A 57,671-nucleotide genomic window follows, 5' to 3' on the forward strand; every position below is an offset into this window, starting at 1 on the left:
CTTCATGGACTTCAGTTGCATTAATCATCATGAAAGTTGGAACATCATTGTTGAATTGGAACCAGAACACTCCAATGCAGATTACAAATGCCACTAGTAAAATTATCAAATAATAACTTTTCTTTTCCATTAAACCACCTTGATAATATATTAGAAAAATAATATAATAAAGTTTACTTAATCTGATATCAATCATCACCTACACTATTCATTCCCATAGATTTTAACCAAATATTAAATGCAAAATTTTTTAATCTTAAAGGAATGTTCGTCATCTGACAGGCTTTCAAGTTCCTGAATGATTTGTTCAGATTCAATTAACAGATGAAATAGCTTCACGGACCTTATCAACTGCAATCTGTTTTTTTGCAGGAAATGCGGCAATCTTTACTTTAAGATGAATTGCATCGCCCTTATCCAAGATAGTCCATTTTTCATCCAGAGCGTCTTGCTTGTCGAATCTTAAAAACCAGTTACCTTTTTCATCCATCTTGCGCTCTAAATCATCATTCAGTTTATCCAAATCTGTCCACTCAAGGAGTGTGTTAAAAAAAGTCTTTGTGTATCTCTTTTTAGATACTGTACCAGATAAGATTATTATCTTGTCTTCAAGTAATCCTTCGGCCTCTTCCGCTTCGATTTCAGCTTCGGGCAAAATATTTAAAATAGATTGTGAGATTTCATCAGCACTTTCATTTTCATAAACGAAAGCCCTGAATTTAATATTATGAATCATTTTTATCAAAAAAAGGAAAAGAAGAATTATAATTTTCTTCTTCTGGCTTGTTCAGAGCCTTTTCCTTTAGATTTGATTCCACGTCCTTTGTTACCAGCACTAGTTAAGCCTCTGAGAGCTCTGTTAGTGTGTTTTTTGGAGCAAATCCAATTGATTTTTTTATCGTTTACGATAGAAGGACTTTGTGGATCTACTAATATTACTTCATAATATTTATGTTTTCCTGTAGACCATACCCAATAGGAGTTCAATACTTCTAAGTTAGGGTATTTTTTAGCTACACGTTCTTCAGCAATTCTTTGAATGGATTTTGCTTGGGTAATTTTGTTTACACCCATTCTTTTAGGTTTACGACCATTGAAACGACGAGTTTTTCTTCTTCCACCACGTCTTACTCTGGTTCTTACTAAAACGAAACCTTTTTTAGCTCTATAACCTAAACTTCTAGCTCTGTCGAGTCTGGTTGGTCTTTCAATTCTTTGAACTGCTTTTTGCTTTCTCCATTTAGGAGCTCTTTGCCACATGAGTTCACGTACGTAGGACTCATCTGGATTTTTCCATGCGTCTCTAATATATTTATACATAAATAACACCTTTTTGTTCAGCCACGAAGGCCACATCCATATGGGAACTTATCCCAAAAAAAGTAATTATCACTGTTACAAAAATAACAGTAATCAAATATTTGTTTTAAGTATTTATAAAGGTATCGCATAATTTAAAAAAAAAATATAAAAAAAGTTAGATTAAACTATATTAACCCGATACCATCACCAGCTCACCGGTGGTCGGATCCTCATAGACCTTTCCGATTTCACTGTATCCACTGTCTTCAAGTCCACCGGCATCAGTATAGTTTTGTGTGAATGTATCTGCTGTTGAAACATCCTGGGTGGATTGGGATTGTGTTATCATGTCCGGATTGGCAGATAATGCCATGATTGCAAAGATTAAAAATCCTAAAGCCAATACAAGCATCGCATCGGATAAGTTGTTCAAACCCCCCATCGGGTCATCATCAACTGATTCTGAAATCCTTCTTCTTTTTCTAAGCATAATTCTCACCAGTTGTTTATAGTTTCAAGTTCTGCTTCTGCAACGGTTTCAACATCAATAAGTTCAGCTTCATACCATTGTTTTTTGTATTTTGAGATTAAATAAGCAACTGCACCGACAGTCAAACCAGTTACAGTTGTATCAAAAGCAATTGTAAGTGACTGTGCCAGTGTTGCAATATCACCTGTTCCTAAAGCAGCAAGACCCGGACCCAATGGAATCAGTGTTCCCAATAGCCCTAAACTTGGACCTACACGAACCAGAATATCGGTTTTATTGGTCTTTTTAATTAATCTTGTCTCTTCAGCTGAGATAAGCTCGCTTGCCAGTGCCTTTCTTGCATCAGGACCTATATCATGATTATCTGCAATCCTTATTAGAATTTCCTTTTGATAATCAAACAAGCTGCTGTTATTTATTTCTTCCTTCATCTGATCTACATTAGTTGAAAATGAAACACGTCTTACCAAATCCTCCAAATCCCTTGATTTGATTGGTTTTCTTGAAATGTATTCATTAATCAAACCTCCAAAAGCCAAAATCACAATTACCACAGAAATTACAAGCAGTATGATAACCGGAGTCAGAAGACTTTCGGATATGATGTGAATCAATGAAGTCAGTGTTTCAGTTCCCTGAATTATCATGAGCTTCCTCCTTTATCATTTATAAGCACACCTGCAACCAGAACAATAACAATTCCGATAATAACATAGATTAACTGATAGGTCGGAGTTAAAATCAAAAAAGGACTGAACATAGTATAATCCAGAGCCTTTGTGGAATTATATGTCAGTGCAAATATAAACATCAGTATTGAAAACAGTGTCATATATTCCCCGATTATTACGGAGTATTGTCTTTTTGCATGATGCAATAATTTTGTAAGTTGAAAAACGACAAATAGTATAATAAAAACAATTAAAGAATATAGCAATATTGTTAAAAGTCCAAGAGTTGTTTGAGAGGCAAATAACAGTGCAGATGCAAAAAACACTGCGGTTGTTAAGTACAATGCAGGTTTAAAGTTATCTGTTTTTGAGTAGAACAACATCAAAGCAAAGATTACAAAAGCAATTGCCAGAAATATATAGCTGAAATTATCCAACAGAAAAGCCAATGTAGGGTTCAGGTAAGATGAAGAATACATCAAAAGGAATGATATAACAGAAAATGCTAATGATACGATTACTGCCATAATGTTTGAAAATCTGTAGTTTCCAAGCAAAAGAGCAATATTTGCACCAAATAAAACCAACAGTATTAATAAATAGCCTCCAATCAAATCCATCTTTTAACCCATATTCATTTGTCTAATTTAATATTAAACAACATGAATATATAAACATATCGTAATGAATTATTTAAAAATAAATTAATAGATGCAAAATGCCTAAAATAAAAAAATTAATGTTATAAATTACCTAAATTAAAAAACAATATAAAATTTTGATAAAATTAAAAAAATAATGAAAATTAAAAGAAAAATAAAATACAATATAAATTATTCTTCAATTAATTCGTAATAGGAACCTTCAGCACAGGAAATGCAAACCGGCTTTCCGCCGATGAGTTTATGTCTTCCGTCGGATACCTTTTCACCGCAAACTGAACAGAAAGCAGTAGTGTATGGTTTACCCGGCATATCTCCACGGGAAAGTTCAATTCTTACCTTATCCACCTTGAAAAGCTCTTCCGGAGGAGTTCTTCTAAACCTTGCAATCATTTCCTCTTTTGTTTCCTCATCCTTGAATTTCTTGTTGGCATCGGCATCGGTTATTCTTAATGCCTCACCTGTTTCCTGATTCATGAATGTTGCTGCAAATTTACCGTAATACATCTGTTTTAGAGATCTTTTACCCATGGAACAACCTGTAACTGACTGTACAGCATCAGACATGCACCTGTCGATTTCCAAAAATACTATCAGATTTTTGTTTCTCTGATTCAATGGCATTCCAAGCAGTTCCATCCCATACATTGCCAGTTTTGTCCCAATTGCAATTCCACCACAGATATGTCCATGAAATTCTGCAGCCTTTGCCAATTGTTCATCATAATCCTTTTCATTCATATTATCACCTTATAAATCTAATTTTAAATTTGTTTTCATTGGTACACAAACTTTTCGTTTGCCATCCAACTCCATAAGTTTAACCTCAATCGAATAAGCCTTTTTCAGGTTTTCTTCAGTTACCACATCATCCGGAGTTCCAAAATCAATGAATCTCTTATCCTTCATGATTGCAACTTTTGTTGAGCTTAAAAATGCATGGTCTGGAAAGTGTGAAGACATGATAATTGACAAACCTGTTTTGGAGAGATTGTCAATGATTTCAAGAAGTTTTATCTGATTTCCAAAGTCCAGGTGTGAAGTCGGCTCATCCAAAATTAAAATATCCGGCTTCTGGCACAATACCCTTGCCAAAAATACCAGCTGACGTTCACCGCCGCTTAAGTTGGTGTATTCCTTATCCTTTAAATCCTCAATTCCCAATGTCTTTAAAGCCTCAAGAGCAATCCGTTTATCCTCATCCTTTGGAGAATCAGTCAGGTTAAGGTAAGGTGCCCTTCCCATCAAAACCACATCGAATACCTTGAAGGGAAATGATGGAACATGGGCCTGAGGAATGTAGCCGATGTGTTTTGAAATCTGTCTGAATGAGAGCTTTTTAATATTTTGCCCGTTGATTAAAATCTCACCGGAGTTAATGTCATGCAGACCATTTAAACACTTAATCAGTGTGGTTTTTCCGGTTCCGTTAGGTCCAAGAATACATAAAACATCCCCTTTATCAATTGAAAAACTAATATCTGAAAATATTTCCTCACCATCATAGTCAAATGAAATGTTTTTCACTTCAAAGAGTTTATTGTCTATGACCATTCAGAATACCCCCGTTTAAGTAAGTACAGGAAAATCGGAACACCTATTATTGCTGTAAGTATTCCTATCGGAATTTCAATGGCAATAACCGCACGTGAAATATTGTCAATCAAAAGCAGGAAACTTGCGCCCAGACTAAGCGATGCCGGAAGCAGCACCCTGTTGTCGGGTCCCACAACCATACGGGACATGTGAGGAATAATCAAACCGATCCAGCCTACAATACCACTTATTGAAACGGCCGCAGAAGTCAATAGTGTACATCCTGCAATAATCAAGAGCCTTATTCTTGAAGGGTTCAAACCCAGTGATTGTGCCTCCTCATCACCCATTGCAAGAAGATTCATATGCCATCTTAAAACAAGCAAAATCACAAGTCCGATAATGACAGGTATTGCAATCATAAAAAGCTTATCTGCATTGATTGAAGCCAGTGACCCCATAAGCCAGTATACTATTTCAGGCAGTTTATCATCAGGATCTGCTATGAATTTTATTGCAGAAATCAGTGAGTTGAAAAATGCTGAAATTGCAACTCCTGACAGTACCAGCACCAGAATTCCACCTGCCTTATATGTTCTTGATATAAGATAAGTGGCTGAAACTGATATGAGACCTAAAATGAATGCAAATATCTGTGTTATGATATTGGCTCCACTTAAAAGGATTCCTAAAGCAGCTCCAAATCCTGCACCATTTGAAACACCCAATAAATCAGATGATACAAGAGGGTTTTTAAATATTGACTGAAATGCCGCACCGGATATTGCAAGGCATGCTCCAACAACCATTGCCCCGATTATCCTTGGAAGCCTTATTTCAAAAACGATTGTGGTTATTGTTGAGGATACCTCAAGCTGAGGAAATACTGGAGAGAGTATCGTATACACCACATCAACCGGACTGATCGGGTATCTTCCGATTAAAAAAGAAGCGAAAAATAAAACTATTGGAAAAAAGATTAAAAGTATAATACTTATAATCTCTTTTGTTTCCCTATCCATCTCAAATCACGCTACAGGTTTGCTTCCTTTAATCCTGAATCAAGCAAGAGCTGTTTTGCATCATCATCACTCAAATCATAATGATAGAAGTTTGAGTAGAACTCTTTTGTTGCATCCACCATGTTAATGTCTTTATAATCATCAGGATAGATTACCTTAGCAGTCCATGGAACACCGATAATCATGTTGGCTCCTACAGGTCTGTCGAACCATTTGAACGGAGACTGTGGAGAAAGATAAACTTCCTTGTTTTTAACTGCATCAAGTTTAGCCCAATTAGAGTCTGAATAAACTTTTGCATAAAATTCCGGATCGTTTGTTATGATTTTATCAGGATTCCAGCTTAAAACCTGTTCGATTGAAACCTGCACACCGGAGGTAGTGTTTCCCTGATTTAGGGAATCGGCAACATTCACTGCTCCAACCAGATCAATCAGCTGGCCGTGTGTTGAGTGTGAAGGGTTTGTCTGAAGCCCGTCGTCACCCTGGGCATAGTAGACCTTGACCTTATCGCTTTCGGATAATTTTGATGATTTGTCATGAACTATATCAAGATACTTATCGTTGAATGCATTTAGTTCTTTAGCCTTGTCCTCGGCTCCAAGAATTTCACCCATAAATGTTATTGACTCTCCAACCTTTTCGACATTTGTTGTATCCTTAACGGCAATTACAGGAATTGTTCCGAATTTTTCCTGACGTTCCTCAACAGTTGATAAATCACCGTCTCCCCCTTCGTCAATCGATTCTATTACAACATCAGGTTCTGAAGCGATAAACTCCTCATAGCTTCCGTCCTGTGTACCGTACCATCCGCCGACAACAGGATAGTTCTGATATTGACTTGGAACATATTTCATTTCATCATCTGTCCACTGGAAGTTGACGGCTTTCACTTTGTCCGGTGCAATCATATACAATACTGTAGTCATCGGAGGACTTGTCGCTACCACATTACTGACAGATGCAGGTATTTCAACATCCCTTCCAATCATATCAGTTACATTTTTAGATCCTACAGTTTCTACGGTCGATGGTGTTAAAAATATGTGTGTAGCCACTCCCGCCACGACCAAAACAACTAATAATAAGATTATTACCTTAATTTTCTTTTCCATAAAAAACCCCAAATATAATATTCGATAAGAATATATATTCATGAAGTTATTTAATAAGTTTTCTAAAAATTCAATGCATGAAAAAAAATAGTATAATCAGAGAATATGTTTCCAAATAAAATCATCAAATCAGTATAATTGATTAAAAAAAATTTTTAAGAAAAATTTAAAGCAGATAACAAATATTACCGTTGTTAAATTATCTACAATAACTTTTTCATAGCTTCTTCAAATTTGTCAGTAATTACTTCCCAGTCATTGGATTTTACATATTCACGGGCATTGGAAGCAATTTCATCATATCTTCCTTCATCAAGAATCTTTTCAACGATACTTAAAACCTCTGAAGCCTCCTGAATATACTCAATACCGTTTCCGTATCCGAATTCCTTTGATAATCCCGGAAGTTCAGATGCAATCACAACCTTTTTCATGGCTAGGTATTCATAAATCTTTATCGGTACAATATCCTGCATTATCGGCTCATCGATGTGTGCCGGAAGCAGACAGAAATCAGCAGAGGCTAAAAACTCAGGTATCTTTTCAAAAGGCTGTTTGCCGGTTAAAATCAGCTGGTCGGCCATGTCATATTCATCACGGATTTCACACATCTCATCATATGCATCGCCGTCACCGACAACAAGAATCTTATAGTTCGGGTATTTATCCTTATTCTCACCCAGTGCACGTGCAAGTTCCTTCATGCCTGCAAATTCATATATCCATCCCATAAAGAAAAGTACAATGTCATCACGAGCAATACCATATTCTTCACGTATCCGTGAATCATCCAAATCAGGATCATAGCTTTTCAAATCGATTCCCGCATCAATGAGGATTGTTGAATCCTCTTTTGCACCTACACCATATGCAAACTCGGACAGTTTCCTGTTGATGGTTATCACCAAATCAGCATTTCTGATTGTTTTTTCGGTGAATTTCTCACCTAGCTTTTGAAATGCCTTTTCTGGAATCAGTGCATAGATTACATCAATGAAATAGTATACAAATGGGATGTTATGCTTTTTAGCTAATTTTGATGCATTGTATGAGTTCAGTATGCCCAAAGCAAGAATGACATCCGGTTTAAACTCTTTAATCTGATGTTCGATTTCATGTTTATGTGTAAAGAATAGCGTTGCATAGTTAAGACCCTTGATTTTGATAAAACCCGGCCTTATAACTTCAATATGAGTATTTTCCTTGATTTTAGAAACGTTTTCATATACTTCCTTGTGATAATAAAGACCGCTGCCATCATCACTAGGCCAATCAATCGGATAGTCTATGACCTTAATTTCATGACCACGTTCTGCCATTCTCTCCATCAGGTGATGCTGCTGGTGAGGATTTCTCTCCAACCAGTCGGACTCCTGAACAACCAAAATCTTCATGGAGTAATATTTATTTAAAATTAAATATATAACTTTCTTTATGAAAATGCCCGAAACACTCGATTCAAAATTACTTGCCCCATGCGGGATTAACTGTATCAGTTGTGAAAAATATCAAAATCCATGTGCAGGTTGTCTTATAAGCGATGACGGCAAAAGCAAGGCCAGCCTGAAATGTAAGATTAAAACCTGTTTTGACAAGAAGAATTTCAGCTATTGCGGGCGCTGCAGTGAGTTTCCATGCCCTCTGATGAAAAAGCATTCCAAAAAATATGTCAAAAGGCATGGACTTGACACATTAAGTTCCGCAAAAAGAATCAAGACAATGGGCATTGGCCGCATGATGAGCGAGGACCGTGAAAGGTGGATGTGTCCCAAATGTGGGGGAGTTGTGAAATTCCAAAACAAAACCTGTTCGGAGTGCGGATTTGAAATTGATTAAATGAAATATTTGATTAATTATTTTGACAGTGATGTTGAAATCTATCAATTTTATTAATGACTCCCTTAATTTAACAATACTTATTTTGGAAAACCTCTTTTAAAAATAATGTAGTCTATATGAAAAAATAAAAAAAGAATAAATATGTAAAAAACATATTTATTGGGATGGAATTTCACTAGCATCTAAAGTTTTATTCAGTAGCACTTCAAAAGTTCTGTATTCATCTTTTAGAGATCCCACTGATACTTTGATAACATTTGATTCGTTTGTGAAGTTTCCAGCATCGAATGAAAATACTCCAACGCCATTTACAACATAGAACTTGATTTCGACATCATTTAATGTTGCATACATTTCAAATACCGGCAAATCAGACGCAACTTCATCATACTTATAGAATGTTACTGAGTAATTGCCCGGAGATATAACTTCAATTTCCTTAACTGAAATATATGTGGCGTTAATTCTCGGACACATTGTACCATAACCGGTAGTGTTTGTATCATAGTCCCATGTCACCCTTGCATTCTTACCGAACCAGTTTGCACCCAACTGCAGTCTTTTTGACACATTATAAAGACCATATTGATAGATACCGTTAGGGTTTGCGCTCAGCTCACCCAATATCATCATGCTTGGTCCTTTAGCATTTCTATAAATCGCATTGTCGTTTACAATCGGTTCGACAGCATTTTCTGCAAGGTCATATCCTGCATTGAATCGGATTCCCTCAAGAGCATTGTCGCAAATCAAATTGTTTGTGATTACAATGCCTGTTGAGTAATTTGAATCAACAGAAATCCCCATATAATTGTCTGTGATGTTGTTATGAATTATAGAGACGTTTACTGCAGACCGGTTCAAGAAGATTCCATAACCTAGAGGACCTTCAGGAATGTCCATTACATACAGACCAATGTTTTTGGTAATCAGGTTATTTGTTATGTTGGTGTTTTTGACATCCTCACCATAAGTGATTCCATAATTGCTTAAGGACAATGTGTTTTTGGATATTTTTACATCTTCCGAATTTTGAGCAAATATCGCATTTCCAAATGATTTAACGTTATTATCAGAAATTATGACATTACTTGCACTTGATATCTCAATACCATTGCCCGGAATAATTAACTCCCCGAGACTATACTTTTCAGTCTTGGATTTATCCAAAGTATTTGAAATTGTATTGTTTTCAATAGAAACATTATCCGCTTTTATGATATGGATACCTGTACCCTCATTTGCATTGATTATTAAATTGGAAATATTAACATTTGAAGTTGCAATTGTTAAAACTGTTGATTTTGCCTTACCATTTAATGTAGTATTAGGCATGAAAGTGATGTTTAATACCTTATTGATTGTTAAGCTAACATCATTATAGTCATTTCCTAAAAATTCGACATTTTTGCCTGCCCCATCAAATCTGGCCTGAATTTCATCACTAGGCAAACCGGCATCAATGAATGTGACATCAGTTTTGTTGACAATAGCGATTATGCTTCTGGATGATGATGCCCTATATTGATTAGATTGGTCATAGTTAAGATTGATTTCATAAGATCCAACGGCCAATGAGGATACATTGACCTTAATTTGACCATTATCATCACTATTTTGTGAGAAAGTCTGATTATTTAATGTATATGAAATAACCTGATTGGCCATGGCATTGTTTGACGAATCTTTTAGTGAAACGATATATGATTCAGCCGAACCTTTTGAAAAAGTCCTGTTATAACTGGTTAGTTGGGTTTCAAGTCTTGAAACTTTGATGGTACCTACTGCATTGGAATTCTTATAAATTGAACTTCCCGCATAAGTCACGCTAACCTCATAATTATTTTCATTAGCCAATTTGGTTTGAATTGTAACTTGACCATTATTATCTGTTGCTTTCGTATAAGTTTGACCATCTAAAGTAATCTTTAAAGATTCTCCAGCCACCGGTTTGCCGTCACTTGTTTTTAAACTAACCGTATAATCCTTTGGAGTGTTTGGAATTGATTCAATACTAGGTGCGATGATAACTGTAGCTATTTTACTGACAGCCACTTTACCTGTAGCTGAAGATTTTTTATAAACTTTAGTTCCCTTATATGTTGCCTTGACATTATATGACTTGAGTTTAGAGAATTTCAAGCTGAGAACCACCTGACCGTTTCCATTGGTTTTTTTGGTGTATTTTTTACCATTGACTTTGACGGTTACCTTCTGTTTTGAAATTGCCTTACCATTCTCATTTTTTAAAGTGACTGCATATTTAGTAGAAGTGTTTGGGGCGGTGACAACCTTAGGTGCAGTCAGTTTGGTTTTTAGATTCTTTTTGACTTTTATTTTATTAGTTTTTTTAGCTGCCAAATATTTGCTGTTACCCTTATAATTCATTACAACCTTATAAGTTCCCTTTTTAAGTTTGAGCTTGATTTTAGCTTCCCCTTTGGCATTGGTCTTTACATTGTATGTTTTTTTGTTGACCTTGAAAGTGATTTTCTGATTGGCCAATGCATTTCCAGAAGCATCGCTTAAAGTTACTTTATAGTAATCGGCTTTTTTAACAAGCATTGCATAATTTGAAGCATCAAATTTTGCAGCTACTTTATTTACAGTCAATTTTGCCTGAGAACTGCTTGCGGAATAATCTATATCGTCTCCCTCATAATTTACTTTAATAATATAATTGCCTGCATTTTGATTGATTTTTATGCTGGCCTGACCATTTTCATTGGTTTTAGCCTGAATATTTTGAGATCCGATATTAATTGTAATTGGCTCATTTGCAACAGGATTATTATAAATATCAGTTAATGTAATTGAATAGTCAACGTTTGAATTTGGATAGGTATTCAAATCTGAAATTGAGATTTTGGTCGCTGTAACATTACCAGGAATATATTTGTCCTCAACATTAAATGTTTTGACATTCTTGTTTTGATCGCCTGTGAGATAATCGGAAAGGCCCGGAGTTACTGCAGTTACGACATTTCCGGATTCCTTAAACTCATCCGGATAGAATCTTACTGTTGCAGTACCGTCAACCATCATGACTGTCTTATAGACATCCCCTTCCTGCGGATCGACATAATTGTTGTTTTTATTTAAATAGAATGTGACCGGAACAGAACTTAAGCCCTTTGCAACATTGCCGTTGCCATCAACTATTGAAATTGAATATACTCCCTTTTTAGACTGTGTAATTTCACTTAACTGGAGCCTATAATTCACAACAGTCCATTGTACACCATATGTGGAATAGATTATAGGGCAAGCCACATTAGTGTTGATTTCAAACGCATAACCTAAAAATACTCCTCCACCAATACTGTCCTCACGTTGTACCGGACGATTATCAAAACCAACAAAATAATTGTTGTTTACAACTTCCAGCTCTTCTCCACCTTTAACATATAATCCTTTAGTATTTACATCATTGAAAACCTCTTCATGAACATTTTTATAAAAGAAATTTCCAATGATATTGATTTTTTCAACCTTACAGTTAATATAAACTCCATGATTAGTGTTTAATGCAATATAATTACTTAAAATATTAATATTGTCAGAAGAGGTTAGGCTTATGGCATTTGCATTTGCGGTAAGGTTATTAAAGCTTACAGTAGGATTATTGGAACTGCCCGCAATGTAAATACCTGCATTATTATTTAATATATTATTTGAAGTTATGACTGTCCTTGTAGAATCCTGATCATAAACACCATTGGTAGAATCTTTAATTATGGAATTTTTAATGTTTGTATCGATAGAATTCTTAATTTTAATGCCATTTACAGTATTTGATAGATTTACATTATCCACAATAGTATTTTTTGAATTTTCCATCCTGATTCCATCGGCAACGCCGTTATTGGATATGTTACAATTTCTGATAATGACGTTTGAAGCTCCATTGATTAGAATTGCATAACCTTCGCTATCATATAACATTCCATCATCATTAATAAAATTAAATCCTTCAATTATGGTGCCGCTGGCCTTTGAAGTTAAATAAAATATTCCCTGATGGCCTGAATCGGCAGCACCCTGATTGGAACAATGACTTAAAGTTGTTCCTACATTGCTTTTGATAGTTAATTGTTTATCAATCACTATGTGAACATGATCATAGTTTTGTCCGTTAATAATTATTGTATCCCCAGAATTAGCATTAGATATAGCGTTTCTAATAGTATGGTCATTCATTTCCCTGTGATTTTCACCAATGTTATCAACAGTGATTATTTGAGAATTTGAGGATAGTGAATCATCTTGCGAACTAGACAATATATTTTCATTAACTTGATTCATTTTTTCTAAATTTAATGAATCATCAGTAATATTGTTATCTTCTATAGCTACAACAGAACCAATGCAGATCATTGCAACGAATATAAAAGATAATACTAATAAAATACTCTTTATTCTCATATTTTCCCCAGTTTTCATTTTATAACAATTGACATAAAAATATCAATATATAATAATTTACTTTCGTATAATTAATGTTTTTCGATTTAATTATATATCAATATAGTTGTTTTTAAAAAAAATTTAAAAATGAATGGAAATAAAATACATATAGAGACAAATATATACACTCATAAAGAACTGGGGGACTCCTAATTAAAAATAAACTCATATTAACTGCCATGATACTGTTTGTTTTTATCAGCATCACATGTGTAAGCGCAATACAATTAAATGAAAGTGAATATGCCAATACTGAGCTTTTAAATGCTAATACAAACAATTTTTCAAATCTTGAACTTGCAATAAATGATTCCATACAATCAAAATCCTTAAAATTAACCAAAGATTACCGGTTCGATTCAAAAAGTGATGAAAAATATGTGAATGGAATTGATATACCCATTGATGATTTGACCATTGACGGCCAGGGCCATATCATTGACGGTGCTGCAAAATCCCGCATATTCAATATCCAATCAAAAAATGTTGTTTTGAAAAATATCATTTTCGTTAACGGTTCTGCAAATTCAAATGGTGGAGCAATTTATTGGCAAGGAGAAAACGGCACAATTTCCAATTCCATCTTTAAAAACAGCAAAACCTCAAATAGCGGCGGAGCAATTTATTTTAAAAATACTGCAACGGTGACCGATTCCAAATTTATTGAAAATGTTGCATTTTTTGGCGGTGCAATAGATTTTGAAACACAAAGCAGTGTAATCAATTGTGAATTTGAAAATAATTATGCAACCTATCTCGGTGGAGGGATATTTTCAAGCGAAAAAACAAATATCCTCAATTCCACTTTTAGAAAGAATGAAGCTGGAGACGGTGGAGGAATCTACTTTTTCCAACAAGGATCCATTGAAAATACCCTATTTGAAGAAAATATTGCAATAGGTTATGGTGGAGCGATTACCAGCGAAGGGGAAGTAAGAATTAAAAGTTCAAAATTTAACAAGAATATTGGAAAATATGCCGGAGCGATATTTTTCAAAGATTCAGGAATCGTCAATAAAGCGATTTTTAATGAAAACACCGCAGATTTGGGTGGAGCGATTATGGCAAGCGGCAGCGAAACTGAAATAATTAACAATGAGTTTAATCATAATGCCGCTAAACAGGGCATGTCCCTTTATATAGATGCAAAAAGTACAAAAATAGAAAATTCCACTTTCAACAACATCAATTCATATTTTGAATCTGAAATCCATACCGAAACCAGCAATATAATTTTAAAAAATTTGTCATTCAATAATGTTACCAAAGGCTCTGAAGGATCAGTTAACAATCAGACCGATTCAAATGAACCTTCTGATAAAATAGATTTCAGGAAACAAACACAGGTTACGGCAAAATCAAAGTCATTTAAATCAAACACTAAAGTAAAAAAATACTCAATTACATTAAAAAATAACAAAGTAAAACTCAAAAATAAAATTGTTTCCCTAACAATTAAAGGAAAGACTTATTTTGCAAAGACAGATAAGAAGGGAAAAGCAACATTCAAAATCAAATTAACAAAAAAAGGCAAATACAAAGCAACTGTGAGATTTAAAGGGGACGAAATGTATAAATCATCTAAAAGAACTGTAAAAATAAAAATTAAATAAAAGTATAATAATTAGCTTATTTCACTTTTAATATTGTTTTTACTTCTGATTTCAAATAATTTACTGAGATTTTATATTTGCCCACTTTTAAATTCTTAAAAGCAACAGAAGCTACGCCTTTTTTATTAGTCTTGGCAGAGTAGACTTTACCATTAATTTTAAAAGTAATCTTTTTACCTTTTATTGCTTTTCCATTGCTTTTTATAAGTTTTGCACTATATTTTATCCTTTTAGATTTTTTAGCTGATTTGTTATTAGCTTTTAAGACCTTTTTAATATTTATGACGTTGTTTACTGTACTGCCTTTGTATGTTGTTGTAATTATATATTTTTTCGGAGTCAGACTGAAAGACTTTGAAGCAAATCCATTTCCATCAGTTTTAACACTGTATGTTTTACCGCCTATTTTCATCATTACAACTTCATTTGCACCAACAATTTTTCCGTCTTTACCTATTACACGAACCTTAAATATAGTTTTTCCTTTATAATCCTCAACAATATCCTTATTATCAACTATTCTTGAAGGATTTAATAAAACGTTGAATGTGTAACTTTGGCCATCCAACGAAAATGTTATAGCTTGAGTTGGAGGAATATAAAGTGATTTAGACAGATATCCATTTTCTATAATCAACTTATCATTAGTGGATACGCTTTCTTCCAAATTCGGCAACAGTTCGGGAGAATTCAATTTAGAAATAGAACCCTCTTGAGTTTTCACCTTATTCAATGAAATTTGAATTCCTGAACTTTCGTATTGCATTAAATCATCCATACATTCGAATTCCATTATTATCCAAGTAAAATTTTCTGAAAGGCCAATATTGAACAATTTTTCAAAATCGGGACTATTTGATCCCCACCAATTATTAGACAAACTGGAATTATTGTTATTGAAATAAATTGCATTGCCGCTTTTTGCATCATTACTAAATAATGCCGAATGGGTCATGTTGATATCACTACGTGCAATGATTGCACCGCCTTCCTCACCGGCTGCATTGTACTTAAAAATAGCTCCGACAATATTTAATATATTGTTATTATCAATTGCTCCGCCGTTTTTAGTTGCCCTATTATTAGTGAAATTGGATTTGACAATTGTTAGATTTCCACCATTGTCAATAGCTCCAGCGCCATAAGCCTGATTGCCATCGAATAATGAATTTGCAATAGTCAAATCAGCATTATTATCAATTGCACCCCCATAGCTCAATGCTTTATTTGATATGAATTGGGAATTGTTAATTAAAATTGTCCCGTCAATGTTAAAAATAACTCCTCCCTCATCAGAACCTGAATTAAAAGAAAATATTGACTTATTAATTGACATTCTGTCTTTGGCTACAGTTATTATTCCCAAACTATGACCTACGGTATTTTTTTGGAATTTTGAATTATCAATTGATAAACTAGATGAGGTATAAACAACTGCTCCCTGTTGTGCTTTATTATTTGCAAATGATGAACCACTAATGAAAGCATATTTTCCCACATTATAAATTACTCCAGCAGAATCGGCATTATTGAAATTGAAATTACTGTTTATGATATTAGTGATGCCAATATTATATATGGCCCCACCGTAAGACTTTACAGTATTATATTCCATGAAAGAACCTTGGACATTTAAATTAGCTTCATTATAAATTGCACCACCTTTACCTGCAGAGTTAGAATTCACATCGGAATTTGAAATATTCATGTCAAGACAATTATATATGGCTCCACCGTTACTGGCAGAGTTAGAATTCACATTAGAATTCATTAAATTTATTGATCCTTTATTGTATACTGCGGCCCCTTCGTTTGCAATGTTTGAAGTGATGGTGAATTTATTGAATGTTAAGTTACCCAGATTATAAATCGCTCCGCCCTGGGTTGCGGAATTATTGTTCAAGGTTACTTCATCAAATGTCCCCAATATGTCTGCAAAACATAATCCTCCACCATATCTTGCAGTATTACTGTCGAGTAAACAATTTTGAAGGGAACATGAGAATCTTACACCAGCAATCTCTCCTAAAGTAGATGAGATTCCCCCTCCTTTATCAGTGGCAACATTATTTTTAAAAATGCAGTTTATTGCATTCAGTTGTCCGCAGTTACTGGATATTCCGCCTCCAAGCTCAGCGCGATTATTGTTTATTGTTGAATCTTTAATTATCAAAGACCCGAAGGAATCGGAAATTAATCCCCCTCCCTCTTCAGCACTATTATTTTCAATTACAGTATTAATAACCTGCATTGTAAATTCAGAAATATAGACTCCACCACCATATTGGCCAATATTGCCTTTAACTTCACTGTCATAAATTTCACAGACCCCCCAACTTTTTACACCTCCGCCCAAATGAGTTGCGGAATTTGAATTAAACTTTGAATTTCTGATAATCAAATGACCTCTATTATTATAAATTCCTCCTCCTCTTGTAGCGGAATTATTTATGAAATTGGAATCGATCAATTGTATTTCACCAAATCTATTATAGATTGCTCCACCCTCATGAGCATGATTTTTAAAGAATGTACAGTTTACTACTTTACAAAATGCATTATAACTGTCAATTGCGGCTCCACCGCCATCTCCATAGTTATTCTCAAAATAAGAATTATAAATGGTCAAACTAGAATATGCATTTGCCCGGATAGCCCCATAATCAGCATCATTATTAATGAATTTGCAATCATATACAGTTAAACGACCATTATTTTCAATTGCAGCACCATTTTTTCCAGTTTTTCCATTAATGAAAGTTATTCCATGAATATTTACATTAGCATTATTTGATATGACAAGGATTTTTGATTTTGAATTCCCATTTAATATTGTGCCGGATGCCTCTGAACCATAAATAGTTATATCCTTATTAATATTGATTTGTGAACCGTTGGTTTCATACATCTTGTTTTCAAGATGTATAGTGTCTCCTGACTTGGCCTGGTCAATCAACCCCTGAATTGAATTAAAATCGCCATTAACTGCCAAATCTTCAGTCGAATTATCTTCAGCATAAACTGTTGTCATGAGTAACATCGAAAAAAATAATATTAAAGCAAATATTAATCTAGATTCAGATTTTTTTATAAGATCAACCCCTGAAAATCAAATTCACATCAATCAAAAAATTTTAATTAAACAATTAAAAAAACTGACAATGATAAATTATCTAATATTTATCGTTGTAAATTTAATTGAATAACCTATTTTGTAATATATTGAAAATTATATTTATATCTTGTCAAATATTAAAAAAGAAAAATGGAAGGTTATTTTTTTGTTACGCAGATAATACTTGTTTTTGAAGAAGGTTTAAAGTTTGCATTTCCTAAAAATCTAATTGTACATCTATACTTTTTAGCTTTATTCAATTTTACAGGAAGCTTAGCGATACCCTTGTTGTTAGTTTTAATAATGTGGCTTTTACCATTTAATTTAACAATGACCTTCTGATTTTTTAAAGCTCCCCCAACACCGTCAGTTACTTTAAATCTAAAGACTTTCTTAACATTCCTTTTAACTTTTAAATTAGATGCAGATATCTTTGATTTTTTAGAACCCGATTTAACAATTATTTTAGTGAGAGTTTGAGAATAGTCATAATCATCATTTCCCAAATAGGTTACGGCAACTGAATAAGTTTTTATTGAGGACAGTGAAACCTTGACTTTAGCAATTCCCATATTGTCAGTTATGGCATCATATGTCTTGCTGTTGAACTTAAAAGTAACCTTTTGATTAGGAATTGCATTTACTTTACTGTCTGTTAATTTAACTTGCACATAATCATCTGACAAAGGATATGTGGTCAGAATAGAAGCTGTTAATTTGGTAGACGGATTAATTGGAAGATTAGAATCGTCAATTTTTAATTGAACATATAAGCTCCTGATAACATTCTCATCTGTTCCCGGAAATACGGCGGTTATTATATTATTCTTTGATTTAAAAGAAGAATAACCGCTTCTAAAATCTGCTATACCTACACCATCTTTTATTAAAACGTTCCTATAAATATCACCATTTTGAGGAGTTACACTTGAACAATCATTTAAAAATACCGGAACATAAAATGAATTGAAATTGCTGGCAATATTTCCTTTGGAATCAACTATAGAAATCTGATATACGCCATTTTTAGTTTCCTTTAAATTTAGCTTTAAAGATAAGTCATATTTTCCATTATTGCCCGGAGCAGTTAAAGTCCAAGGAATTGATGTAGTATAATATGTAAATCCGCACGGTACATCATTAAAAATTAATGCATTTTGCATATACACGTATGATTTTGATTCAAGATAATTTCCATTTGCTGATTCGAAATAGATATCTTTTTCAGCATCATACTGCATATCCCCGTTTGCATATTCAATATAGATTCTATGGTGAAGCATCATTGAGCTATGTCCCTCGAAATAGTTATCATCAACAACTGTTAGCATATCATCGCCGGGATTTTTATTTAAATTTCTAGTGCGATAATCATACATTATTGCATGAAGCCCATTTGATAAGAAGATATTTCCTGTAACGACCAGTTTTGTGATGTTTGTATTGACATAAATCCCCGAACCACTATCTTTATTGTCCGCACCATTATTTTCAATATGATTATTTAAAATATTAACATAGTTTGCGCTTGATAAATTAATGCCTGAATTTCCATTATCTTTAATGAAATTATATTTGATATTGATATTTTTTGAATTGCCAAATACAGATATTGCGTGATTTTCATTATTGCTAATTAGACAATCCTTAATCTCAATATTAGAAGAATCGATGATTGTTATTCCATTTATGGTGTTATTTATGACTAAATTAGATAATTTTACATTATTTGAATTTTTAATTATAATTCCCTGGAATCTATCCTCATTTTTAGCATAAAAATTCATTGTACACTTAAAAATGTTAATGTCATCAGCTCCATCAATTAAAATGCCGAATGGAGTTTCTGACCTATGAGTATTTAGAAAAGTGAATCCCTGAATTGTAGATCCGCTACCCTCTTTTGTTATGTAAAAAACACCGAAATCAGATAATCCTTCATGATAATAGTTAGGACATGGAGTGATTGTTGATTTTTCAGTTGCAATAATATTTAGCTTTTTATTTATAGTAATGCGACAATGAGCCGGATTTCCTTCAATTACGATTGTATCTCCAGCATTAGCACCATCTATTGCAGGTTGAATCTTGGGCCATGTCATTTCATTTGATTCCTTTGGATCAAATGGTACAACAATGGTTTTTGGGGAATCTCTCACAATATCTTCATCATATGACACATCAATAATTTCATTAGCATTCTCTTGATTATCAATTGAAATCGTATTGTTAATTGGACTTTCTGTGGCAGAAATGGCTCCCACACCCATAATTAAAATCAACAATAATGAGCAAAATAATAGAATGATTTTAATTTCTTTCATGATAATTCACACACATTATGTAATGAAAACAAATTACATTAAAATAATTAAAAAAAAGAAAAGAAGAAAAGTAATATGAAAAATATTACTTATCTATTTTTTTACAGTAAATTTAACATTTTTGGTAGCTGCGTTGTATTCGCTGTCTCCAGCAAATTTTACAGTAGCGGTAAATTTACCTTTTTTAGTAACTTTAACTTTAATAGTAGCTACACCTTTAGCGTTAGTTTTTGCTTTGAAAGTTTTCTTGTTAACTTTAATTGTTACGGTTTTACCAGCGAGAGCTTTACCTTCAGATTTTAAAGTTACTTGGATTTTTTTAGCTTTTTTAACTTTCAAGGTTGCTTTTTTAGCAGTTAAAGTGGTTACTTTTTTAACAACTGGAGGTACAGGTTTTGCATTTACTGTAATTTTAGCAGAAGCAATGGATCCTCCATAAAGGTTACCTTCACCTAAAAATACGATGCTAGCATATTGAACGCCAGCGGTTGTGGAATTAACTGGTACAGTAGCAACACCGTTTTCATCAGTGACTGCATTTATAATTTTTCCGTCAATTGCAACCATTACAACTTTATTTATTAATCCAGAATTGTTGGAATTTTTTAAAGTTATTACTAAATTAGCAGCATCTCCAGCAGTAACAGTAACATCGGATACTGTTAGAGTAGTGTTAAATATAGTGTCTGTAGTATATAATACGTTTTCGATTACTGCATCACCTGATGAATAAACTTCATTACCATTAATCCAAATTGAGATTCCTTTAACATCACTAGGGTAAGTGTTGCCGGTTACATTGAGAGGGCTACTAATTTCTAAAGAAGAAGCATCTCTTATTAAAATATGGAATAAAGTTACTGTAGAAGCATCAACAGTATCATTATATTTAACTATTTTATTGCCGGTAATATTAATATTTCCAATTTCAGTTGGGCTACCGTGTGCTTCATTACCTTTTTCAGCAGCAATTAATATATTATTATCAATGACTGAAAAATTATTGTTTTCAATTGAAATGTCATCAGATGCTTTTTGTATACTGATTACAGGTAATCCTGACCAGGAAATGTTTCCTTCTTTAAAGTAACCACAATTAATAAATTTGTTACCTCTGATAACTGTACCTTTGGTGGATGCTCCTCCAAAGTAAATGGAGTAACAGTTACCGATGAATGTATTGTCTAAAACTTGATTGGAACCACTACCTTGTGCAATGGATACTCCATCAAGAATAGGCCCTTCAAAAGTATTGTTTTTAACAACAATCTTAGAAGATTGTCTGTAAATATTTAATGATTTACTACCTTCCTCTTTGTTTACGGTAGGATCATTTAATAATTTGGTAGTGTATCCGCCGTTAAACTTATTGTTTTCGATGGTGAAACCGGTAGTTTGCATTACAACAATACCACTATTGAAATCGGTGAATTCACAGTTTCTAACTGCACCATTAGGAGCTGCTGAAACACTAATACCCCAACCTGCAACTGTTCCATTATATTTGAAATCGTTTTTAGGGTTGGTATCGATGAATTTTATTCCTTGAATGGTTACATTTGCTGCTTTAATGGCAAATATACCATTTCCGTCACCATAACCTTTAATAGTAGTTGTACCTTTACCATCAATGGTTATGCCGGTAATATTAACAGTTACAGTGTTGCCGGCAAAATCATAATCGGAATACTTACTTAAATCAACAGTATCTCCTGATTTTGCGGAATAAACTGCAGTCTGTACAGCACTAGCAGTATTATTTGTAGGTGAAATGTCATCTGAAAGTACATCTACAGAATCGTCTGCAGCAATTGCATCAACTGCATCATCTGTGGAAATAACATCATCAACATCTTCAGCGGAAACTGAAGCAACAGAAAGCGCAATTAATGCAACTAAAAGAAAAGACATTAATATCTTTTTACTATCCATTATTTTTCCTCCTTTTATTATTATAAAAATTTCACTAATATGAAACTAGTTAAAAATAAACTAAAAATCAAAATAATCATTAACTATATCCCTATACTAGTGATATTATTTATGTATCGACATATAATATAAATATTATTGTTTATCGATGAAAAAAAAATTATAATAAAATAGATTATTTCCATAATAAACATAAAATATCATTATAAAATATAAATTAATGGTTATAATGTTATTTAAATAAAATTTAATATTTATTTTTTAATATTAATCATTTTAAACAAAATTTATTAAAGTGAAATATATTTCATTTCAATAAAAGTAATTTTTTTCATTTAAATTAAAAATAGGATAATTTAAACAGCTTAAACAATTTAAATACTGTTAAAACTTATATTAATAAGACATTAAAAAAAATATAATTTAAAAATTCAAAATTAATGAAATTTAACAAATATAAATATTGAAAACTTAAAAATCGTTGCGAAAATAGTTATATATTAATAAATACATAATTTAAACCATGTCCAATACATTTTCAGGAGGTGATAATATTAAATTTAAATGCTTATCAATTTTGATAATTATATTTGTTGTTCTGATATCATGCAGTGTGGTTTCTGCTCATGAAGATTCAAACCAAACCATGGAAGACTCACATTTGCAAGCAACTGCAAATGCAGAAGAACCAGTGCTGCAGGATGCCTCCTCGGATTTGAAAATGAAAATCGACAATGCAAAAAGCGGTGATGTGATTTCAATTAATCCCGGAACATATAAAATCCACAATATTAAGATTACAAAAAATATCACACTCCAGGGAAATGGAAATCCTCGAAACATCATTATTGATGGAGAAAACAAGTCAAGCATTTTCCTTATTCGAAGCTCAAATGTTAAGGTCATATTTAAGAATTTAACGTTTATCAATGGATTAACCGATGATTTTGGAGGAGCAATATCAAATGAAAAAGGAAAAATCTATGTTGACGAATGCATATTCATCAATAACACTGCATTGAAAGAAACAAATGCGGGCGGCATTTCCAATTATGGAACAAAATATGAAAGAGGATATCTGTTTGTAAACAACTCCCTATTTGTCAATAATCATGCTGATCATGACGGTGGAGCAATTACAACATGCTATGCAGATTCAGACATTTACAACTGTGTTTTTATAAATAATTCTGCCCGCCGTGACGGTGGAGCAATACGTGTAAGTGTTTTTGGATACGGCAATGTCCAGGACTGCATTTTTATGTTCAATCACGCTGATGAATGGGGAGGAGCATATTACAGCTGGTCGGGCGAGTCAAATATTGAAAGATGCATATTTATGAACAATACTGCAGGCACCAATGGTGGAGCAGTGATGGTTTCAGGAAATATCAATATTGAAAACTCAATCATCGTAAACAATAACGGTGGAGAAACTGGTGGATCATTTTACATTCAACAGCCAATGTATGATAAAAAAACTACCATCAATGTCCACAACAACATAATTACCAACAATACCTCACCTTTAGGTAAAGAGATATTCATAAAATGGCAGGACACACATAATCTGTATACCAAATTTGACAATAATGATTGGGGAGATGAAGACCCGAATGACTCATCAATAAACGATCCGAACAATGTCACTCCAAGAATTAAAGTAAGTTCAACTATCAAATCCAATTTGTTCAGCGTTTTGAATCTTAATCAATTAGACAAATATAGTGATTTACTTAAAGACTTCTTCCCAGAAGACACACTTGATAATCTTAAACAACAGTTTAAGAGCCCTAATCCGGATAATCACAACAAAACCAAAACCACTAATGCCAATTCCAAGAATAAAAAAAGTTCCGACATCAGTGACAACAAAAATGAACTAAAATCCGATTCACAAAAGGAAAGCAATTTAAATAGGAATGCAAACCCTGAAAAAACTTATACAAGTTCCAATGGCCCATTGGTTTATGGAAATTCCACTTCACATGGTGAGGACAAAAAAGCTTATGAACTAAATGAAACCGGAAAATCAGTTTCAAAACAAGCAAATTTAGATATTAAATTTTTCATTGCGGGGATAGCCATCATATTCCTATTATTAGCAATCGGATATAGAAAAAACAAGATTTTAGAGTAAATAGCTGAGCTATTTACTTATTTTACTATTTTTAATTTTTTAATTTATTATTCAAGTCACGTGCAACCAAATAATAATAAACATAAAAACCACACCAAAATATGGCTGCAAATACACATGCAATTGCTATCCAGGTTATTATTGGTCCGATTCCCAGATTAATTGGCATCCATTTCAAATAAACAGCAACAAGGAACAGTACCCCCAATCCAATGACCATTTGGAAAATTACCTGAAGAGGAAATGCAATATCTTCCCTTTCATAGATTAACCCACTTAAAGAAAATGCCCAACCCGCAACGATTGAGCCCAAAAATGCATTAATAACATCAGTTCCTGAGAAATGAATAACTTCAGGACCATACTGGAGAGACATTATAACCATAATAAGCATGACAATAAAGCATCCCACAAAAGCTCCAATTGATAATCTTTTAATCAAATCTGTTTTCATGTTTTCACCTATAAATCCAAAGCATTCTTAAAATACGGCAAATATTTTCTTGAGATATTGTCTTTCAGGCCATTTTTGAGTTGTATAAACATCATTCCCTTAAGTGAAGGAGCCACACGTTCTATTTTTTTCAAGTTGACAATGGTTGTTTTTGAAATGCGCACAAAATCACCGGTTAATGATTCTTCCACTTGATACAATGGCTTTTTAATCAAATACTCATTATTTTTAGTATATACTTTAACCTGTTTATTTTCTACCCTAAGCATATATACATCACTAAATTCCAAAAGTGCAATGTCTGATCCTTTCTTGACCGCCAGCATTTCACTGGATTCATCACTTTCCAGAATTGACATTGCCTTTGTAACATTATCCGTTAACTCATTGGTGTGAATATCTGCATACGGCTCTTCAATATCTCTTGAAACAAATAAATTTACCTTCATAATTTAATCTCTTAATTTTTCCATTTCCTCTTGGATTTTACGTTCTCTGTAATCATCACTGAACTTGTCAACAAACACATATGCCATTAAAAAGTCTTTAAATACACCAATACCCCAGAAAAACATTGGGAACAATACCCACCAGAATTCCGGTGTGAAAAACCAATTAATAACAGCTAAAAATGCATTAACTATAATATATGCTTGCAAATTCCTATAAAATTTGATTTTTTTATCAACTATTTCTTCAGCTCTTGAGTATAAATTATCAGACATCTTATTCACCCATTTTTGAAAGTTCTTTTTCAATCATTTCTTCTCTATAATCATTAATGGGGCAGGCTTTGAAAAATTTGTTTAAAAGACCAATACCCCAGAAAAACATTACAAAGAACAATAACCAGAAACTTTGTAAAAACAATAAGCAAATAATTGCTATTATTACATTTACAATCAAATATTTATATAAGTTTTCTTGAAATTCGATTTTTGCATCAACTCTTTTTTCTGCTTTTTCTCTTAAATCCATTTAATCACCAATTAACTATTCGTTAATATAACTTAGTAAAAGTCTATATAAATGGCTATTTGGCGAGGTTTCCAAGATGCAAAATTTGGATAGTGAAATGCAAAAAAAAGAAAGTGAAAGTTAGTAACTATAATACAGTTACTAAATAGTATAATATTGAAGTTAATGCCGGAACTGTCAGATTGTCAATTCCACCATAACTGAATGCCTCACAAAGTGTTGCAACCGCAGAAATCAATATAATATTCACAATATTAAATTCAGGCATTGCATATCCGATAGATGTGAAAACCATCCATACAAATACGCTCATAACTGTAGTTACAACAAACATTGAAAGTGATCCTTCAAGAGATTTTGTACTTCCGAAAATGGAGAATTTGACTTTACCGAATTTAATACCGATTAATGCTGCAAATCCGTCACCATATACTAATGGTACAATGGCTAATGCTACAATCCATAATTGATTACCGAATACTATTAACAGTATTGTCCAGATTGCTGAATAGAAAAATAATCCTAATGCATGACCTGATTCAGTCATACTGTTTTCTATTTTTATTGGAGAGTATTCTGTCAAAAGGAATGTTCCGATTGAAGCAGGCAATGTCAGTCCTATAATCATGACCCAGGGGTTTGAAAAGAATGGCATTGCAAATATCATATTACCTACCATAATATGGAGGAATTTGCGTGAAAATTCAGGTCTTGACTTTAAAACCTTTTCAGCTATGATAAAAATTGCAATTACATAAACATATACGACAATTAATGCAATGATGTCAGTGAATATCATTCGTCATCATACTCCCCATATTCACATCCTGCATTTTCTATTTTAACATGGTCAATTAATGTTCCATCTTTTTTATATAATTTGATTTCACCCCAACCGTTTCCACCGTTCCATAGGCGGTTGTGTCTTTTTTGACCATCAGGAGCTTCATAGTTGAACAGCATCATTTCATCACGTTTACACCATAATACCAATTCCATTTTGGAATTTTTATTGCTTGCGTTAATGCGCCATGTGTGAACGTCTTCACCTTCTTCAAAGTCGAAATCAATTTTTACCAGGTTCCAGAATCTTGCAAAGTTGTATTCATACATGGTTCCTTCATAGTAAAACCCGATGAGAAGTTTACGTGGAATTTCAATACCGAATGCCTTTGGTCTTCCACCACCAGCTTCAAAAGCTGAATTATTCAATTTTTTACCAGAAATCAGACTTGTAATATTACATGATGAAATCCAAAGCCAAGGTGAAGTAAAGTCTCCTCCCCAGTTTTTATCGGCATACCCATATGATTTTTCAGGAATTACCTCATATTCTTCTCCATCCAACCATATTGTTCCACTATACTGGGTTTTAATTCCTTCAGCATGCCAGAACATTTCAAATGAGTTCAGTTTTCTAAATAGTGAACTGGCACCATAACCTACATTGAAAGTGATTTGTTTGTCGATATCCAAATCCCACATCATGTCTCCGGCATCTGACATATATTCAGGGTGATTTTCAGCATCTTCCTGTGATACTCTTGCAAAACCACTCATATGTGTTTCCGTTAGGCTGCAATCACCGATCTGAATGTTTAACTCATCATCAGGACAGTTAAAGTATTTCATTGAGTAAAAATTATGAATCTGCTTTGGATTTTTTCCCCAAGTTCCCGCCTTAATCATACAGTATGAAGGTTTTTTGCCTGCTTCTTGGTTTTCAGGCAATTGTCCAAGAACTGGTTCTTCTTCAGCTAATGCAGGATTGCATGTAAAATATTCAATAAAAAAAGGTCTTTCCTCTCCGGTTTTCTTATTATATGCAGTTAAAGAATGCCACCACCAATCATAACCTTTCTTGGCAAGAGGTCCCTTGAGCATATAATGGTCTCTTTTCAAATCACTCTTATTCATATTAATCCTCCAAAGGTAAGATAATATGATATCTATTAAAAATCGTTTAAATAATTTTTTGTAAAAATTGAGAAAAAAATAGTAAAAAAAGAAGATGATTATCTTTTGGAATTCATTTCCTTAATATCATCACGATAATAAAAACCGACAGTCAATACCATCAGTAAAACAATGAATGAAATTCCAGTGACTTTAAAGAATTCATCTTCATCAAATATGATTTGTTTTACAACAGATTCTGATTGTGAACCTGGATTGCCTGTATCACCAGAACTTGCCTCAGAAGCACCTGCTTGAGCAGAAGACTGTGAATCATAACTCTGAGATACATCATTTACCTGATTGTTTGCATTGCTTGCAGGGTCGGATTTTTGACTATGGGTGCTGTTTCCATTACTTGAACTGTCCTGTTTTGAAGCACCATTTCCTCTGTTGGCGTTTCCTCCGGAACCATCCCCTGAGCCGTCACCATTGCCATTTCCTCCACCGGTTCCAATATCTTCATATAACTGATAGTTTGGGATTGTTGGATATGTGTAAGATGGGGATTGTCCATTTGATGAAGGAACAATTTTGGTTTTTGAATCAAAGATATTGTCCCTTTTGGAATTATCAACAATAGATTCAACCAAATCCCCATCATTAGCATCAACATTAAATACTGCTGTTCCACCACTTACTGTGATTTTTAATGTATTTCCGTTTGCTGTTGTGTATGTTAGAGTTCTGTCTGGAAGTAAACTGGCTATATTTCCATTTGAATCTACAAATGTGGCCTGGAACTGATTCGGACCAACCTGTTTAACGCTGAATTTTATATTGTTGGATTGGATTTTAGGACATATTCCCGAATAATCTGTGTACCAGTTATCGCCTAACTGCAGTCTGGATCCGGATTCATAAATTGAATCTTTTGCTTCAACATCCGTATGCAGATTGCTGTGAATTGCATTATAGCTGATTTCCTGAGTGTTAGGCTTTACATAGCCATCAAAGAACTGAATACCGTTACCCCAATTCGAAGAAATTACATTGGATTGAATATAAAAGTTTCCGATATGGGCTATTGAAATGCCGTTTTCATGGTTAGAATCAATCTCATTGGATTTGATATTTATGTTGTCTCCGGCATTATTAATCATAATAGCATCTTTTTCATTAACATTAATCGTATTTTTGCTAATGTATACATTGCTAGGTCCTTCACCATAATTAACATCATTGATTTTCTTTGATAAATGGACACCATATTTGTTGTACATTATGGTATTTCCATAAATGTAAACATTATTGGATTTGGCCACTTCAATACCATAATCATTGTTTTTGATGTCATTATTAAAAATATACGCATAACTAGAATCCGCTAAGGAAATTCCATTTTTAGAATTCTTAACAATATTATTCTTAGTAATGTTTAAATATTTTGTTCCGGTTGCAACAATAGCATTTCCCTTACCTGAAATGTCATTTTTAATGATTTTAACATATTCCGCATCCTTTATCACAATTCCATTACCTGCACTTTGAATCTTAAATCCTTTTATTGTGGTGAGTGAAGCACCTTTACCTTTGATTGTGATTACAGTCCCTGCACTTGATTTTAAAACAGTATCAACCTCACTAATCAATGTTAAACTCTTTGTAATGACCAGATTAACATCTGAATAGCTTGGACCCTTAAACAAAATGACATTATTTACTTTTGCATTATCAATAATTTTTTGGATTTCAGAACTACTTAAGCCCGCATCCACAACACGAGTATTTGTCATCGTTACAGTTGTCGCTAAAGATGAGGCCCGATAATTTGTGTTTCCAGCAAATTTTGTTGTGATTGTGTAAGTTCCATCATTTAATCTAAGTTGCAGCGAAGCAATACCATTATTGTCAGTTGTCCTTGTGTATGTTTTGCCTGAAAGCGCAAAGGTAAGTTTAGTATTTGCCAATACCTTTCCATTGGCATCATTCAATTTTACCTTGAAATAATCCCCGATTACATCGAAATTGGTGTTGCCTTCAACATCGATATGGGTATTAACTTTACTTGAGGCCTGAAGTGCACTTTCATTAACTTCATGAACAGCCAACACTTCATCATCCACTGAAGCACTTAAATCTTCACTTGTTGAGTTATCAATCTCCTGAGCCACACAGAAATTTAAGCTTAATAGAGCTATGACAAACAATACAACAATAAAGCCTTTTTTATTCATTTTTCACCTCCTCTAAAATCGATTAGCAAGGAATTAATTATTGATAATTTTCCTTATTATATACTATATTGTTTACCAATATATATTATTGTGCTTTTTTAGGGCGAGAAACAATGATTTTAAAAAATAGATTTTAAATAAGTCAGTATTTTCATAATAATTAGCATTATGAAAATTTAAAAAAAGTGGAAAGTATGATGAGTTCACATTAAATCGTGAATCTCATCTTTAATATACAATATTACAATTACTGCTGAGATAATGGCCAGTACTGACATTACAAGAGATGTTTGGCCAAATGCAGCAACTGATACGCTGTTGTGACCAACGTTTCCTCCGGCAAATGCCGCCATCAATACCACTGCAATAGCAGATCCTATTGCTCCTATAATCTGCCTTACCGTATTGTTGATTGCAGTTGCATCCTCAACATCGCCTGACACTACAGCTATTGTCCATGTTACAGCAGGCATCAGACCTAAACCTGCACCTATCGCACGCACAACCTGAGTGACCAGCATGTATTCAACTGATGTTGATGAATTATATGTCATCATTATCAGATAACCTAAAACGGTAAATGCACATGATAACAGAAGCACTTTTCGAACACCGAATTTATTGGCCATCAACGGGCCGATAAAGTTGAATACAATCATTACCAGTGTTGCCGGAAGCAGTATGATTCCTGATGTTGTTGCATCATGACTGGTTATGCTTTGAGCAAAAAGTGGCATTATAACATTCAATCCACACATTGTAAAGTAAAGTATTGCTGAAAACAATGTTCCAAAAAAGAAATACTTGTTTTTTAATGCACGCAAATCCAGTAGAGGAGTTTTAATGTTAAACTGTCTTTTTACAAATAGCACCAATGAGATTACCCCGATTACAATAGGTAATATTACCCATATCAAATCGAATCCTTTTTGTGCAATATTTGAAAATCCAAACATTATTCCAACACAGGAAAGCACACATAATATTAATGAGATTATATCAAGCGGATAATGTCCTGTTTCAAATTCCAGTTTTACTACGACTGCTGCAATTAAAATCAAAATTGCAACCAATATTGCAAATATTAAAAATATTGACCTCCATCCGACTGAATCAATTATGAATCCTCCCGCTGTCGGTGCAAGTGCTGGAGCTATTCCAATGATGAATCCAAACAAACCCATGTAAACCTGCCATTTTTCTTCTGGAATAACTTTAAACAAAACGATTTGAGTTATTGGAAGCAGAATTCCAGACCCGCAGGCCTGAATTACTCTTGCAATAATCAGCACCACAATGTTTGGTGCAACGTATGCTATAATTGATCCTATCAAGAATAGGGTTAATGATGAAATCAGTATTGTCTTGACCTTGAAACGGCGTGTGAAAAATGCTGATAATGGTATCATAACACCCAAAACAAGTAAGAATGATGAGTAAATCCATTGTGCAGTTGTTGATGACACATGAAAATCGGTCATTATGCCGTCAATTCCTGTTGTTACTACACTTTGAGCCGCACTCAATATTGCAGCCGCAATTATAAAAATAAGTAAAGTTGACATTCCTCGATCTAGTTTCATATTATACACTCTGATATATTATCTAGGATAATTTATATTAAAGATAATATTTAAAGTTAATTTATATAATAAATTTATAAAAAAATATTACTAAAAATGAATTTTTTTCAACCAAATCGTTCAAAAGGTAAATAAAAATGACAGTCAAAATCAAATCTCATGGAAAAATTACTTTAAAAAAATATGTCGGACAAAAAAAATCATAGTTATTAACCACCAGATTCCATGAAGTCGTCCAGTCCCAATTCAAATATCAATCTGCGCAAATGTCTTTCAGAATAAGATACTCCAAACTCGGTTTGAATTTCCTGCTTAATCTCAGAAACGCTTGATAATCCTTTAAGAACAATATTTTTCCTTAAAATATCAAATTGATAATCAGACAGCTTGGAATTTCTTCCAGAACCATCTTTTCTGAAAAATCCATTAAAACCTTCTTCATTCCAAGTTTTTAACCATTTGTAACCAGTTTGAGGTGTTTTTCCACGCTTTTCCATTGCAGACTTTACTGTTTCACCATTATATAATTCCTCAATAAAAGTTACCTTATCATACAAATCAATGAATTTCTGCAAATCCCTCTTTACTCTGCGGATTTCAGTAATTGGAACTTCCTTTTTAATATAAGCCTGTCTACTCATTAAGATAATATATTTAAAAAAATACTATAAAAATTTTATGTCAATCTAGAATTCATCATTCTCATCAATAGAATGCACATCATACCCGCAAGTAGGACAATATTCTTCGCCATCTTCAACCCATTCGCCACAAACCGGACATTTCACCTTATCACCTAAATATTAATCAATATTAATCCTGCCATGCAAATGGATTGACATCAGACGGCATTGATTTCATGCAGATATTGTAGAATGTATTTGATGCAATTACAATCATTTTAAATATTCCATCACAATTTGTGATTATTAATATATATCTGAATGAAATAATAAAATACTTTCCATTTTGAAATGAAAATAAAAAAAAGTTGGGAAAATTTTCCCGTAAATTTTAAGCTTCTTGCGGTTTTCCTTTCTCAGCCCATCTTACAGTCATGTTTGTAAATGGTTGAGCTATTGCACTCCAAATCAAACTTAATACCCAATGAGAGAATATCATGATTAAAATTTCAGGAATTGAATATACTCCAACGAATGCAAGACCAATGAATATGAAGTTATCGATCAATTCAGAGAAAGCAATTACTCCCAAGTTTTTAACAGCAGAATATTCTTTTCCTCTGTTGACAATTGTTGTGATTCTTGCGTTTACAAAGTTACCAATCAGATAACTGATATATGATGCTACAAGAATTCTTGGAGTTTGTGTAAATACAAATGCCAAGCTTGAATCTCCAGTGAAGAATTCAGGAGAAGGCAAGAACAATATCAAGGTTGTCATGAAAACAAACAGAATATCAACGCAAAGGCCCAATATGATTGTCCTACGTGCAGTTCTCTCGCCGTAAACATCTGCGATTACATTGGTTAAAATATATACTAAAGGATAGATTAAAACTCCTGCAGGAGTCTCCATACCTAAAAATCCGATATTGATAATTTTAACAGTAATTAAGTTTGCAATGGTGAATGCCATACAGAAAAATGCAGTAATGATTACTCTTTTTTCAGTAAAGTCAAAATTCAAATCCATACAAAGTAATATTAACTTTAAAAGTATTTAAAATTAATTAAAAATGCGAGAAATCTATTAATCCTATGGATTTGCAATACTTTGATGAGTATTATGTTTATGCCAATTGGATCCAAAACTGTTATAATAAGCATTAATGCTATTTTTAGTGAAATCGGATAATTTATAATTTAATCTAACGATTAAACTCTCATCCCACTGTTTTGAGAATTTCTTTTTCATGAAGCTTACCTTGACCCATTTGGTTGGAATGTTGTCATATGTTCCATAGGAATTGCTTACCAAAACCATTTTACCGTTGCCGCTGATATCTATAATGCTTACATAATGATTATTTGCATGAAATATTAACGCAGCTCCACCTTTTTTAAGTTCCACCAATGCCTTGTTGAATGTTGACTTATAGAAATAGGTGCAGACAAAGTTGTTTTTCGCTAAAGCATTTATCATAGCAGGGCATGAAGTTCCTTCACCCCTTTTTGAACCTGCTAGTTTTGAAATATGCTTTTCACAGACAAAATTCTTTAAAACCTGACTGCAAACACTTGCCGATGCCGGACCGCAGGTATAACCTGTATTCTGCACATCCCTAACTTCAGGATAAGTGTAAGATTTTCCCTTAAGTGAAACAGCAATTGTTCCAGGCCAATATCCATTCTTATTCTTCTTTACGATTTTTGCATTTATTGCCCTTTCGATAACGTTCCACTTTTCACGTTTAACTATATGGTTTAGATTAGGATGATTTTTTGTCTTGAAGAAAGTGTATTTGGTTAATTTATTATTCAAAAACAGACAATAGCTGTCCCTTTTTAAAACTTCCTTATACTGTGATTTTTTAAGGACATATTTTGCATTTTCATCCCCCATAACATAATTTCCAGGCATAACATCAATGTCCGGTTTGCCATTATATGTGATGTTTTCATTTAGAGGATCCTTTATGTCGCCCTCATAGCATTTAATGTTTTTAGCCGAATAATATTTTCCGACTTGGGCTTTTACAGTATAGTGACCCGCATTTACTTCGGGTTTAAAAACTACAATTCCTTCAGAATTTGTCTTTTTAGACAATTTTTTATTGCCGATGAACAATGTAACCTTTTTAGATACCGCCCGACCGGCAACTTTTAGATAAACTCTCAAATATCCATTTGTAAGAAGCTTGGAATTTCCGATTTTAATTGATTTTGAATTTGTAACATGAAACTTGAGTTTTTTGGAAGATGGCATGTACTGGTTGTCTCCACCATATTTGAGTTGAATTGAATACCTGGAATTAGGATTCTTGATTTTTAAGCCAACCCTTCCGTTTGAATCTGTTTTTTTAACATATTTTTTCCCTTTGAATTTAATGGCAACCTTTTTTCCTGAAACCGCATTTCCATTGCTGTCCACAAGATAAAAATATAAATTATTTCCCCTGACAACAAAATTTGCCGCCTCAGTAATTTTTGTTTTAAGTTTTGATACCTTAATATCAAATGTCTTGGAAACGGAATTGTAATATTCATCCCCATCAAAGGAAATTGTCAGTTTATAGGTATTGGCAGCCAAATTGATTTTTAATTTTCCAATCCCATAAGAATTGGTTGTGATTGAATAGTGTTCCTTATTTAAAGTAACATCCAAAGTTTTAAATGTCAAATTATCTCCAGTGGAGTTAATTAGACAAATCTCTATAGTATCTTTGCAATCTACCTTATCCGAATTAATATTTATTGTCGGAGTCGTTTTTACAATTTCACCACTTTCATTTTTTAATATGTCATTAGAGTGAGTGCCTGTTATGTCTGCATCATCAGTTATTTCAGCTCCCAATACTTCATCATATACCTGAATACTATCAGTAGCATTGTCATCATGTGCCGAAACCACTGAAATGCTTAAAAACAATAAAAATAAAAGAAAAATAGCAAATTTTGTTTTCATGTCAATAAATTCCCCTAAATAAAAAAAAAGAATGGAAAAAATTAATTTTCCAAAATTGATCTAAAACTCGGCTGATTTTTGAATATCTTCCCAGTTTTCACAGAACCAGTCATGAGTTTTCTTAAGTCCGTCATCAAATGATACCTTTGGAGAGTATCCCAAGATATCCTTTGCCTTTTCAATTGAAGACAATAACTTGGTTTTTGCATCCCAGTCACGACGGGCAACATAATTGATACCTGCTTCATTTCCGGTTAGCGCATTTACTTTATTTGCCATGTCGATTACCTTATGGTCTTTTCCTGAACCCAAGTTAATGGCTTCGCCTATTGCCTCTTCTTCAATACCCATTGCAATCAAACCATTACAGATATCATCAACAAAAGTCCAGTCTCTTGTTTCTGAGCCGTCTCCTGTTATAGGCAATGCCTGTCCGTTTTTGGACCAGAACATGAAATTTGGAATTACATTTCTGTATTTTCCCGGAACTTCCCCCGGACCAAATACATTAAAAAATCTTGCATTGACAATGTTCATGTCATATAGATTGTGGAAGTAATTTGTGTAGAGCTCTCCTAAGAGTTTTGTTACTTGATATGGAGTGTGAAGTGAAATTGAAATATCATGCTCTTCAAAAGGCATTTTGGAGTCTAGACCGTAAACTCCACAACCAGATGAAGAATAAACAAATCTGTCAACCTCGGTGAGCTGTGCATACTGAAGTACTTTTAGGATACCTATACCGTTAACCATCAAATCCTTTTCTGGATTGTCAACACTGTTTTGATTTGCGAAGTGTGCTGCCAAATGATAGACATAATCTGGCCTTTGCTTAAATACTCTCTTTAAGACAGCATCATCTAGAATATCTCCCTGAATAAATTCTATATTGTCTCTAGGAGAAATATTCCATTCGTATGCTGATGAAAGATTATCCAGGATAATCACTTTTTCAGCACCCAAATCTGCAAATTTACGTGTTAGATTACTTCCAACGCAACCTGCCCCACCAGTTACAAGAATTGTTTTTCCTTGATATTCATTATATTCACTCATAATTATCACTTAATTTTATTTTTTAGCTCTGCCCACTCTGCGGGCAACAACCATTTCACCAACTGAAATTAAACCTGCAAAGAACTTTTCAAGTCCTCCAGTTGCCCAGATAGCTTCACCAAATGTTGAATTCATAATATTAGCTTCATATTCTTCTGCAGAAATCTTTTTACCAGTTGTCTTTTTAGATACCAAAGCGGATGCAGACATTAGCTCTTCCCAGCTAACACCTTTAAGCTGATTTTGCATTGCTTTGTATAAGCTTTCAACCTTAATATCATATAAATCAGACAGCAATTCCACGATATCGCAAGCACGAACCATTCCTATTACCTGATTATCATCATTTACAACAGGAACGGTTACAAATTTATTGTTTGCAGTTAAAATTACCGCTTTTCTTGCAGGATCATCTTCGTGAACTGTTGAAACTTCATCAGCCCCACTCATAATCTCTGAAATTTTCTCATTGCCTTCTCTTAAACCTTTTGTTATGTCAAATGCTGTAATCCAACCAATCAATTGTTTTTTATCGTTTACAACAGGACATGTAAAACGTCTAACATCTTCCATTGCTTTGGAAGCATCAATAACGCTATCGCTAGCATTTAAATATACAAAATCCTTATCCATTAATTCTTTTGCTTTCATAAACAGACCCCACATTTATTCAATTTCTACTCTTTTTAATGCTCCTACAGGACAATGACGTGTGCATTCTATACATCTTATGCATTTATCATTGTCAAGAACAACTTCACCATCCACTAATTCTATTGCCCCTGTCGGACAATTCTCTTCACACAAATAACAGTTTACACAGGATTCATGATTAACATCGATGAATCTGGAATGGACAATAGGTCCAATATACCTGTCCAGTTCAATTGCAAAGTCATTGAGTGAAATTTCACGGCAAGCGCCGCATCCAATACACATATTTTCATTAATGTATGGATATAATTCATCATCAATTAATTCAATTCCCAAATCCATATTTCTCTTTTCAAAGAATTCTCTAAATTCCAAGGTAAATGCGTTTGTCGGACATAAGCTTGCACAATCATCCCAATTATTATCGTCAACGGTATAATCAATTGAAATACTGTTCATGCGAACAACCCTATGAGAACAACTGATATTGGCCAAATTATATTCAATAACTTCACGCTCATCTTCATGATCATAACTAATAGAATTATTAATTAATTTAATTGCTGAAACTGGGCATGTTTGAACACAAATTTCACATTTAACGCATTTATCAGTTATTTTAGCCATTCTAAAAATATTAGCTGGTTCAATTGCATTAACTGGACATTCACCAACACAGGTATTGCACCTTACACATCTGGGTGAAACAGCAAATATTTCTTCATCTGCACTAAAATCCTCTAGTTCAAATTGGAAATCTTCACCATCATCATCTAATTCAACAGATTTTAAAAGAACCTCACGTTCTAAATCCTTCATCTGTTTTATAAAAGATACATTCATTTTAATACCAACTAAATAATTTATTTATTAATTTATATAAGTTTAATTACTTAAAAAAATTCCTCCAAATCCTTATGAGTTGGGAATTTCTCCATTCCAAATCCTTCAATAGCCTTGCTGGCTACCCAATTTCCGATTTTGCAGGATTTCTCCAAATCATATCCTTTCAGATATGAATATAAAAATCCGCTATTAAAACTGTCACCTGCTCCAGTGGTATCTACAACATCGCACTCATAGACCCCAACTTCACATTCGGTTGTGTTGTTTATTGCAAATACTCCTTTTGAGCCTCTTTTAACAACAACAGTTTCAATTCCCAAATCCAGAAATCCAATAGCCAATTGCTTTAAAGGATCATTATTATTATTACATAATAATCTTAATTCTGATTCATTTATGAGCAATATGTCAGTTCTCTCAAGTATAGGTTTCAATTCATCAAATCCCTTCTTAACATATAACATTCCAGGATCAAAGCTTAAAAAACATTCATCATGGAGTTTATCCAACAATTCAATCTGTGTGTGGAACGAATCACCAACAAATGAGGTATAATGCATTATTTTACATCTCATGATGTTCAAGGGATTTATTTCACCAATTTTGATTTCATCATTTACCCCAGGATCAATGTAGAGACACCTCTCGCCTTCATCATCAACAAAGCCCAGGCATTTACCGGTAACTCCAGTTTCGGAATAAATTAGATTATTGGTGTAAACTCCATTGATTGCAAGGTTATATTCAATTAAATCCCCTTCGTCATCTTCAGCAATCTTGCCTATAATTGAAGTTGAACATCCCAATCGAGACAAACCAATTACAGTGTTGGCTGCAGAACCTCCAGGAGTGTCAGTTTCACTTTTAATAAAGCTTTCCCCATCTTTTGAGACTATATTTTCAACAGAATAGAGCTTGTCAACATTCAGTGCTCCAAATCCTATTACTTCTGCATTTAAGTCATTGTCAAATATTTCCATTTTAAAACCTTACTTTAAGATATCCAATAAATTTATATTTTTATCTCCAAGTTTTCCATCGAAATTGCCTGCAGATATTCCAATTACTCCCTCAAATTCGAGGGCAGCATCAATTCCTGCCTTTACTGCTTCATTCATTGATTTTTCATCAATTGCATTTATCACAACTTCAGGAATATAATTAACGCCTTCAGGAACTTTGGATTCATTACCCAAACGTTCCTTTAGTGAAGGGCAGTAAACGTGATTTGTTGTTGGGCCAATTTCCGGAAAATTTGTTTCGGGTTTTGAAGCGGCTGAACAGATATCGAATGGTGCAGTTGCACCCTCTACATCCATGATTGCTTCAATTATAGCTTCTCCCGCATCTAAAACTGCTTCTTGAGTTTCACATAAATACCAGAAGTTTCCACCCATTGTTCCATCATTTATTTTGAATTTTTCTTCTATCTGAAAATCAGGAACTGCAATCGGCACGTTAATCATTTTTCTTCCATATTCCTCTACGATCCATTCGTAGCCATCACCGCAATGACCGACAATATCCATCATTTCAATATATTCATCGCTGTCCTTATCCGAGTAGTCAAAAATACGTGTGAACGGTTTAACCAATACGTCCTGTCTTAATCTGTATGACAGCTCAAATGCGAATTTTTCCACATCATCGCCACCTAACCAGTATTGCACAATAGCTCCAAACCTGCCATCAGGAGTTTGTGATTCGTCTAAAAAGCCTTCGACTCCCCCTTCAACCCTTCCGATTACGGCACTTGGAGTTGAAGTTGAATCATATGCGGCCCTTTTAACGATTGCCTCATTTGGACCAGTAATTAAAGCCCTAACATATTTTCCCTGGAAAGCTTCGAAGAATGTATCTTCCACCTTATCATAATTCATTTTTACACCTAACCTAATCCACCTATTTCCTGACCACGGATATTATTTCTCATTTCTTTACTGACCTTTAGGATATCCTCATAGTTTTCATCAGAAATTATTTGAATTAAGGGATATTCACTTGTAAATACTTTGAAAAATTTATCCCGTATATTTTCATCAATACTGTAATCCTCGAATAGTTTTTCTAAATCATTTGAAACATTATAATCTTTAATAAATTTTAGAACCTTATTTTTATCATATTTTGCATAGATATTTGCTATAACTGCAGTTGTTACGGCACTTGGTGAAACGATAGCTATTTGCGCTACTTTGAGAGGATATTCATTACCATTGAATGATATGCTGACACCGTTGTTTTCAAAAGCAAATGCCAAAGGTTCAACATCAGTTATGCTGTCTCCGATATATAATATTCCATTGACATCGATATTGTCCCTTTCAATAATCTCGTCAATAGCTAACTTTTTGCCTTGTCCTCCTACAACGTCAATACCCTTGATATTTTCATAAATGCCCATTTTTGAAATCTGATTGAAGAAAATATCATCAAACAACTCATAGTCCTGAGGATTATTTAAAATCAACTCCTTGAATTCACTGATTTTTTGAATTTCTTCACTATTGAGTTCAAGGCAATCTACATCAACATTGGTATAAAATGCATTTTCAAATGCAACATCCATATAATCACATACTGCCTCAATATATTGACCATAACTGGTACTGACTATGTAAGTATTCATAGCTTCCTTCAAGTATTCTAAAAGGAATTTCGAATCATTGACTGCATAGATATTGTTTTTTGAAAAATCAATCAAATCATCATTTGTGAGGTTTTCAGCAACAAAAAAAGGCAATATCAACTTTAATGTGTTGCCTGCCTTATATCCATCTTTTTTTACAATATCGACCAAATAATCATCATAAAGGCTAAGAATCTTAAATAATTCCCCTCCCTTATCTATGAAATTGGCAGATAATTCATAGGCATTGTCATTTAAGGTCAATGGACCTTCACAATCTGTAATAAATGATTTTTCAAACATGATTCACCTGAAATTTATTATTCTGATTGCATCCAAAGGACAAATCGCTTCACAGTTTCTGCAGTAAATACATTTTTCACTATCGAAATCTATTTTATCATCGTCAGTTAATGTTAATGCATCAGTCGGACAGTTTTTGACACAGATTGCGCATGCCTGACATTTGTCTTCAGATAATGAAAAGTCTCCAATTCTCTGCTTGTATAAATAAGACCTTGCATAGTACAAATCCTGATCTTTACTGTAGAAATAATCGTCATATGCACCAATTGCATCAAATTGACATGATTCAACACATTTTCCACAGTATATGCAGTTATCATTAATCTTAATTGGATTTGGACCATCTAATTCAATTGCTCCAACAGGACAAACGTTGTAACACTCAGCACAGGCAATACATTTTTTATCATAAACCTCAATGTTACGGTCCATCAGATATGATCCAACCAGCTTTGTGAACTTATCTATTTCGATATTCGTATTCAGACTGATTTTCAATTCTTTCTCCATCATGTCATTTACTTTACATTCAATGAAGTGCTCAAAGTTCTGGTCATCGAATTCCAACGCTATTGCATTTCCTACCTTTTGCAGAACCTTATTTAAACTGATCAAATCAAGAGACAATCTTTTTACGTCATAGTCGATGATGCCGGATACAATATCATAGGATTTTATCTCACTGTACATCTTGAATGCCTTTTTACGTGAAGAATATCTGATTGCCCCTGAAGGACATGAATGCATACACTCTTCACATCTTGCACAATATCCCGGATTGATATACGGCAGTTTATTGGTTCTGCCTACATTGATGGCACCCATTGACGGACATACTCTTGTACATGTCATACATCCTATACATTTAGGCTGGTTAATGACAATTGCCTTACCTCCCTTAACGGTTTTGGGAAGCAGTTCTCCGTATTTGATTGCATCGGTAGGGCACACCCTAAAGCAATATCCACATCTGACACAGGTATCCTTGTCGATTTCACTGTGAGGTTCATTACTTCCATCAGCTACAATATGAATAGAACCATTTTTACATGCCTGAACACAAGCCCCACATGCCTTACAGAGTTTTGTGTTGATGTTTGGAACATTTTCCTTCAAAGGAGGGTCCATCTTAACATCAAGAGATATTGCATCATATGGACAGGCATTACGGCATAAAACACATCCAAAACAGGTGCTTTTTAATTTTATAAGACCATCAGATTCATCCAAATAAACCGCTTCAATAGGACATGACTCAAGACATGGCTTGTCGCTGCATTTTGCACATCTGGTCTGGTCAATGACGTAATCGACATCCACGTGTCTTAATGGCCTTGGTGTTTTGGTAAAACTATCAATCATGACACTCACTCCATAAAAATATCCTCATTTAGATTAGATGCCTTTACTGTAACGTGAATATTTTCGCCATCCTCCAGCGAGAATTTGGAAATGAAGTATTTGATTACTGAAAACGGACAGGTCTGGTAACAAATACTGCATCTTAAACATCTATCCTTATCCCTTACAATCGTATCCTCTTTTTCGTCAAATGAAATGCATCCAGTAGGACAGTCCGGAATACATAATTGACATTTCTTACATTTTGATTTATCCCAATCAATTACCCTGACCTTAAGTCTATTGACCGCATTGGTTATTATCTCCAAGGCTATTTCCTCATCGGGAATAATTTTTAATGCCCTGTCCCATATGCCAGCCAATGGCACATCATATTGCAATAGACCATTCTTCTCCAAAGACCTTAAGTCATCTTCTTTAGAATTGATGAAATCCTCAAGATATTCAACACATAAAAGTATTAAATCTTTTTGGTCCTGCAAATTATCAACAAATACTGCTTTCATTGCCCCATTTACCGGGCAGACCTCAAGACATTCCCCGCAGGAAATACATTTGAGCTGGTCTACAACAACTTTTCCATCAATTTCGCTGATTGCCTCAACAGGACACTGCTTCAGACATTTTTTACATTTAATGCATAAATAATCATCTACTAGATACTGCCTTTTTGATGGGATAATGCTGAATTCAGGTAAAATCAAGTGATTATGACCACATTCCAATGTTTTTGGGTCAGTAGGACATACTTCAGCACAAAAACCACAACGAATACATGCACCCAGTTTAATTACAGGATATGTCAAACCCGCACCCTCTTCAGAATCCTCATCACGAACCAGCTTTATAGCATTAGGCGAAGGGCAGGAAGTAGTGCATGCTCCACATCCAATACAGTATTCCTTATTAACTTTTGGGAAATCCCTAAACCTTTCAGGTTTTTCGGCAATTTCAGGTTCAGATTTTGCATTGGCAAATGCATCCGTCCATGCCTTTCTGGCAAAATCAAAGATATACCACATGAGAGATGACATTTTATATCACCTCATCAAATCTTTTGGTAATTGTCTTTCCTGCCTCATTGGTAATGGCCACCCTCTCGGCACATGCAACACAAGGGTCACATGACGCATAGGTGGAAACTGCATCTGCAACAGTAGGAACATCACGAATCATGTATTTTGCACAGGAATCCATATTAGGAATACTTGGAGTCCTGATTGAAATGTTTTTGATTAGGTTACCGTTAGTTTCAATCATGTAAGTAACTTCACCACGGGGAGCCTCATTTTTACGCATTGCATAGCCTGATTTTATTTCAGCAGGAGTACGGACTTCACCATCAGGCATATTTTCAATAGCTTGCCTAACCAGACTGATAGATTCGGGAATTTCATCATATCTGGTTAATGTTCTTGCGTAATTGTCTCCCTCTTTTCTTCGGATTACCTTGAAATCAAAATAATCATCATAAGTATAATGGCCAACCCTATAGTCTTCTTTAATGTCTGAAGCTCTTCCGATTGGACCTACAGCACGTCCTTTAATGGCTTCTTTTTTAGACATGTATCCGATGCCTTTGCATCTTAAGGCAAGTGCGGGACCTTCTGCAAACAATGCACGAACAATATCAAAACGTTCCTCAATCTTTTTAAGGTTTTCAAGTATCGGTTCAAAATGGCGCTCATCTGCATCCATTCTGACTCCTCCAACTACATTCCAACCCATATTAACCCTATTACCAGTTAAAAGTTCAATTGAGTCCATTGCATATTCCCTTAATTCCAACATGTGCATAAATAATGTTTCATGATCCATTGATTTGAAAAATGTGGAATTTGCAAGAAAATGGCTTTGAATCCTATCCAATTCATTTGCAATAACTCTTAAGAATTGAGCTCTTGGAGGTACGGCAACATCGGAGATTTTTTCGATGGTTTCTGCAAATGTCTGAGTGTGTTCATATGAACAGATACCACATACTCTCTCAGACAGATAAATTCCTTTCTGCCAAGTTTTACCTTCGATTATCTTTTCAATTCCCCTATGAACATATCCATATTCAATTTCTGCTTTAACGACCCTTTCACCTTCAGTTTGAAGTTTTAATCTGATAGGTTCCTTTAAAGCCGGGTGAATTGGACCAATAGGTACTATCATTTTTGTTCCCTCCCACGATCAGCAATAGCCTGTGGTCCGACAGCCAAAATGGCCTCCAGTATTTCATTGGGCCTTGGCGGACATCCTGGAATTTCTGCCGCTACCGGGATGAAATTGGATGCAGGAGCATTTACATGTCCTCCTTCCTGATTAAATACATCCCCAGAAATTGGGCAGTTTCCAACAGCTACAGCAATTTTTGGTTCAGGAGCCTTATCATATATTCTTTTTAAGTTATCTTTCCATTGTTCGGTTACAGCACCGGTTAACAACAGAACATCGGCTTCACGAGGATTGTTGTGAACATAAATTCCATATTGCTCTAAGTCGTATCTTGGAGATAATAATGCAACGCATTCAACGTCACATCCATTACATCCGCCACAATTTACAATACAGACGTGAATTGAGCTTTTTCTCACAACATCCTTAATAGCGTCTAACATTGTACTCCCTCTTTCATTTAATAAATATTAATATACAGCTTCCTTTTTTAATAATTCAAATAATTCTAATTGACCCTCTTTCAAGGCGTCTTCATAAGTTTTTCCATTTTTAACTTCATTGACTAATTTCATTTTAAGGTCTCTAGCATCTTCATCAGATATTACTTCCAATGTACCATTAAACCAGCATAATCTTAAATCAGCATTGAATTTCTGGTATAGGCAGATGTCCTGAGCTGACTCATGGGTTGCATGCAATGCTTGAAGAGAAGACATGTCAAACAAATTGAAGAAAACCTCCTCCAATTCTTCAACAGTACAGTCAAAGTCCTTGGAAAGCGGAACTATAACATCTCTCTGTACGGCAAAACTTTTTACTATTCTTCTTTGCATTATCTCTAACTTCTCATCATCTTCCATTTCCATCACACCATACAGCCCATTTTTAATAAAGCATATACAATAATTCCAACAATCAAACCAACTGCAGTTTCTTTTCTACCATAACCCGGACGTTCACCCATTACAAAACCTGCCATGAGAAAACCGATTGCAGATAGGATAATGCTTCCTGAATTGAATCCTAAAACCCATCCAATAATTGAAACAATAGCAAATGGAATGTTGAACTTGGTCACTGCTACAAATGGCTCCCCATGCTTGGAGTAACTATATAACAAACCCAAAATGGATCCCACTGCAAATGTAATTATATAAATCATATAATCTAACATAATATCTCCTACATCGGTTTATAAAGCAATATAAATGAACATACTATTGCCAAAAATGTTATTATGAAACATATTTTCTCTATACTTTCTATCTTGTGTGAAAAGTTACCTCTTGAAAGCAACACAAATATTGCCAGGACAACTCCTATAATTACTATCGGAGCAATCATAGTTGAATGCAATACTGTGGTCAATATGCCGACTGCAATAATTCCAATAGCAACCAGTGCTGTGAAATAAACAATTACATCTTCACTATTCATGCTACCACTCCTGTGAATATCATCAAGATTGTTCCTGCAAAGCAAATTGCACCTATAGTGATTTGAGTCATTACTGAATGATTAGGACTTAATAGCGGAGTTGCTGCATTAATGAATCCTGTGATAAATGAAATTGCAATCATTCCTATCAGGTACCCGACCGCAGATAATGGGCCGAAGAATATTGTTAAGAATACCCAAAGCAACACATACCATGCAATGGCCTCTGAAAACAGCATAAATCCTCTTAAGAATCCAAAGTGTTCTGTTTCGAATCCTGAAATCAAAACCTTGTCTTTGGTTATCGCAAATGGAGAGTATGGAGATTTTGTGATAATCAGCATGAAAAACATTAAAGCCGCAAGAGGAATTGAAAATATTAACGGACCATGAACTGATTGGTAAGTGATAATCTCTCCAATATTCATTGTACCTGTCACCAAATAGACAAATACTATAGCTGCAAACAAAGGAAGTTCAGTTGCCGCTGAGAGCACTGCCCTTACGCAGCTTAACTTGCCGTAAGGTGAACCTGAACTTGAACCTGAGTTATGCTCAACAATTTTATAAACCGCATAAACACCAAATAATATTAACAATGAGTCATGGGCTACAGGTCCGACAATGACTCCAACAATCCAAATCAAAGCTAAAATAAATACAATTCCTATATAAAATACCTTTGATACTGTTTTTGGAAAAGCTGTTTCCTTAAAGAAAAATTTCAAAGAGTGTATTAACTGCTGGACAATAGGCGGTCCCGGACGTTTCTGTACACGTGCCATTACCTTTCTGTGCAATCCCAAAAGCAGGCTTCCTGCCAGAAATGCAATAATAACTTGAATCAATATTTCTGCCATTAAATTCATAATACCACTTTAATATCCAGTAAACGGTTCTTTCACCCTTTCTTCTACATCTTCAGGTTTTGGTTTGGCCATAGTCAATAGACCCAGTGATAAAACCCATAATGGAATACCAAATATAGCTACTGTGTAGACTATCCATGCATCAAAGTTTATAACCAGACATGAAAGAATAGCTAGTGTTGATAATGCCAATAATACAATACAAATAATCTTTTGATTTGCCATAATACCACTACCACAATACCAATAATAATATTTCAACAGCTCTTACAATAATAAACAATGAACTTAAGTGAATAATTACAATATACGGAGATCCTGCGGTCCTGAACATCTCTGCCTTACTTGCGAAAAATGGTGCCACTCCGCTTTCACCCAAAATACCGATCAGCATTAATACCGCACCAAATACGACCATCGGACTTGCAGACATTTGAGACAATACCGCAAGTGATAGGGTACCGGTTGAAGCAAGAATTATGGCTGCTCCACCAAACAACGGCAGACTGCACATCATTGCAATCAGACCATAGTTGAATGCTGAATTCAATACGGTAGTCTGTTTTACGGCAGATACGATACCTATGTTCAATATCCCAACCAATGCCATGAACAATGTGAAGTTAAACAAGTCTCCAGTAATCATTGCTCCTGCAGATGCAATTCCACAGATAATTGATAAGAATCTTCTTTGTTTAAGCTCCTTAGGACCTACCTTTACTTCTGTATTATGTAGATAATGCATAGTAGCTTCAATCTGAGTCTCAGGCTTACTTAATGCAATTAACAGTGTGAAACCAAGTAAAACTGCAAACAAGAACAAATTCAATGGAGTAAGATACAGCACTATATCCCCAAATGAAACCGTTCCAAGTAAATTTCCTCCAAGTGTTGCGAAATCCATTTTCTCACCTACTCATTATCAATATCCTCTCTCATAAGCAGGCCTATCAGACCTACTTTGGAAGCTACTTTTAGTAATAATCCGCATGCCGCCAAAAATAAACTTAATAACCAGTATTGAGGTGCTACAAAGAATAATAAGAATCCTATTATCCATAAACACCATGCAATTCCGGAAACACCGGCAATGCCATCCAACATCAATACCGGAAGTCCTCTTGCTTTTTTAGATAATGCATATAGTACGATTCCTCCACCGGCTACTGCTCCACCAGTAAAACCAGTCAGGAAAATTCCATATCCAATCAGGACCAATGCTATGAAATTGGGTGCAGTGGTCATGATTTCCATGTCTAAAGAGAATGCCTGTGGAAACATTGAAGAGGATTTTGTCAGATTTGCTCTTGGGTCCTGTTCAATCTTACGCATTTCTCTTGTAATCAAAATTTCAGAAATGGCCAATGTTTCAGCCAGTTCCACTACTAAACCAGGTAAAATTAATGCTTCTGCAAGGTCGGTTCCAACAGCAGAAACCACAAATATCATGGCAAGACCTACAATGTCTGTTAAGATAAGAATATGCAATTCCTTTCTTTTCATTGCAATTGCCATGGTTCCTATGAACCCGACAATCAATCCTGCATAGATTGCCGGAAGATACATACTTAAAAACTCTTGAGGAACATACATCATCAGTTATCCCTCCTCAATTGTTTTGACCTTGCTTTAGCGTCATTAGCCTTCACTTCATGAGCAACCTTAGCTGAATCGCTAATGGCTTTTTTCACATCTTTTTTAATTTCACCCTTATCATTTTTCCTATTCATTGTATAATTAATAGATAACCATGAAGCAATGATGAATGACATCATCAGAATACTGGATTCGAGTATTGTATCGAAACCCCTTGTATAATACAATATCTCATCTATAAGCCCTCCAGGAGATGAATATATTGATGTGCCGAAGTAAGGTGATATTGAGGATATCCACTCCGCCAACGGTGACATGTATCCCGTTATCATTCCTAAACTTTCTGCGTTTTCCGGATATTGAGGATTGATATCTCCTGCTTCTTTTAAAGGTTCCCCACCTCTGTCATAAGGTGCAATTGCCAGACCCTCATCAATTTGCTCCTGAGGAGCAGGTCTGACATATAATTGGTCTGGATTTAATGCCAATGGCACAACCAATCCAACAATTAAAATGATTCCAAGGCTAAATGCAAAAAGACGAGGAATATTTTTAGGATCCGCCAGTTTATTCCATAAAACTCCAATCCTCATACATCCGCCCCCATCTCTTCTAAACGAATAATCGCTCTAAATAAAATTAAACTGATAATGACTGTAGTTGCAAGTAATGTCAACAATGCCAAAACATGATTGTAACACAGCAGCACCAGACAGACTCCGATAGCTGCAACTTCAGTATTGAATGTCCTGACAATAGGGTCATTAACGCCTGGTCCCCATGCAGTTGCAATACTTCCTACAATAGCCAAAAAGATTCCAAAGTAGAAAAATAAAGAAACACTAAGCATTCAAATCACCACTTGCAAGTTTCTTTTCTCTTATCTCTTTAATCTTGACAATAGATAAAATAAACACTACAGTTGACAGAGGACCTGCCAGAGCTGCAAACAATGCAACATCCAAATATTTAAACAATACAACAACCAAAACAAAACCAGCATCAAGTATTGAAAACATTATGACCTTATCCAAAGGCTTTTTCATAAATATTATGCCGAATGCTCCGATAACCATTAAAGCTATTGCGATTAGTGATACTAAAAATTCCATTTCAATCACTCCAACAGTATCTCATCATCTAGTCTTTTTAATGTATACGCAATAGCATTAGCACTAATTGTTGAACAAATAAAGAATGCCGCTGCAACAACAAGAGCAAATGGAGTGTTAATCAATAATGCAATGATTGCAGAAACTCCAAAACCTATAACATTTAAATATAATAGTCTTTCAGCCCTATTTTTTGTTACAATAGCCCTTAATGCTACGAATATGACTATAATACCAATAATTTCAACATACATATAATCACTCTTTAGCATGCCTATTGAATTTTTCGGCAATTTTTCCTAAAACTAAAGATGCTTTGGTTTGGCTAATGCCCATAATAGTAAATATGGCAATGACCATTCCCACAATAAACATTTCAGGGGTTAAACCTATGAAAGATGCTAAAAATATTATTGCAGTAGCTGTTAAGCATCCAGTAGTTCCGGCATATCCCGGATCGGCACATAACCTATTTCCAATAAATACTAAAAATGCCGCTATAATTCCTCCAGGAATTCCTAAAAGCATATATCCAATAGAAGCCATTAATGTACCAGCAGATGCATCAGGAGAACATAAGATGTTTCCTTGGAAAAATCCGCCAGCAATATCTCCTCCTCTTTTCTCAACGTCTTCACCAATTATCCTAGCCCCTCTTACACCAGGCTGTTCGGGAAGTCCGAAATATGTATCCACAATTACAAAATTCAACCAACATAGAATTGCGGCAATTATTATTCCAAGCACCTCATTCATCAATACCCTCTCCCGCATTTTCATCCAGAGGTTTTGGAAATACAAAATCAAATAAATATTTCACAAACAGTGCAGACAAGACACCAACAACAACTGCCAAAATCAATCCATTATACATGAAAGTATAATTCAAAACCAAAAATATGGAAAGAATGCCGACAGCAATTATTGGAGTAGGATAAATTGCACTTACATCAAAAGAATACCTATATGGTTTGCTAGGAAGTAACGGCAACCTTAAAACTAACGCTACAATAATGGAACAAACAATAGCTACAATATAAGCCACAAAAACATCGAATGAAGATATGCCCATATTGCCAAGCCCGTAAAAATTACTATACGAAGCAAAATATAAGGTATCAAACACCAAATCAAACATATTATTAGACTCCTCTTACTTAAATAATATACATATAAAAATATATAAATATTGTTACTTAAAAATAATATATAATTGCTTAAATATAACATAAGTTAATAATTGGTGGCTTAATGAAAAATAAAAACATATTAATTACTGGTGGAGCAGGTTTTATAGGTTCACACATTGTGGATAGCCTGATAGAGAACAATAACATTACTATAATCGACAATCTCTCCACAGGAAGTATTAAAAATTTAAAATATCCAAAACATGAAAATCTAAGATTCGTCAAAGGAGACATCTGCAAAATTAATTTTGACGAGTTTACCTGCGATGTTGATTATATTTTTCATCTTGCAGCAATGGCAAGCGTTCCATTAAGTGTGGAAAATCCACTTGAATGCAATGAAATAAACCTCAATGCAACCGTAAAGCTTCTCAACTCTGCAGTAAACAATGATGTTGAAAAAATCGTATTTTCATCATCTTCTGCAGTCTATGGGCAGAACAGAAATATGCCTTTAAAGGAAAGCGAACCACCAATGCCAACATCCCCATATGCAGCATCCAAAGCAAGCTGCGAATTATATCTGAAAACATTCTATGACAGCTACGGCCTAAACTATACTGCCTTGAGATATTTCAATGTTTTCGGACCGAAACAGGACAAAAACTCACAATACGCCGCAGTAATTCCAAATTTCATCAGTGCCCTGCTTGAAGGAAAGCAGGCCGAAATATATGGTGACGGAGAGCAGACCAGAGATTTCGTTTATGTTGGGGATGTCGTAAAAGCAAATATCTCAGCATGCAAATCCGATTACAACGGCATTGTCAATATAGCCTCCGGTGAAAAATTAACTGTAAACAGATTGTATGAGATTGTTAAAAATACTTTAGAAAGCAATTTGAAACCTAGATATCTTCCGGAACGCCTTGGAGACATAAAACACTCCCTTGCAGATGTGGAAAATATGAAAAAGATCAATCTGAAAATTGATTCCGGCAATTTTGAAGATCAACTTGTTGAAACAATCAACTGGTTCAAAACCAGATTACAGGTAAAACATGGATAAAAGCGTTAAAAATTTTAATGTTAGATTAAGAACTATAAGAATTCGTGAATTAATTGTCGGAATAATCATAACTCTAATCCTATCTATCATATTAGCAATTATTTTTCCAGATTTAAGTGAATCCGACGATTTGTTTTTCATCATATTTCTGTTGATTGGAGCATTATTATTTGCTTGGGCTTTGAGAGGTTCAAAAGGTCTTGACAGAAACTTTGAAAAACTCTTTGAAGACGATACAAAAAAGGAAATCCTATTTGTTTTTGCAACCAATTTGCTGTTCGCATTTTTAATTACATTTTTAGTATCGTACCTTGATATTCTAATGGGACTTGGAGACCCGAATTGGATTTCAATGTGGGATGTTGAAACCGTAGACCTTGATTCAAGCGTGATTCTTCTTGATGCAATCGGTTCAATAGTTTTCGCACCCCTTATGGAAGAGCTGATTTTCAGAGGCGTCCTGTTTAACAGATTAAAAATTAGAGCAGGAATCATTCCGGCAATGATAATATCTTCATTCATTTTTGCCATCGGCCATGACTTCGGCGGAATAACAAGCGCCTTTTTATTTGGAATCTGCATGTGCATACTCTACCTTAAAACAGACAACATACTTGTTCCAATGAGCGTCCACTTCATAAATAACGTGGTTGCCACAATCCTGAGCATTACCACTCTAGATGCGATAATGCCTCAGTTACCTTGGATTATCCCATGTTCCATTATTTCAATAATTGGATCTGTATATTTAATAAAATACATTATAAAAGAATGCAAAGGCCTTAAAAGGCAGTATAGCTAAAAAAAGAATATAAATTAGTGGAATCCGCATCCACTACAAGTTTCACATTTTTCCTCTTCTAAAGGATTATACTGTTTATCTTCCTGTAAAGTTGCTGATATGAAATACTGGTCGAATTCATCCTTGTTTTTCAAGACCGGAGAAATTCCCTTAAAATCACATTTGATATCACCGGTTCCACCAATATCAACCAAAATAGGTTCACCTAATTTGAATCTTTTGAAATATGCTTCAACTTCATCTTTTAAAGCTCCCGGAACTCTAAAATTAAAAGACAATATATTATTTTCCTTCATTTTTAAACCAACATACTTCTGGTCGATTTCATAGTTCAGGCCTAATTGCTTTTTGAAAATTACATTAGTACCAATCTCATTAGATGACATTTAATAATCTCCTTAATTATTTAAATTAAAATTATTGTTAGTAGTATTTAAAACTTTCCAAAATTAATCACCCCAAAATCAAAAGAAAAATTTCATGTTGAAAAAAATTGTAACGATTTATAATGATTTTTGATAACATTTATATAATTTCAGATTCAAAAATTAGAATATGTTATAATATATATTATAATATGAAATCAATTTAGAAAAATAGGTGTTAATAAAATGAATGAATACAACAAAGATATTGGAAATAGAATTAGAGAATTGAGAGAATTGTCAGACATTACAATTAAAGAAATCGCAGAAGAATTGAATATTAGCGAAGAAACTTATATCCAATATGAAAACGCTGAAGTAGACATTCCAGCAAGTTTCTTATATGAACTTGCACACATTTTTAAAGTTGATTTAGGATTATTATTAACCGGTGAAGAATCAAGAATGAGCATCTTTGATGTCACTCGTGCGGACAAGGGAGTTTCAGTTGACAGAAGAAAGGAATATACACATCAAAACCTATGTTCTAAATTCATCAACAAAAAAGCTGAAACATTCATAGTAGTGGTTGATCCCGAAAAAAACCCTATACCTTCACTAAACTCACACCCAGGTCAGGAATTCAACTATGTCCTCGAGGGTTCACTGAAAATTTACATACACAATAACGAAATAATACTGAACGAAGGAGATTCAATATTCTTCGATTCAACACACAGACACGCAATGGTGGCACTTAACGATAAACCCGCTAAATTCTTAGCAGTAATCATATAACATTCATGGAGTAATTATAATGACATCAGTAATAGGAAATTTTGTAGAGAGAGTTGAATTCAGCTCTTATGAAGACTTTTTTAAAAACTTTAAGCTAAAATATAACGAGGATTACAACTTCGGATTTGATGTTGTGGACAAATATGCTGAAATCGATCCGGATAAAACAGCTTTAATATGGACAAATGACCATGATGAAACTTACACTTTCACTTTCAAAGATATGAAAGAATATTCGAACAGAGCTGCAAATCTGTTCAAACGTTTAGGAATTAAAAAAGGTGACTGTGTAATGCTCACCTTAAAAAACAGGTATGAATGGTGGTTCTGTATGGTTGCATTACATAAAATTGGTGCAATCGCCATTCCCGGAACACACATGTTAAAACTTCATGATATCGATTTCAGATTAAGTCAGGCCAATGTTAAAATGGTTGTGTCTATTGAAGAGGATTCACTGCTTCCGGATTATGAAAAAGCACAGGAAGAATTAGGAATTGATTTGAAAAAATTAGTGATTGAAACTGAAAGGGACGGATGGATAAACTTCAACGAAGCAATAAAACAAGAAAGTCCAATCTTTGAAAGACCAACCGGTGAAGATAAAACCTATGCTGAAGAAATATTTTTAATCTACTTTACTTCAGGAACCAGCGGACTGCCAAAAATGGTTTCACATAAACACACTTACTCTTTAGGACATATTCCAACTGCAAAATACTGGCATAATGTTGTGGAAGACGGCATACACCACTCCGCAGCGGATACCGGATGGGGTAAGGCTGTATGGGGAAACATTTATGGTCAATGGATTAGTGGAACCGGAATATTTATTTATGATTATGACAGATTTGATGGAATAAAATTACTTGAAAATGTAATTAAATTCAAAGTAAATACTTTCTGTGCCCCTCCAACAGTTTACAGATTCCTAATTAAGGAAAATATTCAGGGATATGACTTTTCAAACCTTACTTATGTCACCACTGCAGGTGAGCCACTTCCTCCGGAAGTATCCAACAGATTCTATGATATTTCAGGTTTAAGAATTAAAGAAGGATTCGGTCAGACTGAAACCACATTATCTATCGGAACATTCATATGGCTGGATGCAAAGGTTGCTTCAATTGGAAAACCTTCCCCATTATTTAATTTAGAATTACATGATGAAAACGATGAACAAGTGGAAATTGGAGAAGAAGGAGAACTTTGTTTCAAACTTGATGATGGTCCAAATCCTGGATTATTCAAAGATTATGTTAATGATGAAGAAAAATACAAACAGCAAATCCATGACGGTTACTATCACTGCGGAGATACCGCATGGGTGGATGAAGACGGTTATGTTCACTTTGTCGGAAGAAACGATGATATTATCAAATCTTCAGGTTACCGTATAGGACCATATGAAGTTGAAAGCGCAGTACTGTCTCACGAAGCGGTTTCAAACTGTGCAATTACAGCTTATCCTGATGAAGTAAGAGGTCAAATCGTAAAGGCAACAATTGTCCTGCAACCTGGCTTTGAACCGTCAGAACAACTTACAAAAGACATTCAAAATCATGTTAAAAACGTAACAGCTCCTTATAAATACCCAAGAATGGTTGAATATAGAGATGAACTTCCGGAAACCATCAGCGGTAAAACAAGAAGAGTTGAAATCAGAGAAAAAGATTACAATAAATAATTCAGATGATATAAATGACAGAAGAAATATCTTATCCAGTTATAAATAAGGAGATTTGCAAAGGATGTATGAGATGTATCGTCGGATGTCCTCAAAATGCAATTGTCCTTAGTGATGAAATGAATGATGCTGGTTACCAGTTTGCCGTTTACAGTGGCGACGGCTGTACCGGGTGTAAAGACTGTTACTTTACCTGTCCGGAACCGTTGGCGCTTGAAGTGCATCAGTTAAAAAATATCAGAAATGATGACGTTGCAAAAATGATTAAGGCAAAAGTGACCAGTAAAGGGGGAAATTAAATGAGCAATCAAATGGTAAAAGGAAATACTGCAGTTGTCATTGGTGCAATGTATGCAGGCTGTGACTGTTTCTTTGGATATCCAATCACTCCCGCAAGTGAAATCTTACACGAAGCATCAAAATACTTCCCGATGGTTGGAAGAAACTTTGTTCAGGCCGAAAGTGAAGAGGCATCAATCAATATGGTGTATGGTGCATCAGGAACCGGTCACAGAGTAATGACATCCTCATCAGGACCGGGAATCAGTTTAATGCAGGAAGGATTCACATTTCTTGCAGGTGCCGAATTGCCTGCAGTTATTGTTGACATCATGAGAGCAGGCCCCGGACTTGGAAATATCGGACCTGAACAGGGAGACTACAATCAGGTCGTTAAGGGAGGAGGTCACGGAAACTATAAAAACATAGTTCTGGCTCCAAACAGCGTCCAGGAAATGTGTGACTTGACAATGAAAGCATTTGAACTTGCAGACAAATGGAGAAACCCTGTAGTTGTTCTTGCAGACGGTACCCTAGGTCAGATGGCAGAACCTTTAGTATTCCCTGAAAAAGCCATAGAACCTAAAAATGACAAGCCATGGGCAGTGAAAGGTGATAAGGAAACCATGGAAAACCTCATTACATCAATTTATAATGATTTTAATGAATTAGAAGACTTCAACTACAAACTTCAGGAAAAATATGCTCAAATTGAAGCCGAAGAAGTAATATATGAGGAGTACCAGGTTGAAGATGCAGATATTGTTCTGGTATCATTCGGTATCAGTTCAAGAATTGCAAGATCCTCCGTTGACAAAAGCCGTGAGAAAGGCATAAAAGTCGGACTTTTAAGACCTATTACATTATCTCCTTTCCCGGTTGATAGAGTAAAAGAATTGGCAGACAAAGGAGTCAGTTTCATTTCAGTTGAAATGAGTAACGGACAATTACTGGCTGACGTTCAGTTTGCAGCATTAAGAAAAGAAGATACTCATTTAGTCAACAGAATGGGTGGAAACCTGATTGAACTAAAACAGATTCTTGCTAAAATTTATGAAATAGCAGGATATGATGATGAAGACATAGACCTATCCGAAAGAAGTGAGGAAAAGGCCAGTCCAAATATTATAGATTAGAGGATGTGGAAAAATGAGCGATAAAGAAAATAAAGATTATGAATTGCAGATACGTAGAAATCCACAGTCCCTTTTAGAAGAATATCCAAGAAAAGGAACAAATATTCAGTCTACTCACTACTGTGCAGGTTGCGGACATGGAATTTTACATAAATTAATAGCTGAATGTATGGATGAGCTCGGAATACAGGAGAGATGTGTAATGATTTCACCTGTGGGATGTTCAGTTTATGCTTATTTCTACTTCAACTGTGGAAACTTCCAGACTGCTCACGGAAGAGCACCTGCAGTAGCTACAGGCATTTCAAGAGCTGAGGATAATGCAATTGTTATGAGCTATCAGGGAGATGGGGATTTGGCTTCAATCGGTTTGAATGAAACCCTTCAGGCTGCAAACAGAGGAGAAAAGATTGCAGTATTTTTCGTAAACAATACCGTTTACGGAATGACCGGTGGACAGATGGCGCCAACCACTTTAATCGGTGAAAAGACAGTGACCTGTCAGACCGGAAGAGATCCTGATTATGCCGGACACCCTACACACATGTGTGAGTTAATCAACACATTAAAGGCACCTGTGTTCATTGAAAGGGTTTCCCTTGCTAATCCTTTAAAAATCAGACTTGCAAAATTTGCCATCAAACAGGCTTTAACCGTTCAAAAAGAAGGAAAAGGTTATTCATTTGTTGAAGTACTCTCACCTTGTCCTACAAACCTGAAACAGGATGTTGCAAGTGCACAGAAATTCATTGAAGAGCAGATGGAAAAGGAATTCCCTGTTAAAAATTTCAGAAATAACTTATACATCAAAGAACCTGTCATAAGACCAGAAAGTGACTTTTCAACCGAATCATTGGATAAAATATTCAATGTTACAAGAAGTGATGAATCAGGTTATGTTGATGATGAAAGCATCACACCAACAAGCATCAAGGTTTCAGGATTCGGAGGTCAGGGCGTTTTAAGTGCCGGTTTGACAATAGCTCAGGCAGCATGTGCTGAAGGAAAGCACGTTTCATGGTATCCTAGCTATGGACCTGAGCAGAGAGGGGGAAAATCAAACTGTTCTGTTGTTATTTCAAACGAAACAATAGGAACTCCTGTTGTTGATGACATTGACGTTTTAATTGCTTTAAACAAACCTTCCCTTGAACAGTTCTCACAGGACGTAAAAGACGGAGGAGTAATTCTTTACGATTCACATATCGGTGAATTTGAAACAGACAGAGACATCAAGGTCATTGCAATGCCTTGTGTTGACATTGCCGAAGAACATGGAAACGCAAGAACTGCAAACACTGCACTTTTAGGTGCATTGACAGAACTTACTGATGCTTTGAAACGTGAATCTTATGAAAATGCCATTCGTGAAATGTTTGCATCAAAACCTAAGGTCATTGATGTG

60 protein-coding genes (1 of these 60 running past the window's edge) are annotated in these 57,671 nt (G+C 34.5%); 10 read left to right on the plus strand and 50 right to left on the minus strand.

The genetic code is table 11. The annotated features are described in order from the left end of the window. Positions 1 to 313: 313 nt before the first annotated feature. The 10 genes from ACJMLO_RS07605 to ACJMLO_RS07650 form a co-directional block, all read right to left on the minus strand. Positions 314 to 736 carry an RNA-binding protein gene (locus ACJMLO_RS07605; protein WP_405295485.1) on the minus strand — a complete coding sequence of 141 codons (423 nt, stop codon included), beginning with the start codon at positions 734 to 736 and terminating at the stop codon, positions 314 to 316. Between the two features lie 26 nt (positions 737 to 762). After that, positions 763 to 1,320 (minus strand): 50S ribosomal protein L15e, encoded by a 558-nt coding sequence (locus tag ACJMLO_RS07610; RefSeq protein WP_405295632.1) that lies wholly within the window; start codon positions 1,318 to 1,320, stop codon positions 763 to 765. Positions 1,321 to 1,492: 172 nt separating this feature from the next. Continuing rightward, positions 1,493 to 1,792, minus strand: coding sequence for a DUF2149 domain-containing protein (locus ACJMLO_RS07615; RefSeq protein WP_405295487.1), 300 nt, complete (start codon positions 1,790 to 1,792; stop codon positions 1,493 to 1,495). 5 nt (positions 1,793 to 1,797) lie between these two features. Then, positions 1,798 to 2,439, minus strand: a complete 642-nt coding sequence (locus tag ACJMLO_RS07620; RefSeq protein WP_405295489.1) for a MotA/TolQ/ExbB proton channel family protein — start codon at positions 2,437 to 2,439, stop codon at positions 1,798 to 1,800. Then, on the minus strand, positions 2,436 to 3,083 hold the full coding sequence (locus ACJMLO_RS07625) for a peptide ABC transporter permease (RefSeq protein WP_405295491.1): 648 nt from the start codon (positions 3,081 to 3,083) through the stop codon (positions 2,436 to 2,438). Before ACJMLO_RS07625 ends, ACJMLO_RS07620 begins: the two co-directional genes overlap by 4 nt. 213 nt (positions 3,084 to 3,296) lie before the next feature. Then, positions 3,297 to 3,866, minus strand: coding sequence for an FmdE family protein (locus ACJMLO_RS07630; RefSeq protein ID WP_405295493.1), 570 nt, complete (start codon positions 3,864 to 3,866; stop codon positions 3,297 to 3,299). Positions 3,867 to 3,875: 9 nt separating this feature from the next. Next, positions 3,876 to 4,679: an ABC transporter ATP-binding protein gene (locus tag ACJMLO_RS07635; protein ID WP_405295495.1), complete on the minus strand. Its 804-nt coding sequence runs from the start codon at positions 4,677 to 4,679 to the stop codon at positions 3,876 to 3,878. Then, positions 4,670 to 5,683 carry a FecCD family ABC transporter permease gene (locus ACJMLO_RS07640; protein ID WP_405295497.1) on the minus strand — a complete coding sequence of 338 codons (1,014 nt, stop codon included), beginning with the start codon at positions 5,681 to 5,683 and terminating at the stop codon, positions 4,670 to 4,672. The genes ACJMLO_RS07635 and ACJMLO_RS07640 overlap by 10 nt, the downstream gene beginning before the upstream one ends. An 11-nt stretch (positions 5,684 to 5,694) precedes the next feature. Continuing rightward, positions 5,695 to 6,801, minus strand: coding sequence for an ABC transporter substrate-binding protein (locus ACJMLO_RS07645; RefSeq protein WP_405295499.1), 1,107 nt, complete (start codon positions 6,799 to 6,801; stop codon positions 5,695 to 5,697). Positions 6,802 to 7,004: 203 nt separating this feature from the next. Continuing rightward, positions 7,005 to 8,195, minus strand: a complete 1,191-nt coding sequence (locus tag ACJMLO_RS07650; RefSeq protein WP_405295501.1) for a glycosyltransferase — start codon at positions 8,193 to 8,195, stop codon at positions 7,005 to 7,007. Positions 8,196 to 8,235: 40 nt separating this feature from the next. Here ACJMLO_RS07650 and ACJMLO_RS07655 point away from each other — a divergent pair, with 40 nt between their 5' ends. Next, positions 8,236 to 8,637, plus strand: coding sequence for a DUF3795 domain-containing protein (locus tag ACJMLO_RS07655; RefSeq protein WP_405295503.1), 402 nt, complete (start codon positions 8,236 to 8,238; stop codon positions 8,635 to 8,637). A gap of 159 nt (positions 8,638 to 8,796) precedes the next feature. On the opposite strand, the gene ACJMLO_RS07660 is transcribed toward ACJMLO_RS07655, so the two are convergent. Continuing rightward, complete coding sequence (locus tag ACJMLO_RS07660; protein ID WP_405295505.1) at positions 8,797 to 13,065, minus strand: right-handed parallel beta-helix repeat-containing protein; 4,269 nt, start codon at positions 13,063 to 13,065, stop codon at positions 8,797 to 8,799. 221 nt (positions 13,066 to 13,286) lie between these two features. Here ACJMLO_RS07660 and ACJMLO_RS07665 point away from each other — a divergent pair, with 221 nt between their 5' ends. Next, positions 13,287 to 14,720, plus strand: coding sequence for a hypothetical protein (locus ACJMLO_RS07665; RefSeq protein WP_405295507.1), 1,434 nt, complete (start codon positions 13,287 to 13,289; stop codon positions 14,718 to 14,720). A gap of 16 nt (positions 14,721 to 14,736) precedes the next feature. On the opposite strand, the gene ACJMLO_RS07670 is transcribed toward ACJMLO_RS07665, so the two are convergent. From ACJMLO_RS07670 to ACJMLO_RS07680, 3 genes are all read right to left on the minus strand, one after another. Continuing rightward, positions 14,737 to 17,760 carry a hypothetical protein gene (locus ACJMLO_RS07670; protein WP_405295509.1) on the minus strand — a complete coding sequence of 1,008 codons (3,024 nt, stop codon included), beginning with the start codon at positions 17,758 to 17,760 and terminating at the stop codon, positions 14,737 to 14,739. Between the two features lie 233 nt (positions 17,761 to 17,993). Further along, positions 17,994 to 20,159 carry a right-handed parallel beta-helix repeat-containing protein gene (locus ACJMLO_RS07675; protein WP_405295511.1) on the minus strand — a complete coding sequence of 722 codons (2,166 nt, stop codon included), beginning with the start codon at positions 20,157 to 20,159 and terminating at the stop codon, positions 17,994 to 17,996. Positions 20,160 to 20,252: 93 nt separating this feature from the next. Next, positions 20,253 to 22,091 carry a right-handed parallel beta-helix repeat-containing protein gene (locus ACJMLO_RS07680; RefSeq protein WP_405295513.1) on the minus strand — a complete coding sequence of 613 codons (1,839 nt, stop codon included), beginning with the start codon at positions 22,089 to 22,091 and terminating at the stop codon, positions 20,253 to 20,255. Between the two features lie 577 nt (positions 22,092 to 22,668). Here ACJMLO_RS07680 and ACJMLO_RS07685 point away from each other — a divergent pair. Next, positions 22,669 to 24,231 (plus strand): hypothetical protein, encoded by a 1,563-nt coding sequence (locus ACJMLO_RS07685; RefSeq protein ID WP_405295515.1) that lies wholly within the window; start codon positions 22,669 to 22,671, stop codon positions 24,229 to 24,231. A gap of 31 nt (positions 24,232 to 24,262) precedes the next feature. Here the strand turns inward: ACJMLO_RS07685 and ACJMLO_RS07690 are convergent, their stop codons facing one another. The 35 genes from ACJMLO_RS07690 to ACJMLO_RS07860 form a co-directional block, all read right to left on the minus strand. Continuing rightward, positions 24,263 to 24,685 carry a DUF3021 domain-containing protein gene (locus ACJMLO_RS07690; protein WP_405295517.1) on the minus strand — a complete coding sequence of 141 codons (423 nt, stop codon included), beginning with the start codon at positions 24,683 to 24,685 and terminating at the stop codon, positions 24,263 to 24,265. 8 nt (positions 24,686 to 24,693) lie between these two features. After that, positions 24,694 to 25,134 (minus strand): LytTR family DNA-binding domain-containing protein, encoded by a 441-nt coding sequence (locus tag ACJMLO_RS07695; RefSeq protein ID WP_405295519.1) that lies wholly within the window; start codon positions 25,132 to 25,134, stop codon positions 24,694 to 24,696. A gap of 3 nt (positions 25,135 to 25,137) precedes the next feature. Continuing rightward, positions 25,138 to 25,410: a 2TM domain-containing protein gene (locus ACJMLO_RS07700; RefSeq protein WP_405295521.1), complete on the minus strand. Its 273-nt coding sequence runs from the start codon at positions 25,408 to 25,410 to the stop codon at positions 25,138 to 25,140. Between the two features lies 1 nt (position 25,411). Continuing rightward, positions 25,412 to 25,663 (minus strand): 2TM domain-containing protein, encoded by a 252-nt coding sequence (locus ACJMLO_RS07705; RefSeq protein ID WP_405295523.1) that lies wholly within the window; start codon positions 25,661 to 25,663, stop codon positions 25,412 to 25,414. Between the two features lie 127 nt (positions 25,664 to 25,790). Next, positions 25,791 to 26,462 carry a diacylglycerol/polyprenol kinase family protein gene (locus tag ACJMLO_RS07710; RefSeq protein WP_405295525.1) on the minus strand — a complete coding sequence of 224 codons (672 nt, stop codon included), beginning with the start codon at positions 26,460 to 26,462 and terminating at the stop codon, positions 25,791 to 25,793. Next, the gene (locus ACJMLO_RS07715; RefSeq protein WP_405295527.1) at positions 26,459 to 27,580 is read right to left on the minus strand and encodes a tocopherol cyclase family protein; all 1,122 of its coding nucleotides are present in this window, start codon (positions 27,578 to 27,580) and stop codon (positions 26,459 to 26,461) included. The genes ACJMLO_RS07710 and ACJMLO_RS07715 overlap by 4 nt, the downstream gene beginning before the upstream one ends. A 98-nt stretch (positions 27,581 to 27,678) precedes the next feature. After that, complete coding sequence (locus ACJMLO_RS07720) at positions 27,679 to 29,796, minus strand: right-handed parallel beta-helix repeat-containing protein (RefSeq protein WP_405295529.1); 2,118 nt, start codon at positions 29,794 to 29,796, stop codon at positions 27,679 to 27,681. A gap of 203 nt (positions 29,797 to 29,999) precedes the next feature. Beyond that, positions 30,000 to 31,379: an MFS transporter gene (locus tag ACJMLO_RS07725; RefSeq protein ID WP_405295531.1), complete on the minus strand. Its 1,380-nt coding sequence runs from the start codon at positions 31,377 to 31,379 to the stop codon at positions 30,000 to 30,002. Positions 31,380 to 31,588: 209 nt separating this feature from the next. Next, on the minus strand, positions 31,589 to 32,020 hold the full coding sequence (locus ACJMLO_RS07730; RefSeq protein WP_405295533.1) for a transposase: 432 nt from the start codon (positions 32,018 to 32,020) through the stop codon (positions 31,589 to 31,591). Positions 32,021 to 32,065: 45 nt separating this feature from the next. Continuing rightward, complete coding sequence (locus ACJMLO_RS07735) at positions 32,066 to 32,167, minus strand: zinc-ribbon domain-containing protein (RefSeq protein WP_405295535.1); 102 nt, start codon at positions 32,165 to 32,167, stop codon at positions 32,066 to 32,068. 226 nt (positions 32,168 to 32,393) lie between these two features. Continuing rightward, positions 32,394 to 33,035 (minus strand): queuosine precursor transporter, encoded by a 642-nt coding sequence (locus ACJMLO_RS07740; RefSeq protein ID WP_405295537.1) that lies wholly within the window; start codon positions 33,033 to 33,035, stop codon positions 32,394 to 32,396. A 63-nt stretch (positions 33,036 to 33,098) separates the two neighbouring features. Beyond that, on the minus strand, positions 33,099 to 34,967 hold the full coding sequence (locus ACJMLO_RS07745) for a hypothetical protein (protein ID WP_405295539.1): 1,869 nt from the start codon (positions 34,965 to 34,967) through the stop codon (positions 33,099 to 33,101). 60 nt (positions 34,968 to 35,027) lie between these two features. Beyond that, the gene (locus ACJMLO_RS07750; protein WP_405295541.1) at positions 35,028 to 36,023 is read right to left on the minus strand and encodes an NAD-dependent epimerase/dehydratase family protein; all 996 of its coding nucleotides are present in this window, start codon (positions 36,021 to 36,023) and stop codon (positions 35,028 to 35,030) included. A gap of 15 nt (positions 36,024 to 36,038) precedes the next feature. Beyond that, positions 36,039 to 36,674, minus strand: a complete 636-nt coding sequence (locus ACJMLO_RS07755; RefSeq protein WP_405295543.1) for an HPP family protein — start codon at positions 36,672 to 36,674, stop codon at positions 36,039 to 36,041. Between the two features lie 15 nt (positions 36,675 to 36,689). Then, positions 36,690 to 37,520 (minus strand): 4Fe-4S binding protein, encoded by an 831-nt coding sequence (locus ACJMLO_RS07760; protein ID WP_405295545.1) that lies wholly within the window; start codon positions 37,518 to 37,520, stop codon positions 36,690 to 36,692. A 50-nt stretch (positions 37,521 to 37,570) separates the two neighbouring features. Then, on the minus strand, positions 37,571 to 38,503 hold the full coding sequence (locus tag ACJMLO_RS07765) for a carbohydrate kinase family protein (RefSeq protein WP_405295547.1): 933 nt from the start codon (positions 38,501 to 38,503) through the stop codon (positions 37,571 to 37,573). Between the two features lie 9 nt (positions 38,504 to 38,512). After that, complete coding sequence (locus ACJMLO_RS07770) at positions 38,513 to 39,403, minus strand: formylmethanofuran--tetrahydromethanopterin N-formyltransferase (protein ID WP_405295550.1); 891 nt, start codon at positions 39,401 to 39,403, stop codon at positions 38,513 to 38,515. Between the two features lie 8 nt (positions 39,404 to 39,411). Further along, complete coding sequence (locus tag ACJMLO_RS07775; RefSeq protein ID WP_405295552.1) at positions 39,412 to 40,455, minus strand: hypothetical protein; 1,044 nt, start codon at positions 40,453 to 40,455, stop codon at positions 39,412 to 39,414. A gap of 3 nt (positions 40,456 to 40,458) precedes the next feature. Next, positions 40,459 to 41,829 carry a 4Fe-4S binding protein gene (locus tag ACJMLO_RS07780; RefSeq protein ID WP_405295554.1) on the minus strand — a complete coding sequence of 457 codons (1,371 nt, stop codon included), beginning with the start codon at positions 41,827 to 41,829 and terminating at the stop codon, positions 40,459 to 40,461. Further along, on the minus strand, positions 41,826 to 42,854 hold the full coding sequence (locus ACJMLO_RS07785) for a 4Fe-4S binding protein (RefSeq protein WP_405295556.1): 1,029 nt from the start codon (positions 42,852 to 42,854) through the stop codon (positions 41,826 to 41,828). Before ACJMLO_RS07785 ends, ACJMLO_RS07780 begins: the two co-directional genes overlap by 4 nt. 1 nt (position 42,855) lies before the next feature. Further along, complete coding sequence (locus ACJMLO_RS07790) at positions 42,856 to 43,980, minus strand: nickel-dependent hydrogenase large subunit (RefSeq protein WP_405295558.1); 1,125 nt, start codon at positions 43,978 to 43,980, stop codon at positions 42,856 to 42,858. Then, positions 43,977 to 44,426: an NADH-quinone oxidoreductase subunit B family protein gene (locus ACJMLO_RS07795; protein WP_292792156.1), complete on the minus strand. Its 450-nt coding sequence runs from the start codon at positions 44,424 to 44,426 to the stop codon at positions 43,977 to 43,979. The genes ACJMLO_RS07790 and ACJMLO_RS07795 overlap by 4 nt, the downstream gene beginning before the upstream one ends. Before the next feature lie 27 nt (positions 44,427 to 44,453). Continuing rightward, complete coding sequence (locus ACJMLO_RS07800) at positions 44,454 to 44,846, minus strand: DUF1959 family protein (RefSeq protein WP_405295560.1); 393 nt, start codon at positions 44,844 to 44,846, stop codon at positions 44,454 to 44,456. Between the two features lie 5 nt (positions 44,847 to 44,851). Then, the gene (locus ACJMLO_RS07805) at positions 44,852 to 45,160 is read right to left on the minus strand and encodes an energy-converting hydrogenase subunit EhaL family protein (protein WP_405295562.1); all 309 of its coding nucleotides are present in this window, start codon (positions 45,158 to 45,160) and stop codon (positions 44,852 to 44,854) included. A gap of 8 nt (positions 45,161 to 45,168) precedes the next feature. Continuing rightward, entirely contained in the window at positions 45,169 to 45,423 is a 255-nt protein-coding gene (locus ACJMLO_RS07810; RefSeq protein WP_405295565.1) for a hypothetical protein, read from the minus strand. Beyond that, positions 45,420 to 46,292, minus strand: a complete 873-nt coding sequence (locus ACJMLO_RS07815) for a respiratory chain complex I subunit 1 family protein (RefSeq protein WP_405295567.1) — start codon at positions 46,290 to 46,292, stop codon at positions 45,420 to 45,422. Before ACJMLO_RS07815 ends, ACJMLO_RS07810 begins: the two co-directional genes overlap by 4 nt. 9 nt (positions 46,293 to 46,301) lie before the next feature. Beyond that, entirely contained in the window at positions 46,302 to 46,517 is a 216-nt protein-coding gene (locus ACJMLO_RS07820; RefSeq protein ID WP_405295569.1) for a DUF788 domain-containing protein, read from the minus strand. Between the two features lie 7 nt (positions 46,518 to 46,524). Continuing rightward, complete coding sequence (locus tag ACJMLO_RS07825) at positions 46,525 to 47,196, minus strand: hypothetical protein (RefSeq protein WP_405295570.1); 672 nt, start codon at positions 47,194 to 47,196, stop codon at positions 46,525 to 46,527. Between the two features lie 8 nt (positions 47,197 to 47,204). Continuing rightward, positions 47,205 to 47,885, minus strand: coding sequence for an EhaG family protein (locus ACJMLO_RS07830; RefSeq protein WP_405295634.1), 681 nt, complete (start codon positions 47,883 to 47,885; stop codon positions 47,205 to 47,207). A 2-nt stretch (positions 47,886 to 47,887) separates the two neighbouring features. Further along, positions 47,888 to 48,481 carry an EhaF family protein gene (locus ACJMLO_RS07835; protein WP_405295572.1) on the minus strand — a complete coding sequence of 198 codons (594 nt, stop codon included), beginning with the start codon at positions 48,479 to 48,481 and terminating at the stop codon, positions 47,888 to 47,890. Further along, positions 48,478 to 48,738: a DUF2107 family protein gene (locus ACJMLO_RS07840; RefSeq protein ID WP_405295574.1), complete on the minus strand. Its 261-nt coding sequence runs from the start codon at positions 48,736 to 48,738 to the stop codon at positions 48,478 to 48,480. The genes ACJMLO_RS07835 and ACJMLO_RS07840 overlap by 4 nt, the downstream gene beginning before the upstream one ends. After that, positions 48,731 to 49,000: a DUF2108 domain-containing protein gene (locus ACJMLO_RS07845; protein ID WP_405295576.1), complete on the minus strand. Its 270-nt coding sequence runs from the start codon at positions 48,998 to 49,000 to the stop codon at positions 48,731 to 48,733. Before ACJMLO_RS07845 ends, ACJMLO_RS07840 begins: the two co-directional genes overlap by 8 nt. A gap of 5 nt (positions 49,001 to 49,005) precedes the next feature. Next, entirely contained in the window at positions 49,006 to 49,254 is a 249-nt protein-coding gene (locus ACJMLO_RS07850; protein ID WP_405295636.1) for a DUF2109 family protein, read from the minus strand. 4 nt (positions 49,255 to 49,258) lie between these two features. Next, the gene (locus ACJMLO_RS07855; RefSeq protein ID WP_405295638.1) at positions 49,259 to 49,756 is read right to left on the minus strand and encodes a hypothetical protein; all 498 of its coding nucleotides are present in this window, start codon (positions 49,754 to 49,756) and stop codon (positions 49,259 to 49,261) included. Continuing rightward, a complete protein-coding gene (locus ACJMLO_RS07860; protein WP_405295578.1) occupies positions 49,749 to 50,138 on the minus strand; it encodes an energy-converting hydrogenase A subunit A EhaA in 390 nt (129 codons plus the stop codon). Before ACJMLO_RS07860 ends, ACJMLO_RS07855 begins: the two co-directional genes overlap by 8 nt. Positions 50,139 to 50,251: 113 nt before the next feature. On the opposite strand from ACJMLO_RS07860, the gene ACJMLO_RS07865 reads away from it, so the two are divergent. After that, a complete protein-coding gene (locus ACJMLO_RS07865) occupies positions 50,252 to 51,199 on the plus strand; it encodes an NAD-dependent epimerase/dehydratase family protein (RefSeq protein ID WP_405295580.1) in 948 nt (315 codons plus the stop codon). Beyond that, positions 51,192 to 52,001, plus strand: coding sequence for a CPBP family intramembrane glutamic endopeptidase (locus tag ACJMLO_RS07870; protein ID WP_405295582.1), 810 nt, complete (start codon positions 51,192 to 51,194; stop codon positions 51,999 to 52,001). The genes ACJMLO_RS07865 and ACJMLO_RS07870 overlap by 8 nt, the downstream gene beginning before the upstream one ends. A 14-nt stretch (positions 52,002 to 52,015) precedes the next feature. On the opposite strand, the gene ACJMLO_RS07875 is transcribed toward ACJMLO_RS07870, so the two are convergent. Then, on the minus strand, positions 52,016 to 52,387 hold the full coding sequence (locus tag ACJMLO_RS07875) for a hypothetical protein (RefSeq protein WP_405295584.1): 372 nt from the start codon (positions 52,385 to 52,387) through the stop codon (positions 52,016 to 52,018). 225 nt (positions 52,388 to 52,612) lie between these two features. On the opposite strand from ACJMLO_RS07875, the gene ACJMLO_RS07880 reads away from it, so the two are divergent. The 5 genes in view from ACJMLO_RS07880 to ACJMLO_RS07900 are tightly spaced (at most 19 nt apart) and all read left to right on the plus strand, a layout consistent with a single transcriptional unit that may run on beyond the window. Continuing rightward, the gene (locus ACJMLO_RS07880; protein ID WP_405295586.1) at positions 52,613 to 53,164 is read left to right on the plus strand and encodes a helix-turn-helix domain-containing protein; all 552 of its coding nucleotides are present in this window, start codon (positions 52,613 to 52,615) and stop codon (positions 53,162 to 53,164) included. Between the two features lie 19 nt (positions 53,165 to 53,183). Then, on the plus strand, positions 53,184 to 54,851 hold the full coding sequence (locus ACJMLO_RS07885) for an AMP-binding protein (RefSeq protein WP_405295588.1): 1,668 nt from the start codon (positions 53,184 to 53,186) through the stop codon (positions 54,849 to 54,851). 14 nt (positions 54,852 to 54,865) lie between these two features. Continuing rightward, positions 54,866 to 55,150, plus strand: a complete 285-nt coding sequence (locus ACJMLO_RS07890) for a 4Fe-4S dicluster domain-containing protein (protein WP_405295590.1) — start codon at positions 54,866 to 54,868, stop codon at positions 55,148 to 55,150. Continuing rightward, complete coding sequence (locus ACJMLO_RS07895) at positions 55,151 to 56,266, plus strand: 3-methyl-2-oxobutanoate dehydrogenase subunit VorB (RefSeq protein WP_405295592.1); 1,116 nt, start codon at positions 55,151 to 55,153, stop codon at positions 56,264 to 56,266. It begins immediately after the preceding gene. A 13-nt stretch (positions 56,267 to 56,279) separates the two neighbouring features. Continuing rightward, positions 56,280 to 57,671, plus strand: the 5' portion of a protein-coding gene (locus ACJMLO_RS07900; protein WP_405295594.1) for a 2-oxoacid:acceptor oxidoreductase family protein. It continues 51 nt past the right edge of the window; 1,392 of the gene's 1,443 nt are visible here — the first part of the coding sequence; it begins with the start codon at positions 56,280 to 56,282; the stop codon falls past the right edge of the window.

The sequence above is a fragment of the Methanobrevibacter sp. genome (assembly GCF_045120835.1).
Lineage (GTDB): Archaea > Methanobacteriota > Methanobacteria > Methanobacteriales > Methanobacteriaceae > Methanocatella.

Bases quoted from the DNA above. Each gene is read 5' to 3' on its own strand.
- ACJMLO_RS07635 (WP_405295495.1), bottom strand. From the start codon at position 4,679: ATGGTCATAGACAATAAACTCTTTGAAGTGAAAAACATTTCATTTGAC.
- ACJMLO_RS07715 (WP_405295527.1), bottom strand. From the start codon at position 27,580: ATGAATAAGAGTGATTTGAAAAGAGACCATTATATGCTCAAGGGACCT.
- ACJMLO_RS07625 (WP_405295491.1), bottom strand. From the start codon at position 3,083: ATGGATTTGATTGGAGGCTATTTATTAATACTGTTGGTTTTATTTGGT.
- ACJMLO_RS07805 (WP_405295562.1), bottom strand. From the start codon at position 45,160: ATGTTAGATTATATGATTTATATAATTACATTTGCAGTGGGATCCATT.
- ACJMLO_RS07700 (WP_405295521.1), bottom strand. From the start codon at position 25,410: ATGTCTGATAATTTATACTCAAGAGCTGAAGAAATAGTTGATAAAAAA.
- ACJMLO_RS07690 (WP_405295517.1), bottom strand. From the start codon at position 24,685: ATGAAAACAGATTTGATTAAAAGATTATCAATTGGAGCTTTTGTGGGA.
- ACJMLO_RS07840 (WP_405295574.1), bottom strand. From the start codon at position 48,738: ATGCTTAGTGTTTCTTTATTTTTCTACTTTGGAATCTTTTTGGCTATT.
- ACJMLO_RS07765 (WP_405295547.1), bottom strand. From the start codon at position 38,503: ATGGAAATATTTGACAATGACTTAAATGCAGAAGTAATAGGATTTGGA.
- ACJMLO_RS07740 (WP_405295537.1), bottom strand. From the start codon at position 33,035: ATGGATTTGAATTTTGACTTTACTGAAAAAAGAGTAATCATTACTGCA.
- ACJMLO_RS07720 (WP_405295529.1), bottom strand. From the start codon at position 29,796: ATGAATAAAAAAGGCTTTATTGTTGTATTGTTTGTCATAGCTCTATTA.
- ACJMLO_RS07890 (WP_405295590.1), top strand. From the start codon at position 54,866: ATGACAGAAGAAATATCTTATCCAGTTATAAATAAGGAGATTTGCAAA.
- ACJMLO_RS07675 (WP_405295511.1), bottom strand. From the start codon at position 20,159: ATGAAAGAAATTAAAATCATTCTATTATTTTGCTCATTATTGTTGATT.
- ACJMLO_RS07750 (WP_405295541.1), bottom strand. From the start codon at position 36,023: ATGAGTGAATATAATGAATATCAAGGAAAAACAATTCTTGTAACTGGT.
- ACJMLO_RS07860 (WP_405295578.1), bottom strand. From the start codon at position 50,138: ATGTTTGATTTGGTGTTTGATACCTTATATTTTGCTTCGTATAGTAAT.
- ACJMLO_RS07745 (WP_405295539.1), bottom strand. From the start codon at position 34,967: ATGAAAACAAAATTTGCTATTTTTCTTTTATTTTTATTGTTTTTAAGC.
- ACJMLO_RS07705 (WP_405295523.1), bottom strand. From the start codon at position 25,663: ATGGATTTAAGAGAAAAAGCAGAAAAAAGAGTTGATGCAAAAATCGAA.
- ACJMLO_RS07660 (WP_405295505.1), bottom strand. From the start codon at position 13,065: ATGAGAATAAAGAGTATTTTATTAGTATTATCTTTTATATTCGTTGCA.
- ACJMLO_RS07790 (WP_405295558.1), bottom strand. From the start codon at position 43,980: ATGATAGTACCTATTGGTCCAATTCACCCGGCTTTAAAGGAACCTATC.
- ACJMLO_RS07810 (WP_405295565.1), bottom strand. From the start codon at position 45,423: ATGAATAGTGAAGATGTAATTGTTTATTTCACAGCACTGGTTGCTATT.
- ACJMLO_RS07620 (WP_405295489.1), bottom strand. From the start codon at position 2,439: ATGATAATTCAGGGAACTGAAACACTGACTTCATTGATTCACATCATA.
- ACJMLO_RS07770 (WP_405295550.1), bottom strand. From the start codon at position 39,403: ATGAATTATGATAAGGTGGAAGATACATTCTTCGAAGCTTTCCAGGGA.
- ACJMLO_RS07665 (WP_405295507.1), top strand. From the start codon at position 13,287: ATGATACTGTTTGTTTTTATCAGCATCACATGTGTAAGCGCAATACAA.
- ACJMLO_RS07885 (WP_405295588.1), top strand. From the start codon at position 53,184: ATGACATCAGTAATAGGAAATTTTGTAGAGAGAGTTGAATTCAGCTCT.
- ACJMLO_RS07630 (WP_405295493.1), bottom strand. From the start codon at position 3,866: ATGAATGAAAAGGATTATGATGAACAATTGGCAAAGGCTGCAGAATTT.
- ACJMLO_RS07775 (WP_405295552.1), bottom strand. From the start codon at position 40,455: ATGTTTGAAAAATCATTTATTACAGATTGTGAAGGTCCATTGACCTTA.
- ACJMLO_RS07845 (WP_405295576.1), bottom strand. From the start codon at position 49,000: ATGGAATTTTTAGTATCACTAATCGCAATAGCTTTAATGGTTATCGGA.
- ACJMLO_RS07670 (WP_405295509.1), bottom strand. From the start codon at position 17,760: ATGTTACTCATGACAACAGTTTATGCTGAAGATAATTCGACTGAAGAT.
- ACJMLO_RS07855 (WP_405295638.1), bottom strand. From the start codon at position 49,756: ATGAATGAGGTGCTTGGAATAATAATTGCCGCAATTCTATGTTGGTTG.
- ACJMLO_RS07610 (WP_405295632.1), bottom strand. From the start codon at position 1,320: ATGTATAAATATATTAGAGACGCATGGAAAAATCCAGATGAGTCCTAC.
- ACJMLO_RS07880 (WP_405295586.1), top strand. From the start codon at position 52,613: ATGAATGAATACAACAAAGATATTGGAAATAGAATTAGAGAATTGAGA.
- ACJMLO_RS07645 (WP_405295499.1), bottom strand. From the start codon at position 6,801: ATGGAAAAGAAAATTAAGGTAATAATCTTATTATTAGTTGTTTTGGTC.
- ACJMLO_RS07875 (WP_405295584.1), bottom strand. From the start codon at position 52,387: ATGTCATCTAATGAGATTGGTACTAATGTAATTTTCAAAAAGCAATTA.
- ACJMLO_RS07835 (WP_405295572.1), bottom strand. From the start codon at position 48,481: ATGAGGATTGGAGTTTTATGGAATAAACTGGCGGATCCTAAAAATATT.
- ACJMLO_RS07760 (WP_405295545.1), bottom strand. From the start codon at position 37,520: ATGAATGTATCTTTTATAAAACAGATGAAGGATTTAGAACGTGAGGTT.
- ACJMLO_RS07725 (WP_405295531.1), bottom strand. From the start codon at position 31,379: ATGAAACTAGATCGAGGAATGTCAACTTTACTTATTTTTATAATTGCG.
- ACJMLO_RS07710 (WP_405295525.1), bottom strand. From the start codon at position 26,462: ATGATATTCACTGACATCATTGCATTAATTGTCGTATATGTTTATGTA.
- ACJMLO_RS07815 (WP_405295567.1), bottom strand. From the start codon at position 46,292: ATGAATTTAATGGCAGAAATATTGATTCAAGTTATTATTGCATTTCTG.
- ACJMLO_RS07785 (WP_405295556.1), bottom strand. From the start codon at position 42,854: ATGTCATCTCTCATGTGGTATATCTTTGATTTTGCCAGAAAGGCATGG.
- ACJMLO_RS07795 (WP_292792156.1), bottom strand. From the start codon at position 44,426: ATGTTAGACGCTATTAAGGATGTTGTGAGAAAAAGCTCAATTCACGTC.
- ACJMLO_RS07850 (WP_405295636.1), bottom strand. From the start codon at position 49,254: ATGTATGTTGAAATTATTGGTATTATAGTCATATTCGTAGCATTAAGG.
- ACJMLO_RS07615 (WP_405295487.1), bottom strand. From the start codon at position 1,792: ATGCTTAGAAAAAGAAGAAGGATTTCAGAATCAGTTGATGATGACCCG.
- ACJMLO_RS07680 (WP_405295513.1), bottom strand. From the start codon at position 22,091: ATGGATAGTAAAAAGATATTAATGTCTTTTCTTTTAGTTGCATTAATT.
- ACJMLO_RS07650 (WP_405295501.1), bottom strand. From the start codon at position 8,195: ATGAAGATTTTGGTTGTTCAGGAGTCCGACTGGTTGGAGAGAAATCCT.
- ACJMLO_RS07605 (WP_405295485.1), bottom strand. From the start codon at position 736: ATGATTCATAATATTAAATTCAGGGCTTTCGTTTATGAAAATGAAAGT.
- ACJMLO_RS07870 (WP_405295582.1), top strand. From the start codon at position 51,192: ATGGATAAAAGCGTTAAAAATTTTAATGTTAGATTAAGAACTATAAGA.
- ACJMLO_RS07655 (WP_405295503.1), top strand. From the start codon at position 8,236: ATGAAAATGCCCGAAACACTCGATTCAAAATTACTTGCCCCATGCGGG.
- ACJMLO_RS07830 (WP_405295634.1), bottom strand. From the start codon at position 47,885: ATGTATGTTCCTCAAGAGTTTTTAAGTATGTATCTTCCGGCAATCTAT.
- ACJMLO_RS07800 (WP_405295560.1), bottom strand. From the start codon at position 44,846: ATGGAAGATGATGAGAAGTTAGAGATAATGCAAAGAAGAATAGTAAAA.
- ACJMLO_RS07640 (WP_405295497.1), bottom strand. From the start codon at position 5,683: ATGGATAGGGAAACAAAAGAGATTATAAGTATTATACTTTTAATCTTT.
- ACJMLO_RS07895 (WP_405295592.1), top strand. From the start codon at position 55,151: ATGAGCAATCAAATGGTAAAAGGAAATACTGCAGTTGTCATTGGTGCA.
- ACJMLO_RS07820 (WP_405295569.1), bottom strand. From the start codon at position 46,517: ATGGCAAATCAAAAGATTATTTGTATTGTATTATTGGCATTATCAACA.
- ACJMLO_RS07730 (WP_405295533.1), bottom strand. From the start codon at position 32,020: ATGAGTAGACAGGCTTATATTAAAAAGGAAGTTCCAATTACTGAAATC.
- ACJMLO_RS07825 (WP_405295570.1), bottom strand. From the start codon at position 47,196: ATGGATTTCGCAACACTTGGAGGAAATTTACTTGGAACGGTTTCATTT.
- ACJMLO_RS07755 (WP_405295543.1), bottom strand. From the start codon at position 36,674: ATGAAAGCAAAAGAATTAATGGATAAGGATTTTGTATATTTAAATGCT.
- ACJMLO_RS07865 (WP_405295580.1), top strand. From the start codon at position 50,252: ATGAAAAATAAAAACATATTAATTACTGGTGGAGCAGGTTTTATAGGT.
- ACJMLO_RS07695 (WP_405295519.1), bottom strand. From the start codon at position 25,134: ATGAAGGTAAATTTATTTGTTTCAAGAGATATTGAAGAGCCGTATGCA.